General features: G+C 73.1%; 46 protein-coding genes and 2 pseudogenes (1 of these 48 running past the window's edge). 19 read left to right on the top strand and 29 right to left on the bottom strand.

Annotation, left to right across the window (positions count from 1 at the left end; genetic code table 11):
* The 6 genes from ACZ4V6_RS21635 to pssA form a co-directional block, all read left to right on the top strand.
* Nucleotides 1–1,918: the 3' portion of a protein meaA gene (locus ACZ4V6_RS21635; RefSeq protein ID WP_467829765.1), read on the top strand. 110 nt of this gene lie to the left of the window's left edge; the window shows 1,918 of its 2,028 coding nt (coding positions 111–2,028); the start codon falls outside the window, past its left edge; the stop codon is at nt 1,916–1,918.
* On the top strand, nt 1,915–2,877 hold the full coding sequence (locus ACZ4V6_RS21630) for an HpcH/HpaI aldolase/citrate lyase family protein (RefSeq protein WP_467829763.1): 963 nt from the start codon (nt 1,915–1,917) through the stop codon (nt 2,875–2,877). Before ACZ4V6_RS21635 ends, ACZ4V6_RS21630 begins: the two co-directional genes overlap by 4 nt.
* Nucleotides 2,878–2,882: 5 nt before the next feature.
* Complete coding sequence (locus tag ACZ4V6_RS21625) at nt 2,883–3,395, top strand: MaoC family dehydratase (protein ID WP_467829761.1); 513 nt, start codon at nt 2,883–2,885, stop codon at nt 3,393–3,395.
* Nucleotides 3,396–4,601, top strand: a complete 1,206-nt coding sequence (locus ACZ4V6_RS21620) for an acyl-CoA dehydrogenase family protein (protein ID WP_467829759.1) — start codon at nt 3,396–3,398, stop codon at nt 4,599–4,601.
* 170 nt (nt 4,602–4,771) lie between these two features.
* Entirely contained in the window at nt 4,772–5,428 is a 657-nt protein-coding gene (locus ACZ4V6_RS21615) for a phosphatidylserine decarboxylase (RefSeq protein ID WP_467829757.1), read from the top strand.
* 22 nt (nt 5,429–5,450) lie between these two features.
* Nucleotides 5,451–6,269, top strand: coding sequence for a CDP-diacylglycerol--serine O-phosphatidyltransferase (gene pssA / locus ACZ4V6_RS21610; protein WP_189868702.1), 819 nt, complete (start codon nt 5,451–5,453; stop codon nt 6,267–6,269).
* Between the two features lie 245 nt (nt 6,270–6,514).
* Here pssA and ACZ4V6_RS21605 read toward each other — a convergent pair whose 3' ends face one another.
* Complete coding sequence (locus ACZ4V6_RS21605; RefSeq protein WP_467830300.1) at nt 6,515–7,651, bottom strand: glycerate kinase; 1,137 nt, start codon at nt 7,649–7,651, stop codon at nt 6,515–6,517.
* 152 nt (nt 7,652–7,803) lie between these two features.
* Between ACZ4V6_RS21605 and ACZ4V6_RS21600 the strand changes: the two genes are divergently transcribed.
* Entirely contained in the window at nt 7,804–8,307 is a 504-nt protein-coding gene (locus ACZ4V6_RS21600) for an NUDIX domain-containing protein (RefSeq protein WP_467829755.1), read from the top strand.
* Nucleotides 8,308–8,542: 235 nt separating this feature from the next.
* Here ACZ4V6_RS21600 and ACZ4V6_RS21595 read toward each other — a convergent pair whose 3' ends face one another.
* The 3 genes from ACZ4V6_RS21595 to ACZ4V6_RS21585 form a co-directional block, all read right to left on the bottom strand.
* A complete protein-coding gene (locus tag ACZ4V6_RS21595; protein ID WP_467829752.1) occupies nt 8,543–9,034 on the bottom strand; it encodes a methylated-DNA--[protein]-cysteine S-methyltransferase in 492 nt (163 codons plus the stop codon).
* Nucleotides 9,035–9,053: 19 nt separating this feature from the next.
* Nucleotides 9,054–10,529, bottom strand: a complete 1,476-nt coding sequence (locus ACZ4V6_RS21590; RefSeq protein ID WP_467830298.1) for an AlkA N-terminal domain-containing protein — start codon at nt 10,527–10,529, stop codon at nt 9,054–9,056.
* Nucleotides 10,530–10,596: 67 nt separating this feature from the next.
* Nucleotides 10,597–12,510: a heavy metal translocating P-type ATPase gene (locus ACZ4V6_RS21585; protein WP_467829749.1), complete on the bottom strand. Its 1,914-nt coding sequence runs from the start codon at nt 12,508–12,510 to the stop codon at nt 10,597–10,599.
* Between the two features lie 83 nt (nt 12,511–12,593).
* On the opposite strand from ACZ4V6_RS21585, the gene ACZ4V6_RS21580 reads away from it, so the two are divergent.
* A complete protein-coding gene (locus ACZ4V6_RS21580; protein WP_385458730.1) occupies nt 12,594–12,956 on the top strand; it encodes an ArsR/SmtB family transcription factor in 363 nt (120 codons plus the stop codon).
* Here the strand turns inward: ACZ4V6_RS21580 and ACZ4V6_RS21575 are convergent.
* Together ACZ4V6_RS21575 and ACZ4V6_RS21570 are read right to left on the bottom strand one after the other, a co-directional pair.
* Nucleotides 12,937–13,827 carry a DUF72 domain-containing protein gene (locus ACZ4V6_RS21575; RefSeq protein WP_467829747.1) on the bottom strand — a complete coding sequence of 297 codons (891 nt, stop codon included), beginning with the start codon at nt 13,825–13,827 and terminating at the stop codon, nt 12,937–12,939. The genes ACZ4V6_RS21580 and ACZ4V6_RS21575 overlap by 20 nt on opposite strands.
* 39 nt (nt 13,828–13,866) lie before the next feature.
* Nucleotides 13,867–17,781, bottom strand: a complete 3,915-nt coding sequence (locus ACZ4V6_RS21570) for a glycoside hydrolase family 2 TIM barrel-domain containing protein (protein ID WP_467829745.1) — start codon at nt 17,779–17,781, stop codon at nt 13,867–13,869.
* A 282-nt stretch (nt 17,782–18,063) separates the two neighbouring features.
* Between ACZ4V6_RS21570 and ACZ4V6_RS21565 the strand changes: the two are divergent.
* Nucleotides 18,064–18,460, top strand: a pseudogene (locus ACZ4V6_RS21565) (CGNR zinc finger domain-containing protein); the annotation flags it as partial.
* An 80-nt stretch (nt 18,461–18,540) separates the two neighbouring features.
* Here ACZ4V6_RS21565 and ACZ4V6_RS21560 read toward each other — a convergent pair.
* The 11 genes from ACZ4V6_RS21560 to ACZ4V6_RS21510 form a co-directional block, all read right to left on the bottom strand.
* Nucleotides 18,541–19,212, bottom strand: coding sequence for an ABC transporter ATP-binding protein (locus ACZ4V6_RS21560; protein ID WP_467829743.1), 672 nt, complete (start codon nt 19,210–19,212; stop codon nt 18,541–18,543).
* A complete protein-coding gene (locus tag ACZ4V6_RS21555) occupies nt 19,205–20,188 on the bottom strand; it encodes an ABC transporter ATP-binding protein (protein WP_467829741.1) in 984 nt (327 codons plus the stop codon). The genes ACZ4V6_RS21560 and ACZ4V6_RS21555 overlap by 8 nt, the downstream gene beginning before the upstream one ends.
* A complete protein-coding gene (locus ACZ4V6_RS21550) occupies nt 20,185–21,081 on the bottom strand; it encodes an ABC transporter permease (RefSeq protein WP_467829739.1) in 897 nt (298 codons plus the stop codon). Before ACZ4V6_RS21550 ends, ACZ4V6_RS21555 begins: the two co-directional genes overlap by 4 nt.
* Before the next feature lie 5 nt (nt 21,082–21,086).
* Nucleotides 21,087–22,055, bottom strand: a complete 969-nt coding sequence (locus tag ACZ4V6_RS21545) for an ABC transporter permease (protein ID WP_467830296.1) — start codon at nt 22,053–22,055, stop codon at nt 21,087–21,089.
* A 20-nt stretch (nt 22,056–22,075) separates the two neighbouring features.
* A complete protein-coding gene (locus tag ACZ4V6_RS21540) occupies nt 22,076–23,665 on the bottom strand; it encodes an ABC transporter substrate-binding protein (RefSeq protein WP_467829737.1) in 1,590 nt (529 codons plus the stop codon).
* Between the two features lie 111 nt (nt 23,666–23,776).
* Nucleotides 23,777–24,286, bottom strand: a complete 510-nt coding sequence (locus tag ACZ4V6_RS21535) for an O-acetyl-ADP-ribose deacetylase (RefSeq protein WP_467829736.1) — start codon at nt 24,284–24,286, stop codon at nt 23,777–23,779.
* Complete coding sequence (locus ACZ4V6_RS21530) at nt 24,283–25,692, bottom strand: phytoene desaturase family protein (RefSeq protein ID WP_467829734.1); 1,410 nt, start codon at nt 25,690–25,692, stop codon at nt 24,283–24,285. The genes ACZ4V6_RS21535 and ACZ4V6_RS21530 overlap by 4 nt, the downstream gene beginning before the upstream one ends.
* 116 nt (nt 25,693–25,808) lie before the next feature.
* Nucleotides 25,809–26,657 carry an inositol monophosphatase family protein gene (locus tag ACZ4V6_RS21525; protein WP_467829732.1) on the bottom strand — a complete coding sequence of 283 codons (849 nt, stop codon included), beginning with the start codon at nt 26,655–26,657 and terminating at the stop codon, nt 25,809–25,811.
* A gap of 83 nt (nt 26,658–26,740) precedes the next feature.
* Nucleotides 26,741–28,576, bottom strand: a complete 1,836-nt coding sequence (locus tag ACZ4V6_RS21520; protein ID WP_467829729.1) for a gamma-glutamyltransferase family protein — start codon at nt 28,574–28,576, stop codon at nt 26,741–26,743.
* 126 nt (nt 28,577–28,702) lie between these two features.
* Entirely contained in the window at nt 28,703–31,330 is a 2,628-nt protein-coding gene (locus ACZ4V6_RS21515) for a SpoIIE family protein phosphatase (RefSeq protein ID WP_467829726.1), read from the bottom strand.
* A gap of 224 nt (nt 31,331–31,554) precedes the next feature.
* Nucleotides 31,555–31,809 (bottom strand): GTP-binding protein, encoded by a 255-nt coding sequence (locus ACZ4V6_RS21510; RefSeq protein WP_467829725.1) that lies wholly within the window; start codon nt 31,807–31,809, stop codon nt 31,555–31,557.
* A gap of 82 nt (nt 31,810–31,891) precedes the next feature.
* Between ACZ4V6_RS21510 and ACZ4V6_RS21505 the strand changes: the two genes are divergently transcribed.
* On the top strand, nt 31,892–32,956 hold the full coding sequence (locus ACZ4V6_RS21505) for a lipoate--protein ligase family protein (RefSeq protein ID WP_467829722.1): 1,065 nt from the start codon (nt 31,892–31,894) through the stop codon (nt 32,954–32,956).
* Between the two features lie 132 nt (nt 32,957–33,088).
* The gene (locus ACZ4V6_RS21500; protein WP_467829720.1) at nt 33,089–33,754 is read left to right on the top strand and encodes a hypothetical protein; all 666 of its coding nucleotides are present in this window, start codon (nt 33,089–33,091) and stop codon (nt 33,752–33,754) included.
* A gap of 16 nt (nt 33,755–33,770) precedes the next feature.
* On the opposite strand, the gene ACZ4V6_RS21495 is transcribed toward ACZ4V6_RS21500, so the two are convergent.
* Entirely contained in the window at nt 33,771–35,297 is a 1,527-nt protein-coding gene (locus ACZ4V6_RS21495) for an NCS1 family nucleobase:cation symporter-1 (protein ID WP_467829718.1), read from the bottom strand.
* A gap of 447 nt (nt 35,298–35,744) precedes the next feature.
* Between ACZ4V6_RS21495 and ACZ4V6_RS21490 the strand changes: the two genes are divergently transcribed.
* Entirely contained in the window at nt 35,745–36,641 is an 897-nt protein-coding gene (locus ACZ4V6_RS21490) for a CAP domain-containing protein (RefSeq protein ID WP_467829716.1), read from the top strand.
* A 63-nt stretch (nt 36,642–36,704) separates the two neighbouring features.
* On the opposite strand, the gene ACZ4V6_RS21485 is transcribed toward ACZ4V6_RS21490, so the two are convergent.
* The 5 genes from ACZ4V6_RS21485 to ACZ4V6_RS21465 all read right to left on the bottom strand — a co-directional run bounded on the left by ACZ4V6_RS21485 (nt 36,705) and on the right by ACZ4V6_RS21465 (nt 41,803).
* A complete protein-coding gene (locus ACZ4V6_RS21485; RefSeq protein WP_467829714.1) occupies nt 36,705–37,706 on the bottom strand; it encodes a TIGR03842 family LLM class F420-dependent oxidoreductase in 1,002 nt (333 codons plus the stop codon).
* 11 nt (nt 37,707–37,717) lie between these two features.
* Entirely contained in the window at nt 37,718–39,121 is a 1,404-nt protein-coding gene (gene hydA, locus ACZ4V6_RS21480; protein WP_467829712.1) for a dihydropyrimidinase, read from the bottom strand.
* A 129-nt stretch (nt 39,122–39,250) separates the two neighbouring features.
* A complete protein-coding gene (locus ACZ4V6_RS21475) occupies nt 39,251–40,534 on the bottom strand; it encodes an aspartate aminotransferase family protein (protein ID WP_467829709.1) in 1,284 nt (427 codons plus the stop codon).
* Nucleotides 40,531–41,373 (bottom strand): nitrilase-related carbon-nitrogen hydrolase, encoded by an 843-nt coding sequence (locus ACZ4V6_RS21470; RefSeq protein WP_467829706.1) that lies wholly within the window; start codon nt 41,371–41,373, stop codon nt 40,531–40,533. Before ACZ4V6_RS21470 ends, ACZ4V6_RS21475 begins: the two co-directional genes overlap by 4 nt.
* A 178-nt stretch (nt 41,374–41,551) precedes the next feature.
* Nucleotides 41,552–41,803 (bottom strand): helix-turn-helix domain-containing protein, encoded by a 252-nt coding sequence (locus ACZ4V6_RS21465; RefSeq protein WP_467829703.1) that lies wholly within the window; start codon nt 41,801–41,803, stop codon nt 41,552–41,554.
* 63 nt (nt 41,804–41,866) lie between these two features.
* Between ACZ4V6_RS21465 and map the strand changes: the two genes are divergently transcribed.
* Together map and ACZ4V6_RS21455 are read left to right on the top strand one after the other, a co-directional pair.
* Entirely contained in the window at nt 41,867–42,643 is a 777-nt protein-coding gene (gene map / locus ACZ4V6_RS21460) for a type I methionyl aminopeptidase (protein WP_467829700.1), read from the top strand.
* A 223-nt stretch (nt 42,644–42,866) separates the two neighbouring features.
* The gene (locus tag ACZ4V6_RS21455; RefSeq protein ID WP_467829698.1) at nt 42,867–45,395 is read left to right on the top strand and encodes an ATP-dependent Clp protease ATP-binding subunit; all 2,529 of its coding nucleotides are present in this window, start codon (nt 42,867–42,869) and stop codon (nt 45,393–45,395) included.
* Between the two features lie 6 nt (nt 45,396–45,401).
* Here the strand turns inward: ACZ4V6_RS21455 and ggt are convergent, their stop codons facing one another.
* Complete coding sequence (gene ggt / locus ACZ4V6_RS21450; RefSeq protein ID WP_467829696.1) at nt 45,402–47,204, bottom strand: gamma-glutamyltransferase; 1,803 nt, start codon at nt 47,202–47,204, stop codon at nt 45,402–45,404.
* Between the two features lie 106 nt (nt 47,205–47,310).
* Here ggt and ACZ4V6_RS21445 point away from each other — a divergent pair, with 106 nt between their 5' ends.
* The gene (locus tag ACZ4V6_RS21445; protein WP_467829694.1) at nt 47,311–48,069 is read left to right on the top strand and encodes a hypothetical protein; all 759 of its coding nucleotides are present in this window, start codon (nt 47,311–47,313) and stop codon (nt 48,067–48,069) included.
* A gap of 51 nt (nt 48,070–48,120) precedes the next feature.
* Here the strand turns inward: ACZ4V6_RS21445 and ACZ4V6_RS21440 are convergent, their stop codons facing one another.
* The 3 genes from ACZ4V6_RS21440 to ACZ4V6_RS21430 form a co-directional block, all read right to left on the bottom strand.
* Nucleotides 48,121–48,609 (bottom strand): hemerythrin domain-containing protein, encoded by a 489-nt coding sequence (locus ACZ4V6_RS21440; protein WP_467829691.1) that lies wholly within the window; start codon nt 48,607–48,609, stop codon nt 48,121–48,123.
* A gap of 104 nt (nt 48,610–48,713) precedes the next feature.
* On the bottom strand, nt 48,714–49,010 hold the full coding sequence (locus tag ACZ4V6_RS21435) for an STAS domain-containing protein (protein WP_467829689.1): 297 nt from the start codon (nt 49,008–49,010) through the stop codon (nt 48,714–48,716).
* Nucleotides 49,010–53,179, bottom strand: coding sequence for a SpoIIE family protein phosphatase (locus ACZ4V6_RS21430; RefSeq protein ID WP_467829686.1), 4,170 nt, complete (start codon nt 53,177–53,179; stop codon nt 49,010–49,012). Before ACZ4V6_RS21430 ends, ACZ4V6_RS21435 begins: the two co-directional genes overlap by 1 nt.
* Nucleotides 53,180–53,332: 153 nt before the next feature.
* Between ACZ4V6_RS21430 and ACZ4V6_RS21425 the strand changes: the two genes are divergently transcribed.
* From ACZ4V6_RS21425 to ACZ4V6_RS21410, 4 genes are all read left to right on the top strand, one after another.
* Nucleotides 53,333–54,658, top strand: a complete 1,326-nt coding sequence (locus tag ACZ4V6_RS21425) for a PP2C family protein-serine/threonine phosphatase (RefSeq protein WP_467829684.1) — start codon at nt 53,333–53,335, stop codon at nt 54,656–54,658.
* Entirely contained in the window at nt 54,655–55,014 is a 360-nt protein-coding gene (locus ACZ4V6_RS21420; protein ID WP_467829681.1) for an STAS domain-containing protein, read from the top strand. Before ACZ4V6_RS21425 ends, ACZ4V6_RS21420 begins: the two co-directional genes overlap by 4 nt.
* A 199-nt stretch (nt 55,015–55,213) precedes the next feature.
* Entirely contained in the window at nt 55,214–56,068 is an 855-nt protein-coding gene (locus ACZ4V6_RS21415) for an MEDS domain-containing protein (protein ID WP_467829678.1), read from the top strand.
* Complete coding sequence (locus ACZ4V6_RS21410) at nt 56,065–57,036, top strand: anti-sigma factor RsbA family regulatory protein (protein WP_467829676.1); 972 nt, start codon at nt 56,065–56,067, stop codon at nt 57,034–57,036. The genes ACZ4V6_RS21415 and ACZ4V6_RS21410 overlap by 4 nt, the downstream gene beginning before the upstream one ends.
* Here ACZ4V6_RS21410 and ACZ4V6_RS21405 read toward each other — a convergent pair.
* The gene (locus ACZ4V6_RS21405) at nt 57,023–57,430 is read right to left on the bottom strand and encodes an ATP-binding protein (RefSeq protein ID WP_467829674.1); all 408 of its coding nucleotides are present in this window, start codon (nt 57,428–57,430) and stop codon (nt 57,023–57,025) included. The two genes, ACZ4V6_RS21410 and ACZ4V6_RS21405, sit on opposite strands and share 14 nt — an antisense overlap.
* Before the next feature lie 150 nt (nt 57,431–57,580).
* Nucleotides 57,581–57,671: pseudogene (locus ACZ4V6_RS21400) on the bottom strand (RNA polymerase sigma factor SigF); the annotation flags it as partial.

Here is a 57,671-nt window from a genome sequence, read left to right as displayed (position 1 = left end):
GGGTCTGTCGGTCGCCTTCGACCTGCCGACCCAGACCGGCTACGACCCGGACCACGTCCTCGCCCGCGGCGAGGTCGGCCGGGTCGGCGTGCCCGTCGCGCACCTCGGCGACATGCGCCGGCTGTTCCAGGACATCCCCCTGGAGCAGATGAACACCTCGATGACCATCAACGCTACGGCCATGTGGCTGCTGGCGCTCTACCAGGTCGTCGCCGAGGAGCAGGGTGCGGACATCACCAAGCTCCAGGGCACGACCCAGAACGACATCGTCAAGGAGTACCTGTCCCGCGGGACGCACGTCTTCCCGCCGGGGCCGTCCCTCCGCCTGACGACGGACATGATCGCGTACACGGTCTCCCACATGCCGAAGTGGAACCCGATCAACATCTGCAGCTACCACCTGCAGGAGGCGGGCGCCACGCCGGTGCAGGAGATCGCGTACGCGATGTCCACCGCGATGGCCGTGCTCGACGCGGTGCGCGACGGCGGCCAGGTGCCCGAGGAGCGCATGGGCGACGTCGTCGGCCGCATCTCCTTCTTCGTCAACGCGGGCGTCCGCTTCGTCGAGGAGATGTGCAAGATGCGGGCCTTCGGGCGGATCTGGGACCGCGTCACCCGTGAGCGGTACGGCATCGAGAACCCCAAGCACCGCCGCTTCCGCTACGGCGTCCAGGTCAACTCCCTCGGCCTGACGGAGGCCCAGCCGGAGAACAACGTCCAGCGGATCGTCCTGGAGATGCTGGCGGTCACCCTATCCAAGGACGCCCGCGCGCGTGCCGTGCAGCTCCCCGCCTGGAACGAGGCGCTCGGCCTGCCCCGCCCCTGGGACCAGCAGTGGTCGCTGCGCATCCAGCAGGTGCTGGCGTACGAGAGCGACCTGCTGGAGTACGGCGACCTCTTCGAGGGCTCGAAGGTGGTCGAGGCGAAGGTGGACGAGCTGGTCCGGGAGTCGCTCGCCGAGATGGAGCGCATCCAGGAGATGGGCGGCGCGATGGCCGCCGTCGAGTCCGGCTACCTCAAGTCGCAGCTGGTCGCCTCGCACGCCGAGCGCCGGGCCCGGATCGAGTCCGGCGAGGAGAGGATCATCGGGGTCAACGCCTTCGAGGGCACCGAGCCCAACCCGCTCACCGCCGACCTGGACACCGCGATCCAGACGGTCGACCCGGCCGTGGAGGCCCGCGTCGTCGCCTCGCTCCGGAACTGGCGGGACACCCGCTACCAGCCGCCCTTCAACCACCCGCGCCCCTGCAAGGCGCTGGAGAAGCTGAAGGAGGCCGCCAAGGGCACCGACAACCTCATGGAGGCCACCCTGGAGTGCGCCCGCGCCGGCGTCACCACCGGCGAGTGGGCCGGGGCGCTGCGCGAGGTGTTCGGCGAGTTCCGCGCGCCCACGGGCGTGTCGTCGGCGCCGGTCGCGGTCACCGCCGAGGAGGGCTCGGCCCTGTCCGAAGTGCGCCGGAAGGTGGATCTGACGGCCCGCGACCTCGGCGTCGGCAAGCTGCGGTTCCTGGTCGGCAAGCCGGGCCTGGACGGCCACTCCAACGGCGCCGAGCAGATCGCCGTGCGGGCCCGCGACGCCGGGTTCGAGGTGGTCTACCAGGGCATCCGGCTCACCCCCGAGCAGATCGTGGACGCCGCCCTCGCCGAGGACGTGCACGCGGTGGGCCTGTCCATCCTGTCCGGCTCGCACGCCCAGCTCGTCCCCGACGTGCTGGAACGGCTCCGTGTGGCCGGTGCCACAGATATACCGGTGATCGCCGGTGGCATCATCCCGAACGGTGACGCCGAAGAACTGCGGGCCGCGGGAGTGGCCGCGGTCTTCACCCCGAAGGACTTCGACATCACCGGCATCATCGGCCGGATCGTCGACGAGATCCGCAACGCGAACAAGCTCGACCCCCTGGAGGTCCCCGCATGACGACAGTCGACCGCCTTCGCCCCCGCCGCTCCTGCCTGGCGGTCCCGGGAAGCAACCCGCGCTTCCTGGAGAAGGCCCAGGGCCTCCCGGCCGACCAGGTCTTCCTGGACCTGGAGGACGCCTGCGCGCCGCTCGCCAAGCCCGAGGCACGGCACACCATCGTGAAGTTCCTCAACGAGGGCGACTGGACCGGCAAGACCCGCGTCGTGCGCGTCAACGACTGGACCACCGAGTGGACGTACCGCGACGTCGTGACGGTCGTGGAGGGCGCCGGCCCGAACCTGGACTGCATCATGCTGCCGAAGGTCCAGGACGCCCGGCAGGTCGTGGCCCTCGACCTCCTCCTCACCCAGATCGAGAAGACGATGGGCTTCGAGGTCGGCCGCATCGGCATCGAGGCGCAGATCGAGAACGCCCAGGGCCTGAACAACGTCAACGAGATCGCGCAGGCCAGCCCCCGCATCGAGACCATCATCTTCGGCCCGGCCGACTTCATGGCGTCCATCAACATGAAGTCGCTGGTCGTGGGCGAGCAGCCGCCCGGCTACCCGGCGGACGCCTACCACTACATCCTGATGAAGATCCTGATGGCCGCCCGCGCCAACGACCTCCAGGCCATCGACGGCCCCTACCTCCAGATCCGCAACGTCGACGGCTTCCGCGAGGTCGCCGGCCGCGCCGCCGCGCTCGGCTTCGACGGCAAGTGGGTGCTGCACCCCGGCCAGGTCGACGCCGCCAACGAGGTCTTCTCCCCCTCGCAGGAGGACTACGACCACGCCGAGCTGATCCTGGACGCCTACGAGTACTGCACGTCCGAGGCGGGCGGCAAGAAGGGCTCCGCGATGCTCGGCGACGAGATGATCGACGAGGCCAGCCGCAAGATGGCCCTGGTCGTCGCGGGCAAGGGCCGTGCCGCCGGCATGCGGCGCACCAGCAAGTTCGAGATCCCGGAGGGCTGAGGGCGATGCAGTTCGGACGCACCTACGAGGAATTCGAGGTCGGGGCGACGTACAAGCACTGGCCCGGGAAGACGGTCACGGAGTACGACGACCACCTGTTCTGTCTGCTCACCATGAACCACCACCCGCTCCACATGGACACGAACTACGCCGAGAGGACGACGGACTTCGGCAAGAACGTGGTGGTCGGGAACTACGTCTACTCCCTGCTGCTCGGCATGTCGGTCCCGGACGTCTCCGGCAAGGCGATCGCCAACCTGGAGATCGAGTCGCTCAAGCACGTGGCGCCGACCTTCCACGGCGACACGGTCTACGGGCAGACGACCGTGCTCGACAAGTGGCCGTCGAAGTCGAAGGACGACCGCGGCATCGTGCACGTGGAGACCAAGGGCTACAAGCAGGACGGCACCCTGGTCTGCGTCTTCCGCCGCAAGGTGATGGTGCCCACCGAGACGTACATCAAGGAGCGCGGCGGCGAGCAGCCCGGCCGGCCCGAGCTGAAGGAACAGGGGAAGTAGATGAGCCGACTCGCCCAGACCCACGGCCTCACGGACGTCCAGCGGGAGATCCTCTCCACCGTCCGGGACTTCGTGGACAAGGAGATCATCCCGGTCGCGACCGGGCTGGAGCACCGGGACGAGTACCCGCAGGACATCGTGGACGGGCTGAAGGAGCTGGGCCTGTTCGGCCTGATGATCCCGGAGGAGTACGGGGGCCTGGGCGAGTCGCTCCTGACGTACGCCCTGTGCGTGGAGGAGATCGCCCGCGGCTGGATGTCGGTGTCCGGCATCATCAACACGCACTTCATCGTGGCGTACATGCTCAAGCAGCACGGCACGCAGGAGCAGAAGGACCACTTCCTGCCCCGCATGGCCGCCGGTGACATCCGGGGGGCCTTCTCCATGTCGGAGCCGGCGCTCGGCTCCGACGTGTCGGCGATCTCCTCGAAGGCGGTGAAGGACGGCGACGAGTACGTCCTGAACGGCCAGAAGATGTGGCTGACGAACGGCGGCACGTCGTCCCTGGTGGCCGTTCTCGTCAGGAGTGACGAAGGACACCCCGAGGGCACGGCGCCGCACAAGTCGATGACGACCTTCCTGGTGGAGAAGGAGCCCGGCTTCGGCGAGGTCCGTCCCGGCCTCACCGTCCCCGGCAAGATCGACAAGATGGGCTACAAGGGCGTCGACACCACCGAGCTCATCATGGACGACCTGCGCATTCCGGCCGACCGGGTGCTCGGCGGCGTCACCGGCCGAGGTTTTTACCAAATGATGGACGGCGTCGAGGTCGGCCGCGTCAATGTGGCGGCGCGTGGCTGCGGCGTCGCTCAGCGTGCCTTCGAGCTGGGCGTCCGGTACGCCCAGCAGCGTCACACTTTCGGCAAGCAGATCGCCCAGCACCAGGCCATTCAGTTCAAGCTCGCCGAGATGGCTACCAAGGTGGAGGCGGCGCATGCGATGATGGTCAACGCTGCACGCAAAAAGGACTCGGGCGAACGAAACGACCTGGAAGCGGGGATGGCCAAGTACCTCGCCTCCGAGTACTGCAAGGAGGTCGTGGAGGACGCCTTCCGGATCCACGGCGGGTACGGCTTCTCCAAGGAGTACGAGATCGAGCGGCTCTACCGCGAGGCTCCGATGCTGCTGATCGGTGAAGGCACCGCCGAGATCCAGAAAATGATCATCGGCCGCAGGCTGCTCGAAGAGTATCGATTCCAGGGTTAGATGTCCGGATACGGGGTGTTTTCTTGGAGAAGAAGGTCACACCCCGTAGGCACTGTTCGGCCGCCGACTCGGCTTCCTGGCTTACCCAGTTGCGGCTGATAGCCGCTACGATCGCCGAAAAGCCGCCGTCCCCCGTCACAGCGCGGCATCATCCGCTACGAAGGTCATCCATGCCCCACAGCCAAACCTCTGCACCTCGCGACAGCCTCGCCGGCGTACGCCTCGCGCGCGGAGCATCGCCGTGGCTTCTGCCGACCGTCGCCACCGCAGCCGTCAGCCTCCTCCGCGCCCGCCGTTCGGGCGCGGCCAAGGCCGTCGCCGTCCCCGCCACCGCGCTCGCGGCGGGGATGCTGTGGTTCTTCCGCGACCCCGAGCGCGAGATCGCCCAGGGCCGGGTCATCTCGCCCGCCGACGGCGTGGTGCAGAGCATCATGCCGTGGAAGGACGGCCGTACCCGCGTCGCGATCTTCATGAGCCCTCTCAATGTCCACGTCAACCGCGCGCCGCTGGCCGGCACGGTGACGTCGGTCGAGCACATCCCCGGTGGTTTCGTTCCCGCCTTCAACAAGGAGAGCGAGAACAACGAGCGGGTGGTGTGGCACTTCGACACCGAGCTCGGTGACATCGAGATGATCCAGATCGCCGGCGCGGTGGCCCGCCGCATCGTTCCCTACCTGCCTCAGGGCACGAAGGTCGAGCAGGGTGAGCGGATCGGTCTGATCCGCTTCGGCTCGCGCGTCGACCTGTACCTGCCGGAAGGCGTGGAGGTCGCGGTCGAGGTGGGGCAGAAGACGGTGGCTGGGGTGACTCGAATTGACCGTGATTGATCCACAGACCCAGGCCGGGTGGGTGCCCGAGGCCGACGAGGTGGACGACGAGGAGGAGATGCCGCTCTCGCTGCGCCTGTCGATAGCGGACACCCTCACCCTCGGCAACGCCACGTGCGGCTTCATGGCGGTGTACTTCACCACCACCGGCATCCTGATCCCGCACCTGACGGGCAGCGAGGAGTCGGGCATGGCCCGGCACAGCGCGGCCACCGCGGTCATCCTGATGCTGTGCGCGGCGATCTTCGACCTGTTCGACGGGCTCGTGGCGCGCAAGCTGCGCAGCTCGCCGATGGGCGCCGAGCTGGACAACCTGTCCGACCTGATCAGCTTCGGGCTGGCGCCGGCGTACTTCGTCCTGGTCTACGGGATGGTCGCGCACGACGCGTACCAGCGGGTCGCGGCGGTGGGCGCGATCGTGGTGCTGCTGGCGGTGGTGCTGAGACTCGCGAGATTCTCCTGCGTCACCGTGAAGGACGGCACGTTCCAGGGCATGCCCTCGCCGTTCGGTGCGCTGACGGTGGTCTCGATCGTGCTGCTGGAGCTGCCCTTCGTGGCGACGCTCCTCGCCATCATCGGGACGGCGTGGCTGATGGTGAGCCGGGTCGAGTACCCGAAGCCGCGGGGACGCCTCGCGGTGGCGATGCTGTCGTGGATCGTCCTGTCGATGGGCCTGCTGGCCGCGTGGGCGTTCGACGCGCCGAGCGGGCAGCTTCTGCTCCAGACGGGGTGTGCGCTCCAGCTCGTGATGGGCGCGGTGATTCCGCTGTTCGCCACGGCGCGGCGGGTGAACAACTTCCGTGACAACCGGCGGGAGGCGCGGGCGGCGCAGTTGCCGTAGCGGCGCGTTGTGAGGGCCCCGGACCTGGTTGGGTCCGGGGCCCTTTCGTTCGCCCGGTGCCCGGCGTCGGTGCGGGCCTCGCCGGGGCTGCCGCCCCCGGACCCCCGGGCCTACGCCCACCCACCACCCGACTCGGTCGGGATACAGGTGAGACACCCAGCCCGTCCGGCGAGTGAGGACGGGGCCCGTTCAAAGGGCCGAAAGCGGAGGCCCGGGGGCGGCAGCCCCCGGGGGGCGAGACTCGCCTACGCCAGGAAGTCCCGGGCGATGCGCTCCGCGACCCGCTCCAGGATGGGCCCCGCATCGGCGATGCACTTCGCCACGTCCGGCTCCACATCCGTCAGCGGGTACGCCCGCCGGATCCCCGCACGCCCCAGAGCCTCCGCCGGCAGCGCCAGCCGCCCGCACACCGCGACGACCTCCTTGCCCGCGGCCCGCGCCGCCGCCGCGACACCGGCCGGCGCCTTCCCGTGCAGGGTCTGCTCGTCCAGCGAGCCCTCCCCCGTGATCACCAGGCCGGCCCGCTCCAGCGCCGGCGCGAAGCCCAGCACGTCCAGCATCACCTCGATGCCGGCCCGGAACCGCGCCCCGATCAGCAGCGCGCCGTACCCGATGCCGCCCGCGGCACCCGCGCCCGGCGAGGCGGCGTACTCGGCGGCCCGCGCCCCCACCGTCCCCTCCAGGACCTTCGCGAAGTGCGCGAGGGCCGCGTCCAGCGTCTCCACGTCCTCCGGGGAGGCGCCCTTCTGCGGGCCGTAGACGGCCGGGGCGCCCTTCGGCCCCGTCAGCGGATTGTCGACGTCGCTCGCGAGCACCAGCTCGACGTCCGCAAGCCGCGGGTCCAGGCCGGACAGGTCGGCCGAGGCGACGTCGGCGAGGGAGCCGCCGCCCGGCGCCACCGGCTCCCCGTCCTCGCGCAGGAAGCGCGCGCCCAGCGCGGACAGCATCCCCGCGCCGCCGTCCGTGGTCGCGCTGCCGCCGACCCCGAACACGATCGTCCGCGCGCCCGCGTCCAGCGCGGCCCGCAGCAGCTCGCCCGAACCGTACGTGGAGGCGGTCAGCGGGGCCAGGACGCCGGCGGGCAGCCGCTGCAACCCGCTGGCCTCGGCCATCTCCACGACCGCGGTGTCACCGCGCAGCGCGAACGCCGCCGTGACCTCGTCGCCGAGGGGCCCGGCGACCCGCACCTCCCGGCGCTCGAACCCGGCCGCGACCGCCGCGGCCACGGTGCCGTCGCCGCCGTCGGCCACGGGCAGCGCCTCGACGTCGACGTCCGGCACGATGCGGCGCAGCCCGGCCGCGACCCGCTCCGCGACCTCGACGGCCGTCAGCGAACCCTTGAACTTGTCCGCGGCGACGAGCACCCGGCGGGCCCCGTCCACTGCAGCGTCAGCCACCTTGCTCTCCCCTTGCTCTCCGAGCCTTGCGCACGTCAAGGCAGTCGCGCCGCTGCGACCATAACCGGAGCACGCCCCCGCCGTCATGCCCCGACCGCACCGTGGAACGCCCCGCAGGACGGACATACCCTGCCAGGATGACGACGCTCGACTACGCCACGTACATCGCCGGGCTCCCCCGCGTGCTCGCCGGGGCCGCCGTGCTGTTCCGGGACGCCGCGGGCAGCGTGCTGCTCGTGGAGCCGAACTACCGGGAGGGCTGGATCCTGCCGGGCGGCACCATCGAGTCGGACGACGGCGAGACCCCGCGCCAGGGCGCCCGGCGCGAGACCCTCGAGGAGATCGGGCTGGACGTCCCGCCCGGCCGGCTGCTCGCGGTGGACTGGGTGCCGGGCGTCGGCCGGCCGCCGCTGGTGTCGTACGTCTACGACGGCGGCGTCCTCGGCCGGGAGGACCTCGAGGCGGTCCGCCTCCAGGAGGAGGAGCTGTTGTCCTGGCGCCTGGTGCCGCGCGCGGCCCTGGCCGACCACCTGCTCGGTTCCCTGCACGGACGGGTCCTGGCCGCCCTCGACGTGCTCGAGGACGGCTCGGGTACCGCGGAGCTGGAGAACGGTGTCCGGGTCGGAACAGGGCGTCGGTGAGACGGGCGACCTGGCCGGGGTCCGAGGACCAGCGGTGGAGGACGACCTCGTCGGCGCCGACGCCGCCGAAGGCGTCGACGGCCGCGCGGATCTCCCGGGCGGTGGTGAGCAGGCCCGCTCCCGTTCTGCGGCGTCGTTCGAGAGAGCGTGGTCTTCGGAGTGCCGCGGGGCCGGCCCGTCCCGCCGGGCGTCGGCAGCGCCTTTTCGCCCGCGTCCGCACCGGCCCGGTCCGGCCCTAGAACAGCGCCGCCCCCGTCGTTCCCCGTTCGAAGTCCAGCAGCCGCTGCTTGCGCTCCAGGCCGCCGCCGTAGCCGGTGAGGCCGCCGCTCGCGCCGATGACGCGGTGGCAGGGGACGATGATGCCGATCGGGTTGCGGCCGTTGGCGAGGCCGACGGCGCGGGAGGCGGTGGGGTTGCCGAGGGCGGCGGCGAGTTCGCCGTAGGTGCGGGTCTCGCCGTAGGGGATCTTCCGGAGCTGGTCCCAGACCGTGCGCTGGAAGGCGGTGCCGTCCAGGCGCAGGGGGAGGGTGAAGGCCCGCAGGTCGCCGGCGAAGTAGGCCTCGAGCTGTTCCTCGGCCTCGGCGAAGGGCCGTGCGTCATGGGCGCCGAAGGTCTCCTCCGGCGGACGGTGGCGCTGGTCGGTCATGTAGAGACCGCACAGGACGCCGTCCTCGGCGACCAGGGTGAGGGGGCCGTAGGGGCTGTCGATCACGGTGTGCTGTTTCACGTCGGTACCTCGCGCGGGCTCAGGCGGGCAGGAAGTTGATCGGGTGGCTGTCGGTCGCCCACAGGTACTGGACCGCGTACGCCCGCCAGGGCCGCCAGGCCGCCGCGCGGGCGGTGAGCGCCGCCGGGGTGGAGGGCAGGCCCAGTTCGCGTGCGGCGCGGCGGACGCCGAGGTCGGTGGGGAGGAAGGCGTCGGGGTCGCCGAGGGCGCGCATCGCGATGACGTCGGCGGTCCAGGGTCCGAAGCCGGGGAGGGCGAGGAGGCGGGCGCGGGTGTCCGCCCGGTCGGTCTCGACGCCGAGGTTGAGCGAGCCGTCGGCGAGGTGGCGGACGAGGGTGGTGAAGGTGGTGCGGCGGGTGCGGGGCATCGCCAGCGTCTCCGGGTCCACCTCCGCCAGGGCCCGCGCCGACGGGAAGAGGTGGGTGAGGCCGCCCTCGGGGTCGTCCACCGCTTCGCCGTGTGCCGTGACCAGGCGGGCCGCGTGGGTGCGGGCGGCGGCGGTGGAGACCTGCTGGCCCAGGACGGCCCGCACGGCGAACTCCGCCTCGTCGACCGTGCGCGGGACGCGGCGGCCCGGCGCCTTGTCGACGAGCGGTGCGAGCAGCGGATCGGCGCGCAGCTGGTCGTCGACGGCCGTCGGGTCGGCGTCCAGGTCGAGCAGGCGGCGGCAGCGGCTGATGGCGACGGTCAGGTCGCGCAGGTCGGTGAGGGCGAGGCGGCAGCCGATGTGGTCGGGGGCGGGGGTGAGGGCCACGACGCCGTGGCCGTAGGGGAGGCGCAGGGTGCGGCGGTAGGCCCCGTCCCGCCACTCCTCCACGCCGGGTACGGCGGTGGCGGCGAGGTGGCCGAAGAGGTTGTCGGGGTTGAGGGGGGCGCGGAAGGGGAGGCGCAGGGTCAGCGCGCCGCCGGGGGCCCCGGCCGGCCGGTCCTCGGGTGAGCGGCGGGCGCGCAGTTCGCTCGGGGAGAGGGCGAAGACCTCGCGGACCGTGTCGTTGAAGGTGCGCACGGAGGAGAAGCCGGCCGCGAAGGCGATGTCCGCCATCGCCAGCGGGGTCGTCTCGATGAGCAGCCGGGCGGTCTGGGCGCGTTGCGCGCGGGCGAGGGCGAGGGGGCCCGCGCCCACCTCGGCGAGCAGCTGGCGTTCGATCTGCCGGGTGCTGTAGCCGAGGCGGGCGGCGAGGCCGGGGACGCCCTCGCGGTCCACGACGCCGTCGGCGATCAGGCGCATGGCGCGGGCGGTGAGGTCGGCCCGCTGGTTCCACTCGGGGGAGCCGGGGCTGGTGTCCGGGCGGCAGCGCTTGCACGCCCGGAACCCGGCCTGCTGGCAGGCCGCCGCGCTCGGGTAGAAGGTCATGTTCGCCGGTTTGGGCGGCACCACGGGGCAGCTGGGCCGGCAGTAGATGCGGGTGGTCAGGACGGCCGTGAAGAACCAGCCGTCGAAGCGCGCGTCCTTCGACCGGACGGCGCGCACGCAGCCCTCGGTGTCGGTGTGCATTCCCCTCTGCATGCGTCCATGGTGATCCACCGGGCGGGCCCTGGCTGGCGGGTTTCCGACATGAACCTCACGCTTCCTGCGCCTCGCCGGATCGCCATGCGGACTCGCGCAGCAGCCGCAGTCCGTTGAGGCCCACCAGCACGGTCGAGCCCTCGTGCCCGGCGACGCCGAGCGGCAGCGGGAGGTGGCCGATCAGGTCCCACAGGACGAGCACGGTGATGAAGGCGCCCGCGACGACCAGGTTCTGCAGCACCAGCCGACGGGCGCGCCGGGACAGGCGGACGACCGCGGGCACGGCCGTCAGCTCGTCGCGGACCACGACCGCGTCCGCCGTCTCCAGGGCCAGGTCGGAGCCCGCGCGGCCCATGGCGATCCCGGCGTGGGCGGCGGCGAGGGCGGGGGCGTCGTTGACGCCGTCGCCGACGAAGAGCACCTTGCGGCCGGCCCGCTCCCTCTCCCGTACGGCCTCGACCTTGCCGTCGGGCAGCAGGTCCGCGCGGACGTCGGTGATGCCCGTCGCGTCGGCCACGCGGGCGGCGGCGGGCGCGTTGTCGCCGGTGAGCAGGGCGGGGGCGGTGCCGGTGAGGGCGGTGAGCGCGGCGGTGGCCGCGGCGGCGTCGGCGCGCAGGCGGTCGGTGAGGGCGAGGGTGCCGAGCGAGGTGCCGTCGCGGGTGACCTGGACGGTGGTCTCGGCGCCCTGGGGCGCCTCGGCGCGGCCGACGTGCACCTCGCGGCCTTCGACCACGGCCGTCACACCGCGGCCCGGGGCCGCCTCGAAGTCCTCCGCGGGCGCGATGCGCAGCCCCCGCGCGCGGGCGGCGGCGACGATCGCGCGGGCCAGCGGGTGCTCGCTGGGGTGCTCGGCCGCTGCCGCGAGGGCGAGGAGGGCGTCCTCGCCGAGGCCGGAGCCGGGCAGGGGGCGCACGGCGGTCACCTCGGGGGTGCCCTCGGTGAGGGTGCCGGTCTTGTCGAGGGCGGCGGCGTCGATCTCGCCGAGGCGTTCCATCGCGACCGCCGACTTCACGAGGACGCCGTGCCGGCCGGCGTTGGCGATGGCGGACAGCAGGGGCGGCATCGTGGCGAGGACGACCGCGCAGGGCGAGGCGACGATCATGAAGGTCATGGCGCGCAGCAGGGCGTCGGTGAGGCCGGCGCCGAAGGCGAGGGGGACGCCGAAGACCGCGAGGGTGGCGGCCACCACGCCGACCGCGTAGCGCTGCTCGATCTTCTCGATGAACAGCTGCGTGGGCGCCTTGGTGCGGGACGCCTCCTCGACCAGGGTGACGATGCGGGCGATCACCGAGTCGGCGGGGTCGCGGCCGACGCGGACGCGCAGGGCGCCGGTGCCGTTGAGGGTGCCGGCGAAGACGTCGTCGCCGGGGCGCTTGAGGACCGGGAGGGACTCGCCGGTGATGGTGGCCTGGTCGACCTCGCCGGTGCCGTCGGTCACCGTGCCGTCGGCGCCGATCCGCTCCCCGGGCCGGACCAGGAGCAGGTCGCCGACGGCGAGCCCGGCGGTCGGGACGGTCTCCTCGCGGTCCCCGGTGAGCCGGGTGGCGGTGGTGGGCGCGAGGTCGAGCAGGCCGCGCACGGAGTCGGCGGTGCGGGCGGTGGCCAGGGCCTCCAGGGCGCCGGAGGTGGCGAAGATGACGATCAGCAGGGCGCCGTCGAGGACCTGTCCGATGGCCGCCGCGCCGAGCGCCGCGACGATCATCAGCAGGTCGACGTCCAGGGTCTTCCCGCGCAGCGCCCGCAGCCCCTCCAGCGCGGGCTCCCAGCCGCCGGCGGCGTAGGCGACCGCGTACAGCGGACCGTACGTCCAGGCGGGGGCGCCGCCGAGGTCCAGGGTGAGCGCCGCGAGGAAGGCGAGCAGCGACGCGAGGGCCCAGCGCGCCTCGGGCAGGGCGAGGACGCGGGTGCGGCGTGCGGGCGCCGGCCGGGCGGGCGAGGGGAGGGGGGCGGGAGCGAGGGTGGTGGACACGCGGCCACCATACAGGAACACATGAAGACTCGTTCATTCTTTCATCCGTTCATGCGTGCGGGCGGGTGCGTAAGATGACCGGCATGGGTCACGGAGCCGCCACCACCGCGCAGGACGCAGCCGAGCGCGTGCGCCTGGACGCGGACAACGTCGCCAAGGTCGCCACCACGCTCCAGGCCCTGTCCACGCCCTCCCGGCTGCTGATCCTCGCGCGGCTGCGCGAAGGTCCCCTGCCCGCCACCGAGTTGGCGGCGGAGGTCGGCATGGAGCAGTCGGCCTGCTCCCACCAGCTGCGCCTGCTGCGGAACCTGGGGCTCGTCGTCGGCGAACGGCGCGGCCGGTCGGTGGTGTACGCGCTGCACGACCACCATGTCGCCGAGCTGCTCGACCAGGCCGTCTACCACGTGGAGCACCTGCGGCTGGGGATCAGCGACGCGGCGGAGTGAGCAGCTCCCGCATGGTCTCGGCGGCGCGTACGGCGGCGTCCGCGCAGCAGTTGTTGAACAGCACGTGCAGTTCGTCCGTCTGCCGGGCCGCGCGCAGCAACCGGGGCACCCAGGCGGCGAGTTCGGTCACGTCGTAGTCGTGCCGGAAGCGGTCCTCCTTGCTGCCCCTCCCCCAGACCGGGCTGCGGCCGTGGAACCGCACGACGGCGAGCTCGGGGCGGGTGACCGGCACGACGGGCGGCAGGGAGCCCGGCAGGCCCTGGGCCATGTCGACGCCGACGGCGGTGGCGCCGAGGCCGGTGAGCAGCGCGACGGTGGCGTCCGCCTGGTGCGGCGCCCACCAGTCCGGGTGCCGGAACTCCACGGCGAGCGGCCGCCGGCCCGTGCGCCGCGCGCAGTCCCGGAGCGTGTCCTCCGCCTCCGGGCCCGGCGCGAACCAGGGCGGGAACTGGAACAGCAGGGCGCCGAGCCGCCCGGCCGCCCGCAGCGGTTCGACGGCGTCGGTGAAGCGACCCCACACCTCGTCCAGGAGCGCGGAGCCCGCCCGTCCGCGCCGCAGCAGGCCGCGCTCCTCGCCGCCGAGGCCGTCCCGCAGGTCGGCCGGGAGCGCCTCGGCACGGGTGGGGTGCCCGGTCAGCAGCGAGAAGGCCTTCACGTCGAAACGGAAGCCGTCCGGCGTGCGCTCCACCCACAGCTCGCTGTTGCGGCGGCTCGGCAACGCGTAGTACCCGGCGTCCACTTCGACGACGGGCAGCCGTGAGGCGTAGTACCGCAGCCGTCCCTCGGCGTCCCGCCGTCCGCGCGGGTACCAGCCGCTCGAGACGAGTTGCCGGTCCGTCCACGAGCAGGCCCCGACCAGTACGTCACCCATGGGAGCCCGGGTACCCCGGGCTCCCCGTCCGTCCCACCTCTACTCGGTCGCCGTGGGCCGCCGCGAGAGGGCCGTCGCGTCCCGCACGTCGGTGAGCGGGCGCAGCCGGTAGGTGTACGCGTAGTCCCGGTCGGCGAAGAGCTTGAACTCGTCGTGGGTGTGCGCGCCCCAGCTGTTGTCGCCGCCGACGCCCATCTGCCGGTGGTTCAGGCGCAGCACGACCTCGTCGCGCGGAGTGAGCTGGTAGTCGTGGCGCACGCCGGCCGACAGGTCCTCCGGCGTGAAGTGGGAGGCGTTGACCTCCAGCAGGGGTTCGCCGGTGACGAGCAGGCCGGTCCCGCGGGGGTCGGTGAGCGCGACCCAGCGGACGTCGGTCCTGTTGCCGTTCTCCTGCGGGCGGATGTAGGGGGTCCACTGCTCGGCGACGGTCGAGGAGTACAGGCCGACGTCGGAGCCGGTGTTGCGGTCCCAGTAGTTCTCGTCGGGGCCGCGTCCGTAGTAGTGCAGCCGGTCCAGGCGGCCGGGCAGGAACAGCATCGTCCCGACCTCGGGGATGTACGGCAGGTTCGCGGCACCCGGGTGCAGGGTGTTGTCGACCCTGATCTCGCCGTTGCCGAACACCGTGTAGGTGGTGGAGTACGCCGACTCGGTGGTGGTCGGCAGGGTGCCGCTGACCTCGATCTCGACGGCGCGGTCGCCCAGGGCCCGCACCGCGACGCCCGTCACCCTGCGGCGGGCGCCGGCATCGCGCCAGGTCTGGTTGCGGGTGTGCTGGCCGTTGCCCTTGTCGTTGTCGGTGGGCGCCCGCCAGAAATTGGGCACGGGCCCGGAGGTGATCAGGCGGGTGCCGTTCGCCTCGTACGAGGTGATGGTGCCGCTGCGCTTGTCGACGGTGACGGAGAAGCCCTTGCCGCGCACGGTGACGTCCCGGTCGCGGTCCTCGTGGCGCAGGGCGGGGACGCTCTCCAGGCGGGCGGGGGTGACGGCCGGGCCGCCGGCGTCCAGCGGGAGCTGCTGCCGGGCCACCTCGAAGCCCGCCTTCGCCCACGGCGTCGTCTCCTTGGTGGTGAAGGAGAGCCGGAGGAAGTACTCGGTGCCCGGTTCCGGGTCGTCCGGCAGGCGTACGGGGACGGTGATGTCCTTGCCGGACAGGGGCGGGACGTCCGTCTGGTCGCGGGTCAGCCTGCCGTGCCGGACGACCCTGCCGTCGGCGACCAGTTCCCACCGGCCGTCGAACTCGCGGACGTTCGTGAACAGGAACTCGTTGGTGAGGGTGACGGCCCCCGGTGCTCCGCCGGGAGCGGGGGCGGCGTTGATCGCCTGGTAGACGTGCTTGACCTCGGTGGCCTTGCCGGTGTGGCCGCGGTCGGCGGTGACGATGCCGTCGGCGACGAAGGCCCCGTCGTTGGGGTTGTCGCCCCAGTCGCCGCCGTAGGCGAGGAAGGTCTTCTCCTTCGGCCGCTTCGTCTCGGCCCTCACCGTGGCCGCGTCGAACCAGAACCGCACCCCGTCGTCGCCGGGCCCGCGCCCGTCGTCGGCCAGTTCCGCGCCGGCGAGGGCGCGGGCGTAGACGCGGGCACGGCGGACGGTGCCGCTGAACTCACGGGTCTGGTTGTCGGCGTCGGCGGCCAGGGAGAGCGGCGCGGTGTTGCTGCCGGGACGCCGGTCGGTGGTGCGGGTGGCCTTCGCCTCGCCGTCGACGTACAGGGTCAGGGTGCCGGCGTCCGCGTCGAAGACGCCCGCGACGTGGTGCTCGCGGCCGGTCCAGTCGTCCGGCACGGTCCAGCTCGCGGTGATCCACTGGCCGGCCGAGTGGATGAAGAACTCCAGCCTGCGGTCGGTCTGCTTCAGCGCGTACTGGGTGTCGCCCTTGGCCAGGATGGGCTGGTGGTAGCCGGTGACGTGCGGGGTGACCCAGGCCTCCAGGGTCAGGGAGCCGGTGAGGTCGAGGCTGTCGTGGCGTTCGAAGACCGTGATGCCGGACAGGCCCTTGTCCCGGTCGAGGGTGCCGCGGGTGGCGAGGATCTCGCCGCGCAGCCCGGCCGGGCCCGACTCGGTCAGCAGGGTGCGGGCCGGGACGGGCGTGTACAGGGACTGGTCGACGAAGTCCCAGATCCAGCCGCCCTGGAGGACGTCGTACCGGCGGACGAGGTCCCAGTACTTCTTGAGGTTGCCGGTCGAGTTCCCCATCGAGTGGGCGTACTCGATCATGACGTAGGGCCGGGTGTCGGAGGTGTCCTTCGCGCGCTGCTCGACGCGCTGCGGGCTGTCGTACATCTCCGAGCGGATGTCGCTGACGCCGGGGCGGTCGTCGCCCTCGTACTGGATGACGCGGGTGTCGTCGTAGGAGCGGATCCAGTCGTGCATGGCGGTGAAGGTGCTGCCGCCGCCGGCCTCGTTGCCGAGGGACCAGATGACGACCGAGGCGTGGTTCTTGTCGCGGTGGACCATGTTCTGGGCGCGGGCCACGCAGGCCGCGGTCCAGTCGGGGTGGCCGCCCGGGTACTCGCCGCGGATGCCGTGGGTCTCCAGGTTGGTCTCGTCGACGAGGTAGAGGCCGTACTCGTCGGCCAGTTCCAGCCAGTACGGGTTGTTCGGGTAGTGCGAGGTGCGGACGCTGTTGATGTTCATCCGCTTGATGATCGTGATGTCCTCGACCATGTCCTCGCGGGTCAGCGCCGTGCCGCGGGCCGGGTGCATCTCGTGCCGGTTGGTGCCGCGGAGGGAGACGGGCCTGCCGTTGATCCGCATCAGCCCGTCCTTGAGGGCGAACTCGCGGAAGCCCACCCGGTGGGAGAGGGTCTCCACGGCCTTGCCGGACGGGTCGCGCAGGCGCAGGACGGCGGTGTAGAGGTCCGGGTGCTCGGCCGACCACAGCTTCGGCGCCGGTACGGCCTTCGCCGCGCTCACGGTGACGTCCTCGCCGGTCCGGACCGTGCCGAGGTCGGCGGCCTGCACCAGCGGCCGGGACCAGACGGCGTGGCCGCGGGCGTCGTACAGCTGGGTCTCCACCGTGTACCGCCCGGCGTCACCGCCGCCGTACGCGCGCACGTGCGCGGTGACCTTGAGCTCGGCGTCCGTGTAGGTGTCGTTCAGCGGGGTGTCCAGCTTGAAGTCGCGCAGGTGCACGGCCGGGGTGGAGTAGAGGTAGACCGAGCGGAAGATGCCGCTCAGCCGGATCATGTCCTGGTCCTCCATCCAGTCGCCGTCGGAGTAGCGGTACACCTCCACGGCGATCTGGTTGGTGCCCGGCTTCAGGTGGTCGGTGATGTCGTACTCGGACGGGGTGTAGGAGTCCTCGTCGTAGCCGGCCAGTTCGCCGTTGATCCACACGTAGTGCGCGGACTTGACGCCCTCGAAGTGGAGGAAGGTGCGGCGGCCCTTCCAGTCGCGGGGCACGGTGAAGGTGCGCCGGTACTGGCCGACCGGGTTGTAGCGGGTCGGCGCGGCGGGCGGCTGCGGGTCCTCGCCGAGGCCGTTGGGTCCCCAGTACGGGTAGGTGATGTTCAGGTAGATCGGGAAGTCGTGGCCGTGCAGCTGCCAGACGGACGGGACCGGGATGGTGCCCCAGTCGCCGTCGTCGGTGTCGGTGCGGTGGAAGTCGGCGTCCCGGTCGTCGGGGCGGTCGGCGTAGGCGAACTTCCAGGTGCCGTCGAGGCTGAGGCGGTAGGGCGAGCGGGTGCGGTCGCCGGCCAGGGCCTGCCCCACGTCCGCGTACGGCATGAGCGTGGTGTGCGGCGGCTCGGTGCCGAGCCGGAAGACGCCGAAGTCGTTCCACTCGGGGGGTTCGCCGGCCGCGGCGCGCCGTCCGGCCGCGAGCGCGGTGCCGGGCGGCGCGGACAGGGCGAGCGCCCCGAGGACGGCGGCGCCGCCCTCCAGGAGACGTCGGCGGCTGACGACCGGGCGGGGGCGGGGGGCCGGGATACCGGCGGGTGTCACGGGCGAGTGCGGCATGACCGTGGCCTTCCGTGTGGCTTCGGGGGCGGCTCAACGCACGGTGCTGCACCGGTTGTCGACGGTGGTGCGAACGTCAACTGCCGGTGATGGAGCGGCTACCGGATCAGGATCACCCTAGGACTCGCACACAACCGAAGCAATTACCCCGTCGGACTTTGTTGGTTCCTGATGAACGGCCACCGGTCCCGCCCGGCGCGCGGCCGAGGTCAGGGCACGACGGGGTAGTGGGTGGTCAGGCGCCGGTCGTCGCCCAGGACGTGGAAGGCGGGGCCGGGCGGCCGGCAGGCCGGTCCGGAGCCCCCGAGTCCGGCGGACGCCGGACGCCTGATGCCGGCCGGCCGGGCGGTGGCCCGCATCAACGCCGTCGCCGCCCGTGAACCGGTCGTTCCGCGGCTGGACCGGTCCCCGGAGGGGCCTCTCCGCCCGTCCGCGGCCGGTGGAGGACGACCCGGGGACCCGGCTGACGGCGGCCCCGGCCCGCGCCGCCGTCGGCTTCCTGAGCGGCCCGCAGCGCGAACGGCTGCGGGCCTGCACCGCTCCCCGCTGCGTGCGCTGCTCCGTCAAGTCCCGCGGGCGGCAGGAGTGGTGCGAGCCGTCCTGCGGCAACCGCGCCCAGGCGGCCCGCCACTGCCGTCGCCGGCGCCCGGGTCCCGACGACGGCGGCACCGCCTCGTGAGGGCGCTCGGGCGGCCTGGGTCCCGGCGGCGCCCGCGAGTCCGGGGTGTCCCCTCTCCCCGAGGGGGCCGCCCTCGGCCGTCACCCGCCGGGCGGGGCCGGTCGCAGGGCGGACCAGTGGACCGTCCGGTCGCACCAGCGGTCGAGGAGGGTGCGGTCGTGCCCGACGGCCAGCAGCCCGGCGCCGGTGGCGGCGCGGTACTCCTCGACGACGGCGACGAGGGCGGCGGCGGTGGACGCGTCGAGCATCGCGGTCATCTCGTCGCAGACCAGCCAGCGCGGCCGCAGGACGAGGGCGCGGGCGAGGCAGGCACGCTGCAGCTGGCCGTCGCTGACCTCGTGGGGGCGCCGGCCCAGCAGGTCCCCGGTCAGCCCGACGGTGGCGGCCAGTTCGGCGACCCGTCCGGCGAGGCCCTCGCGCCGACCGGTGGCGCGCAGCGGCTCGGCGATCAGGTCGGTCAGCGGCAGCCGGGGGTCCGCGGAGAGGCGTGCCTGCTGGAAGACGACGCCGAAGGCGGTGCGCTGCGCGCGGGGTGCCCGGTGGCGCCAGTGGCGCACGGGTTCGCCGTCGAGCAGCAGGGTGCCGGAGTCGGGGCGGTGCAGCAGGGCCGCGACGCGGGCGAGGGTGGACTTGCCGCAGCCGCTGGGGCCGAGCAGCCCGACGGACTCCCCCGGCCGGATCGTCAGGGAGACGTCGCGCAGGACCGGGGCGTTCCTGACGTGTCCGGCGGTGATGTCGCGCAGTTCAAGCACGGTCGGCCGCCTGGCCGAACGCGGCGTGCGGATGGTGGCAGGCGACCGTGCCGGTCAGCCGCGGAAGGCTCGCGCAGGCGTCGGTCGCGCGGTCGCAGCGGGCGGCGAAGGCGCAGCCGCCGGGAAGGTCGCCGAGTTCGGGCGGCAGGCCGGGGACGGGGGTGAAGGACCGGTCGGGCAGGGCTTCGAGCAGGCCGCGACTGTAGGGGTGGCGGGGCCCCGGCGTGCCGAAGAAGGCGTCGGCGTCGGCCAGTTCGACGATGCGTCCGGCGTACATCACGGCGATCCGGTCGGCGATGCGTTCGGCCGCGGTCAGGTCGTGGGTGATCATCAGCAGGGCCCGATGCCCCTCCCCGCCCTGGTCGACGTGCCGGCGCAGTTCGTCGACGGTGCGCTCCACCAGGTCGCGGTCGAGACCGGTGGTCGGCTCGTCGGCGAGCAGCAGCGGGGCGTCGCCGACGAGGGCGAGGGCGGTGGCGGCGCGCTGGGCGAGGCCCCCGGAGAGTTCGTGCGGGTGGTGGTCGAGGTGGCCGGTGGGGAAGGCGGCGCGTTCGGCGGCCTTCTCCGCGGCGGCGCGCAGTGCCGCGCGGCCCCGCACGCCGGTGAGTTCGGCGACCGTCTCCTCCAGCTGGCTGCGGATGGTGCGCACGGGCGTGAGGTGGGCCGCCGGGCTCTGCGGGACCAGGCCGACGCGGCGGCCCCGTACGGCCCGGGAGAAGGTCCGTTCGTCGGTGGCGAGCAGGTCGAGGTCGCCGAGCAGTGCGCTGCCGGCGGTCTGCGCGTTGCCGGGGAGCAGTCCGAGGAGCGCGGAGACCAGGACGGACTTGCCGCAGCCGCTCTCGCCGATCAGGGCGAGGCACTCGCCGGCCGCGACGTCGAAGTGGGCGTCCGTGACGGCTGCGACGCGCCGCCCGCCCGGCATGAGGAAGCGCACCGACAGCCCGCGCACCGACAGTACGGGGGTTCGCCCGGTCACAGCATCAGCTCCGATCGACGGCGGGGGTTGATCCGCTCCCGCCAGGCCCCGGCGAGGCCGGCGACGGCGAGGGTGGGGACGATGAGGAACAGCCCCGGGAAGAGCGTCGGCCACCACTGCCCGGCGAGCAGGGAGCCCCGCGCGCCCTGGATGAGGTTGCCGAGGCTCGCGGTGTGGGCGGGCAGCCCGAGCCCGAGGAAGGACAGTGCCGACTCGTGCCACATGGCGTGCGGCACCATCAGTACGGCGGCCAGCGCGGCCTGCGGCAGCACGCCGGGCAGCAGGTGGCGTACGGTCACCCGCCACCGGGAGGCGCCGCCGGCGACCGCCGCGTCGATGTAGGGGCGCGAGCGCAGGGACAGCACTTCGGCGCGGACGATGCGGGCGGTCGACAGCCAGTGGGTGAGCGCGACCGAGACGACCACCGGCCACATGCCCGGCCGGAACATGGCGACGACGAAGACGCCGAGCAGCAGGTGCGGCACGGAGGAGAACGCGTCGACCACGCGCATGACGGCCCGGTCGGCCCAGCCGCCCAGCGCCCCGGCCACCGCTCCCACGGCGGTGCCGACCACGGTGGCCGTCAGCGCCGCGGCCACTCCGACGAGGAGGGAGACGCGCAGTCCGTACACGCAGCGCAGCAGCAGGTCGCGGCCCACGTCGTCGGTGCCGAAGGGGTGCTCCCGGCTCGGCGGTCGCAGCTTGGCGGCCAGGTCGACGGCCTGCTGGTCAAGCTGGACCAGCGGCGGTACGAGCAGCACGGCGAGGACGGTCACGGCCAGCACCGCGGCCGAGGTGCGCAGGCGCAGGGCGCGGGTGGAGCGGCGCGTCGCGCCGTACGACCGCCAGGCGGTGCCGGTCCGCGCGGCCTTCCCGGCCGTGGGGTCAGCCATGGGGATCACATGTCACTGAGCTTCACCCTCGGGTCGAACAGTCCGTAGAGCAGGTCCGCGAGCAGGTTTCCGGCGAGGACGGCGGCGGTGGCGAGGGTGGTCAGGGCGGCCAGCAGCGGGAAGTCGACGGCGGTGGCCGCCTCGACGGTGGCCGCCGCGATGCCCGGCCAGCTGAAGACGCTCTCCACCAGCAGGGCGCCGGTGATGAGTTCGGGCACGCGGGACCCGATCAGGGTGAGCACCGGCAGCAGTCCGGAGCGCAGGGCGTGGCCGAGCAGGACGGTCCGCTCACCGATGCCGCGGGCGCGGGCGCCGCGCACCGGGTCCTCGGCCAGGGCGTCGCCGACGCCCTGGCGCACGTACAGCGTGAACCAGGGCAGCTGGGAGAGGGCGAGCACACCGGCGGGCAGGACGAGGTGGCTCGCGACCTGCCCCGGGGTGACCTGTTCGCTGGCGGTGTCGGTCAGGCCGCCCGCCGGGAGGACGCCCCACCGGAGGGCGAACAGCCAGACCGCGAGCAGTGCGATCCAGAAGACCGGCGCCGCCTCCAGGCAGTAGGCGAGCGAGGTGACGGCGCGGTCGGTCGTCGAGCCGGGGCGGCGGGCGGCCAGCACGCCGAGCACCGTGCCGGCCAGCACGGCCGCGGCGAAGGCGACGGCGCACAGCAGGGCCGACCACACGAGGCGTTCGCCGATGACCTGCGTCACCGGCTGCCGCATCACCGCGGAGTGACCGAGGTCGCCGGTGAGCGCGGAGGTCAGCCAGTGCCACCAGCGTGCGGCGAAGGGCCGGTCGACGCCGAGGTTGTCCCGCAGCCGGTCCAGGGTCTCCTGGTCGGCGCCGAGGGCGGCGGTGCCGGCGTACGCCTTGACGGGGTCGAAGGGGGAGGCGGCGGCGACCGCGAAGACGCCGAAGGTGACGACGAGGACGACGGGGAGGGCGAACAGGGCCCGCCGTCCCGCCAGGCGCGCCATGCCTCCCCAGGGGAGGGGGCTCATGTCCTGGGCCGCCAGTCCTCGATGTTCCACCAGGGGCCGCTGGCGAACCCGTGCTCGTGCGGCTCGAGTTGGGTGGTCGGTCCGTCCCAGCGGTCCGCGAGCACGTAGAGGTGGTCGATGTGGGTGAGGAAGGTGTACCCGGGGTCCGCGACGAGCGCCTTCTGCACGTCGGCGTAGGCGGCGGAGCGCGTCTTCGGGTCCTGGGTGCGGCGGCCGGCGTCGAGGGCCTCGTCCACCGCCGGGTTGTCGTACCCGGCCATGTTGTTGAAGCCGTCGTTGGCGAGCGAGGAGTGCAGCAGGGTGTAGAGGCCGAAGTCGGGGTCGCCGACGCTGCCGAGGCCGGCCAGCACCGCGTCGGTCTTCATGCGGGGTTCGATGACCTCCCAGGTGGCGCTCTCCACCTTCACCTCGATGCCGGCCTTCTTGGCGTCGGAGGCGTAGGCGAGCGCGTGGTCCTGGCGGACCTTGTCGCCGGAGGGGTAGTACAGGGTGAACGCGGCGCGCTGTCCGTCCCTGGCGCGGACGCCGTCGGAACGGGGCTTCCAGCCGGCCTCGTCCAGGATGCGCCGGGCCCCGGCGAGGTCGTGGGGACGCTCGATGCCCCGCGTGTACCAGGGGTCGTCCATGGGCAGCGGCCCGTACGCGGGCGTGCCGGCCCCGTCGAGGATCCTGTCGACCATGGCCCGGCGGTCCACGGCGGCGTCGAGGGCCCGCCGGATCGCGCGGTCGCCGGTGACCTCGTGGGCGGTGGGCAGGGTGACGGCGCGGAAGTCGTAGGACTTCGCCTCGTAGGTGCGCCTGCCGTCGTCGTTCCTGAAGGTGGCGGCGAGGTCGGGCGGCAGGACGGCGCCGTCGAGGTCGCCGGAGCGCAGCCGGGTGGCGCGTACGTCGTCGTCGGCGACGATCGCCATGGTGAAGGACTTCACCGCGGGCTCGCCGCCCCAGTGGTGGGGGTTGGCCTTGAAGGTGAGCTTCTCGCCCTTGCTCCAGTTCGCGAGGACGTACGGGCCGGTGCCGACGGGCTCGGTGTTGAAGTCGCCGGTGTTGGGGTCCTGTCCGCCCGCGACGTGCTCGGGGACGATGGGCAGCACCGTGCGCGCGGCGAAGGGCGCGTACGGGTACTTGAGGGTGAAGACGACGGTGTCGTCGCCGCTCGCGCGGACGTCCTCGACGGCGTCCAGTTCGCTGCGGGCGGTGTTGTTGGTCCTCGGGTCGAGGACGGTGCGGTACGTGTAGACCACGTCGGCGGCCGTGAGCGGTTCGCCGTCGCTGAACTTCACGCCGTCGCGCAGGGTGTAGGTGTACGTCCGGCCGCCGTCGGTGACCTCGGGGAGCGCGGCGGCCAGGGCGGGCTTCAGCCTCAGGTCGGCGTCGCGGGCGAGCAGCCCGTCGAAGATCTTGGAGTTTCCGTCCTTGCCGTAGCCGAGCAGGGGGCTGAGGGTGTCCGGTTCGGAGGCCACCCCGATCACGACGGACTCCGTCCCGCCGGCCTCACCGCCTGTTCCGCCCCCCGGCGCGGAACAGGCGGTGAGGCCGGCGGCGAACGCCGCCGCGGCGGCGGCACTTCGTGTCCGACGGGTCGCCATCTCTCCCCCACGCTTGTTGTCGATGCGCCGCTATTGCACATCAGTCGCAACAGTGGCGTCAAGCCAGGTGGGGAGGTGTCTCGGAAGGTGGGGCGAGGGGGCTCGGGCCCGTCAGCCGGCCTGCGCGGCGAACGCCTCGTACGTCCGGTCGTCGAACAGGACGAACCGGACCTCCGTCACCGACGTCGCGGTGCCGCGCACCGTCTCGACGGCGATGCGGGCCGCGTCGTCCACGGGCCAGCGGTAGACGCCGGTGGAGATCGCCGGGAAGGCGACCGTGCGGGCGCCCAGTTCGTCGGCGGTCCGGAGGGACTCGCGGTAGCAGGAGGCGAGGAGGCCGGAGCGGTCCTCGGTGGCCGACCAGACCGGACCGACCGTGTGGATCACCCAGCGGGCGTCCAGGTCGCCCGCGGTGGTGGCGACCGCCCGGCCGGTGGGCAGGCCCCCGCCCAGGTGACCGGCGCGGAGCTTGCGGCACTCCGCGAGGATCCCGGGGCCGCCGCGCCGGTGGATGGCGCCGTCGACGCCGCCTCCGCCGAGCAGGGAGGAGTTGGCCGCGTTGACGATCGCGTCGGCGCTCTGGCGGGTGATGTCGCCCCGGACCAGCGTGATGGCGGTCATGCCTGCCTCAGTCTTCGCCAGACGGCCTTCGCCGCGTTGTGTCCGGACATGCCGTGCACCCCGGGGCCCGGCGGGGTGGCCGACGAGCAGATGAAGACGGCCGGGTGCGGGGTGGCGTACGGGAACAGGGAGAGTTTGGGGCGCAGCAGGAGCTGGAGTCCGGAGACCGCGCCGGAGGCGATGTCCCCGCCGACGTAGTTGGCGTTGCGGGCGGCGATCTCGGGCGGGCCGGCGGTGGCGCGGGCGAGGACGCGGTCGCGGAACCCGGGGGCGAAGCGCTCCAGTTGGCGTTCGACGGCGTCGGTGAGGTCTCCGGTCCAGCCGTGGGGGACGTGCCCGTACGCCCAGAAGACCTGCTTGCCGGCCGGGGCCCGGGTGGGGTCGACGACGCCGGGCTGCACGGTGATGAGGAACGGCCGGTCGGGCGCGCGGTCCGTGCGCGAGGCGGCGTGCAGGGCGGCCCCGATCTCCGCGCTGTCGGCGCCGATCTGCACGGTGCCGGCGGTGCGGGGCTCCTCGGCCGTCCACGGGACCGGGCCGTCCAGCGCATAGTCGATCTTGAAGACGCCGGGCCCGTACCGGTAGTGCTCGTAGTAGTTGCCCAGGCCGGCGATGCGGGCCAGCGCCGTGGGCGAGGTGTCGAAGACGTACGCGCGCGCCGGCGGCAGGTCGTCGAGGCGCTTGACCTCGTAGTCGGTGTGGACCGTGCCGCCGAGGTCGGTGAGGTACGCGGCGAGCGCGTCGGAGAGGGCCTGGGAGCCGCCGCGGGCCACGGGCCAGCCGCGGGCGTGGGCGGCGAGGGCGAAGACCAGGCCGATGGCGCCGGTGGCGAAGCCGCCGAGCGGGGCCATGACGTGCGCGACGAGACCGGCGAAGAGGGTCCTCGCCCTCTCGTCGCGGAAGCGGCGCATCAGCCACGTCGACGGCGGCAGTCCGACCAGGCCGAAGCGGGCGAGGGTGACCGGGTCGCGGGGCAGCGCGGTGAGCGGCAGGGACATGAAGTCGCGGGCCAGGGTGTCCCACCGTGGCAGGAAGCGCTCGACCAGCCTGCGGTACGTGCCCGCGTCACGCGGGCCGAAGGAGGCGGCGGTCTCGCCCACCGACCGGGACAGCACGGCGGCCGAGCCGTCGGGGAACGGGTGCGCCATGGGCAGCTCGGGGTGCAGCCACTCGAGGCCGTACCGCTCCAGCGGCAGGGCGCGGAACGCGGGTGAGTTGACGCCGAGCGGGTGCGCGGCCGAGCACGGGTCGTGGCGGAAGCCGGGGAGGGTCAGCTCCTCGGTGCGAGCGCCGCCGCCCACGGTGTCCCGCGCCTCGAAGACGGCGACGGAGAAGCCTCGGCGGGCCAGCTCCACGGCAGCCGTCAGTCCGTTCGGTCCCGCACCCACCACGACCGCATCGAGCATCGACGGCACCTTCGGACTCCTTCGTCAGCCGAGGCCACTCGGGTCAGGATATGCCGGGCCGCCGGCGGCCCCCGCCCGCGGGTGACGGCCGGCGGCGGACGGCCGCGGGCACGGGATCAGGCGGTCTCCCCCGCGAGCAGCGCCACCACCCGCCGGGCCGTGGCCGCGTCGCGGGCCGCGGTGAACGGAAGGTCGTTGTCACCGGTGATGCGGAAGGGTTCGCCCGTGCGGGTCAGGTGGGTGCCGCCCGCCTCCTCGACCAGGAGGAGCCCCGCCGCGTGGTCCCAGGCCGCCTCCCAGGAGAACGCCGTGGCGTCCGACTCGCCGCGCGCGACGGCCAGGTACTCGAGGCCCGCCGAGCCGCAGGCGCGGGGTGCCACGCCCGGGGTGCGCAGGCCGAGCAGGGCGCGCTTCTGCTCGTCCGTGGTGTAGTCCGGGTGGGAGGTGGCGACCCGCAGGTCGTGCCCGGGCTCCGGCGGCCCGGCGTACAGCCGCTCGCCGTCCAGGAAGGCGCCCCGGCCCCGTACGGCCGTGGCGAGCTGGTCGCGGGCGGGCGCGTAGGTCCAGGAGGCGTGCACCACGCCGTGCCGGGCCAGGGCGACCAGCGTGCAGAATCCCTCGTCGCCGTGCACGAACTGCCGCGTCCCGTCGACGGGATCGATGATCCACACCGGCGCCTCGCCCCGGATCGCCCCGTACGAGCCGGGGTTGGCGTGCACCGCCTCCTCACCGACCACGACCGAGCCGGGCAGCAGGGCGGCCAGCGCCTCGGTCAGATACCGCTCGGCCTCGCGGTCGGCGTCCGTCACCAGGTCGTGCGGGCCGGACTTCTGGTCGACCTCGTGGGCCGCGAGCCGGCGCCAGCGCGGCATGATCTCCTGGGCGGCCGCCTTGCGGACGGCCTCCTCCACGTCGTCGGCGTGCCGGGCGAGAAACTCGTCGATGGTTTCGTTGTCCTCGATCATGACTCCATGAGAGCACGCGCCACTGACGGCCCCCACCCGGGTGGTGTACTCCGGGTGGAACCGGCGTGAACACGTGGCCGGCCTCAGCGGCCCACCGCGTACCCCTGCGCGCCGCGCGGGTTCGCCGCCGCCGACAGCACGCCCGTCTCCGGATCCCTCGCGACGGCGCACAGCCGCCCCTCCGACCACGCCCCGCCGACGGTGACGTCGTGTCCGCGGCGGCGCAGCTCCTCGACGACCTCCCCGGGCGTCCGGGACTCCACGGTGACGCTTCCCGCCCGCATGCCGCGGGGGAAGAAGGAGCCGGGGAAGCTGTCGTTGTGCCAGTTCGGGGCGTCGATGGCGCCCTGGAGGTCGAGACCGCCGCGCACGCGGGCGCGCAGGGCCACCGCCAGGAAGAAGTGCAGCTGCCACTGGTCCTGCTGGTCCCCGCCGGGGGTGCCGAACGCCATGACGGGCACGCCGTCGCGCAGGGCGATGGACGGGGTGAGGGTGGTGCGCGGCCGGCGGCCCGGGGTGAGCGAGTTCGGCAGGCCCTCCTCCAGCCAGGTCATCTGCAGCCGGGTGCCGAGCGGGAAGCCGAGTTCGGGCACGACCGGGTTGGACTGGAGCCAGCCGCCGCTGGGCGTGGCCGAGACCATGTTGCCCCAGCGGTCGACGACGTCGAGGTGACAGGTGTCCCCACGGGTGCCGCCGTCGGGGCCGACGGCCGGCTCGCCGGGCACCGGGGAGGCCGGGCCCTTGGCGACGGTCGGCTCGCCGACTCCCAGGGCGTCGAACCCCTCCGCCTCGACGGCCGCCACGCGCGCGCGGGCACTGAGCCGCGGGGTGCGGCCGCCCGGGCGGCCGGGCCGCAGGTCGAAGGAGGCCTTGTCCCCCACGAGCTCGCGCCGGGCCGCGTTGTACGCCGGCGACAGCAGGTCGGCGAGCGGCACCGCGGCCGCGCCGTCGGCGTCCCCGTACCAGGCCTCCCGGTCGGCCATGGCGAGCTTGCAGCCCTCGATCAGCAGGTGGACGTAGTCGGCGGAGCCGTACCGGGGCAGCTCGGGCGGCAGCAGCGCCAGCTGCTGGAGCAGGACCGGGCCCTGGCTCCAGGGACCGGCCTTGCACACGGTCCAGCCGTTCCAGTCGTAGGTCGCCGGCGTCTCGTAGGAAGCCGACCAGCCGGCGAGGTCGGCGGCGGTCAGGGTGCCGGTGTGGCGCCGGCCGCTGGTGTCCGTGGTGGGCCGGGCGGCCTGCCGTACGAACGCCTCGGCGACGAACCCGGTGCGCCAGACCTCGCGGGCCGCCTCGATCTCCGCCTCCCGGCTCCCCGCCCCGGTGACCTCGGCGAGCAGCCGCTTCCAGGTGGCGGCGAGGGCGGGATTGCGGAACGGCTCGCCCGGGCGGGGCGGCCGGCCGCCGGGCAGGTAGACCTCCGCCGAGGACGTCCACTCCGTCTCGAACAGTTCGCGGACGGTCTCGACGGTCTCCGTGAAGCGCTCCACGGGCGGGTGCCCGTCCTCGGCGTAGCCGATGGCGTACTTCAGCACGTCGGCGAGGTGCCTGGTGCCGTGGTCGCGCAGCAGGAGCATCCACGCGTCGAAGGCGCCGGGCACGGCGGCGGCGAGCGGGCCGGTGCCGGGCACGAGGTCCAGACCGAGCCCTTCGTAGTGGGCGACCGTGGCACCGGCCGGGGCGACGCCCTGCCCGCACAGCACCCGCACCTCGCCGCCCGCCGGCGCGAGGAGGACCGGCACCTCTCCGGCGGGCCCGTTGAGGTGGGGTTCGACGACGTGCAGCACGAACGCGCCGGCCACGGCGGCGTCGTAGGCGTTGCCGCCGTCCTCCAGCACCGCCATCGCCGACTGCGACGCCAGCCAGTGGGTGGACGCCACCATGCCGAAGGTTCCCTGGAGGGTGGGACGGGTGGTGAACATCGGGCCTCTCACCTCGCGCTCGGGCGGCATCGGGCCAGCAGGCTACCGACCGTCACGCGTCCCCGTCCTCCCCGCCCCTCGGCCTTCCCCGCCCCTCGGCGTGACGCTCCGCCCCTGTCCCGCGGCTCACGGTCCCGGGTACGACGAAGGCGTCTGCTCCGACCAGATGACCTTTCCGGTCTCGGTGTAGCGGGTCCCCCAGCGGTCGGCGAGCTGAGCCACCAGGAACAGGCCGCGGCCGCCCTCGTCGGTGGTGGCCGCGTAGCGCAGGTGCGGTGCGGTGCTGCTGCCGTCGGAGACCTCGCAGATCAGGGTGCGGTCGAACAGCAGCCGCACCCGGACGGGGTCGGTGCCGTAGCGGACCGCGTTGGTGAGCAGTTCGCTGAGGATCAGTTCCGTGACGAAGGCTTCCTCGTCCAGGTTCCACTCGGAGAGCCGGTCGGTGACCTCGCGGCGGACGCGGGAGACGACGGCCGGATCCCGGTCCACGTCCCAGACGGCCACCCTGGCCGGGTCGAGAAGGCGGGTGCCGGCCACGAGGAGCGCCACGTCGTCCTCCGGCGGGCGGGCCGGCACGTCCGCCAGGACCCGGGCGCAGGTCTCCTCGGGCGTGCGCCCGGCCCGGGCGAGGCTCCGCCGCAGCAGTTCCACGCCCTCGTCGATGTCCCGGCCGCGGGCTGCCACCAGGCCGTCGGTGTAGAGCACGAGCCGGCTGCCCTCGGGCACGTCGATCCCGACCGCCTCGAACGGCAGGCCGCTGCCGACGCCGAGCGGCAGTCCCGCGGGACTGTCCGGGAAGCTCACGCTCCCGTCGGGCAGCACCAGCGCGGGGCCGGGATGTCCCGCCCGGCTCAGGGAGAGCCGGCCCGCCACCGGATCGTAGATCGCGTACAGACAGGTGGCCCCGGCGATCTCGGACCTGTCCGGGGCACCCTCCTGGTCGAGCCGGGAGACCAGTTCGTCGAGGCGCGCGAGGAGTTCGTCGGCCGGCAGGTCGAGGGCGGCGAAGTTGTGGACGGCGGTGCGCAGCCGTCCCATGGTGGCGGAGGCGTGCAGCCCGTGCCCCACCACGTCGCCGACCACCAGGGCGACACGGGCCCCCGGCAACGGGATGACGTCGAACCAGTCCCCGCCCACCCCGGCCTCCGCCGCCAGGTACCGGTAGGCGACGTCGAGGGCGTTCTGCCGGGGGACTCCTCTCGGCAGGAGACTGCGCTGCAGGGCCACGGCCGTCTCGTGCTCCCGGGTGTAGCGGCGGGCGTTGTCGATGCACACCGCCGCCCTGGCCGCCAGTTCCCGGGCGAACTCCTCGTCGTCCGCGTCGAACGGGGCCGGGTTCCGCGAGCGCCAGAAGTTGACCGTGCCGAGCACCACGCCCCGTGCGTGCAGGGGGATGCCGAGGACGCTGTGGAAGCCGTGGTCGAGGAGGCGCCGGGCGTGCTCGGGGTCCCTTTCGTACCGGGCGAGTGCGGTCTCCGCGTTCGCCTCGGGAAGGGAGTGGCGCTCGCTGCCGCTGAGGGAAGCGGTGCTGGTGGGAACGACGCCGGTCGCCCGGCCCAGTGGGTGCAGGGGGTGGTCGTCGTACAGGCCGGTGACCGCGGCCCGCCGCATCCGCGCGAGCGTGCCGTCGGACTCGCCCGGTTCGTCCCCGCGGAACACCGCCTCGGCCAGGTCCACCGTGGCGAAGTCCGAGAACCGCGGGATGACCACCCGGGTCAGTTCCCGCGCGGTCGTGGTCACGTCGAGGGTGCTGCCGATCCGTGCGCCCGCCTCGTACAGGAGCAGGAGGCGCTCCCGCACGGCCTCGGCCCGCCCGATCACCGCACGCAGTTCGGTGGTGTCGCGGACGGTGGCGACGACCCCCGGCGGGCCGCCGTGGTCGCCGGTGGTCCGCAGGTTGACCACGAGCAGCCGGTCCTCCACCGGCACCACCTCGTCGGTGACGGGACCGCCGGCCTCCAGGAGCTCGGCGATCCGCGGGTGGAGCGCGGCCTCGGCGACCGGCCGCCCCTCCGCCTCGGGCTCCAGGCCGAGCAGTCTGCGCGCCTCGTCGTTGGCCAGCGACAGCCGCCCGTCGCCGTCGGCGATCAGCACGCCCTCCCGCACGGAGTGCAGCACCGCGTCGTGGTGCTCGTACATGCGCGTCATCTCGGCGGGGCCGAGGCCGCGGGTCTGCCGGGACAGTCGCCGGTTGACCAACGCCGAGCCGCCGAGCGCGAGGCACAGCGCGCCGGCGGCGCTGCCGAGGATGACGGGCATCTGGCGGTCGGTGGACTGGTGGACGTCGCTGAGCGTGATCTCCACGGCGACGATCCCGGCGACCGAACCGTCGTCGCGCAGGACGGGCACGGTCGAGTCGACGGCCGGTCCGACGCTGGCGCTGAGCTCCGTCGTCGTGGGGATGCCCTGCAACGCCTTGTCGATGGAGCCGAGGACGTGCTTCCCGATGAGGTCCGGGTCGGGGTGCGTGTAGCGGATCCCCCGTGTGTTCGAGACGACGACGAACGCCACGTCCGCCTTCTTGCGGACGGCCTCGGCCCGGGGCTGGAGCACAGCCGTCGGATCGGGGCCGTCCAGCGCCTGGGCGGTCCCGGGCGCGTTGGCGAAGGTCTGCGCGACCGACAGGGTCCGCTCCCGGGCCGCCTGGGTGCTGTCCCGCCGGGCCTGGAGCACCAGAGCCACCACCGCGGCGACCGCGAGCAGCACGACGAGGGCCACTTGCAGCAGGAACACCTGGCCGGCGACGGTCCGCACCGCCGGCCCGCGTCCGGGGCGACTTGGCCGCGTCTTCGGCGCGTGGAACCCCCGAAGGAGCCCGGAGGCCCACTCCCGCATGACGCGAATCCCGGACATAAAACCCATTATGGTCGCGGCCCGGCAGAGGTCGTCCCGCGACACCGGTTCGGGGACCGCCGTCGTGGGACGCGCCGGGACGGAAGATCCGCGGCGAGGCGCGGGCGCCGCCGCCGGGTGGTCCCTCAGCCGCGCCCGCCCGGTCGGGCCGATGCGGCCGGCACGGCCTGACGACAGGAGGGGAGGCCCGCGGTGAGCTCGTCGCGGCCGAGGCCGCGGCCGATGAGGACGACCTTGCCGGTGCGCGCGTCCCTGCCCCAGGACGAGGCGGGCCGCAGGTCGAACATCCGGTGGACGCCCTGCAGGACGAAACGGCGGGGACGGCCGTCGAGCGCCACGATGCCCTTGAGGCGGTACAGGCCACCGCCCCGCCGCTCCACCGGCCACTTCTCCGACGCCGACCGGGGAACACCGCCGGCGTTCCCGCTGTTGCCTCCCGTGTGCGGAAACGGAGGCGGAACGGTGCACGGTGAGTACAAGGTCCCCGGCGGCAAGCTGGTCGTCGTGGACGTGGAGGCCGAGGACGGGGTGCTGCGGCACGTGCGCGTGGCGGGCGACTTCTTCCTCGAGCCGGACGAGGCGCTCGACGCCGTGAACCGTGCGCTGGAGGGCGCCCCGGCCGACACCGACGCCGCGGGGCTGGCCGCGCGGATCGACGCGGCCCTGCCCGAGGGCACCGTGATGTACGGGCTGACGTCGGAGGGCGTCGGCATCGCCGTGCGCCGGGCCCTGGCGCACGCCACGGACTGGACGGACTACGACTGGCAGCTGATCCACGAGGCTCCGCAGTCCCCCGCCCTGCACATGGCCCTGGACGAGGTGCTGACCGCCGAGGTCGCGGCGGGCCGGCGTCCGCCGACGCTGCGGGTGTGGGAGTGGGGCTCCCCGGCGGTGATCATCGGCAGCTTCCAGTCGCTGCGCAACGAGGTCGACGCCGAGGCCGCCGAGCGCCACGGCGTCGAGGTGGTGCGCCGGATCTCCGGCGGCGGCGCCATGTTCGTGGAGCCCGGCAACACGATCACCTACTCGCTGTCCGTGCCGGAGGCGCTGGTGCAGGGCCTGTCCTTCCAGGACAGCTACGCCTACCTCGACGACTGGGTGCTCGGCGCCCTCGGCGACATGGGCATCCGCGCCTGGTACCAGCCGCTGAACGACATCGCCACCGACCAGGGCAAGATCGCGGGCGCCGCGCAGAAGCGGATCGTGGGACACGGCGGCGGCCCCGGCGCGGTGCTGCACCACGTGACCATGTCGTACGACATCGACGCCGACAAGATGCTCGAGGTGCTGCGCATCGGGCGGGAGAAGCTCAGCGACAAGGGCATCAAGAGCGCCGGGAAGCGGGTGGATCCGCTGCGCCGGCAGACCGGCCTGCCGCGCGAGGCCGTGATCGAGCGGATGATCGCCTCCTTCGGCGCCCGGTACGGACTCACCCAGGGCAAGGTGACCGACGAGGAACTGGCGCGGGCGCGGGAGCTGGCGAGCACCAAGTTCTCCGTGCCCGAGTGGACGGCCCGCGTGCCCTGACGGGTCCGGCTCCGTCACCGGACGGGCACGCAGCGAGTTCGCCCTTCCGCCCCACAGGTACTCGTGTGACACTGGCGTCCCCGTCCGCAGTGCGGGCCCCTTCCGCACCCCGTCCCCCACGAGAAGTGCGCCGTGCGTTCCCTTCCCCTGCCGCTCGCCCTGACCGCGCGCCTGGCCCCGGTCGCCGTGCTCGCCACGGCGGGCTGGGTGATGTCGTCCGGGCCGGACACGACACCGGCCGCCGAGGACAGCACGCCGCCCGACGGCGGGCGTCCGTCCGCCTCCGCCCCGGCGACGCAGGCGGCGACGAGGACGTACGCCTCCGCCCCCGCGCCCTGCGGGAGCCTGGCCGAGAAGACGATCACGTCGCTGGTGCCGGGTGCGAAAGCGGGGGGCAAGGAGATCCCGTCGACGGACACGAAGGTGCGCCGCACCTGCTCGTGGAACGCGCTCAAGGGGTACGACTACCGCTGGCTGGACGTCTCCTACGAGGTGATGTCCTCGGACGAGACCGCGCAGAAGTCGTACAAGGAGCGGGTCGCCGACCGCGGCGGCGGCGGTGACGTCCCGGGGCTCGGCGACGAGGCGTACTCGGTCGTGAACCTCACGACGGAGGACGGGCAGCAGACCCGGGAGGGCACCGTGGTGGTCCGGGCGGCCAACGCCCTGGTGACGATCACGTACAACGGCAGTGACTTCGAGACCGGGAAGGCCCCCGGCACGGACGAGATCAACAAGGGGGCCATCAAGGCGGCCAAGGAGGCGGTGGCCGCCCTGCGGGGCGGCCGGGCCGGCTGACCGCCCCGACGGCGTCTCAGCGGGCGGCCCGGTCGCGAGCGCCGGGCAGCATCAGCAGCAGGTAGAGCAGCATCGAGGTGCCGAGGCCCACCGCCCAGCCGTAGTCGGCCAGCGGTTCGAGGAACGGCACGGGCCGGCCGTCGACCAGGGGGTGGAGGTCGGCGCCGCCGACGGCCAGGACACCGCCGGTGACGAAGGCGGCGACCGCCCGCCGGTTCCAGCCGCCGGTGTACCAGTAGCGTCCGCCCGGGCGGTACAGGTCGACGAGGTCGAGGCGGGCGCGGCGCAGGATCCAGTAGTCGGCGATGAGGATGCCGGCGACCGTGCCGAGCAGTCCGCCGACCAGGCCGAGCCAGGTGAAGATGTAGCCCTGCGGGTCGGAGTACAGCTTCCACGGGAAGATCAGCACGGCGAGGACGCAGGTGATGAGGGCGCCGGCCCGGAAGCTCACCTTGCGGGGCGCGACGTTGGAGAAGTCGAAGGCCGGTGAGACCAGGTTGGCCGCGATGTTCACGGACAGGGTCGCCACCAGCACGGTGACGAGGGCGAAGAGCAGGCCCACCGCGTTGTCCGTCCTGGCGGCGAGCCGCACCGGGTCCCAGACCGGTTCCCCGTAGACCGCCTGCGAGCCGGAGGTCACCATGACGGACAGGAAGGCGAACAGGGTCATGGTGGTCGGCAGGCCGAGGGCCTGGCCGCGGGTCTGGGCCTTCTGGCTCTTGCCGTAGCGGGTGAAGTCGGGGATGTTCAGGGACAGCGTGGACCAGAAGCCGATCATGCCCATGAGGGAGGGCCAGAACAGCTTCCAGAAGTCGCCGTCCCAGCCCAGCTTCGAGGGCTGGTCGAAGAGCGGGCCGAAGCCGCCGGCCTTGCCGGTCATCCACCACAGCATCACGAGGGCGCCGACGAGGACGAAGGGCGCCGCCCAGTTCTCGAAGCGGCGGACGGTCTCCATGCCCCGGTGGATGACGGCGACCTGGATCGCCCAGAAGACCGCGAACGACAGCCACATGGTCCAGGCGTGACCGCCGAACGCGCCGGCGTCCGTCCAGCCGTCGCCGATCAGCTTGCCGGCCAGGAAGTAGATCGCCTCGCCGCCGATCCAGGTCTGGATGCCGAACCAGCCGCACGCCACCAGCGCCCGGACGACGGCGGGCAGGTTGGCACCGCGGATGCCGAAGGAGGCGCGGGCGAAGACGGGGAAGGGGATGCCGTACTTGGGTCCCGCGTGCCCGGTGAGCAGCATCGGGACGAGCACGATCAGGTTGGCCAGGGCGATGGTGAACACCGCCTGCTTCCAGTCCATGCCGACGGCGATCAGACCGGAGGCCAGGGTCCAGGAGGCCGTGTTGTGGGCCATCCCGACCCACAGCGCGGAGAAGTTGTAGGTGGTCCAGGTGCGTCCCTCGACGGGGACCGGCAGCAGGTCCTCGTTGGCGTAGGGGCCGCTCGGCGGCGGGGAGCCCGGGGCGAGCTCCACACGCCCGTCGGGAAGGGTGACCTGGGTGGACGGCGACGGGGCCGTGGGCGCGGTGTCGGTCATGGGCAGGCCAATCGTGCGAGGGGTCGGGAGAGGCCGTGCGGGCGGTGCCGAGGGGGCGCGGGGGATCGGGTCCTCGACCCCCCACGCCGAAACGGAATGCATGGTTCCGTGACATCCGTCACGCCGCATCCCGATCTACGCGGGTCCCTTAGTAGAACCCGCTCCGACGACATATGGGATTTGTCCGTCTTGCCGTGAAAGCGGGGCGGGCCGCGGCGGGTGGTGGTCCGGCCGGGCGGCGAGAGCCACGGCTCTTCCGCCGCACGACGGGTTCTGACGAGGCGGCAGGCGTCCCGAGAGGCCCGTCGCGGGCAGGCTGGCACGCCCTCCCGCCCGCCGCAAGACCCCTGCGGTCCTACGAAGCGCAGTAGTACGACAGCCCTTTGCGTCCGGCGTCCGGCCGTCCCGAGAATGACCAGCCTCCGGACATCAGGGGTGAGGTCACGCATGGGAAAGCACCGCCACCAGCACACGTACCGTCGGACGGTCATCGCGGCAGTCGCCGTGGGCGTCATAGGCATACCCACCGCCGCCATGGCCTGTGTCGACTGGCCCGGCGACGGGCAGCGGCAGGACCAGGAGACCGCCACCTCGGTCGCGGCCGGGAGCAAGTGGGACGGTCCCGACTGGTACCACCGGTGGAACGGCCGGCAGCACGGCGGGCACACGGCGGCACCGTCGGCCACGCCGACCGTCACCACGAGCGCTCCGGAGGCCGACGCGTCGCAGCACGGCGCCGCCGGGCAGCCGCACAAGCCGAAGAGGACGGCCCCCGGGACGGCCGCCTCCAAGCCCGTCACCGCGGCCCCGAAGCCCACCGCGGTCACCTCCAAGCCCACCACGGCCGCCTCCAAGCCCGCCACCGCGGCCCCGAAGCCCACCACGGCCGCCCCGAAGCCCACCACCGTGGCCCCGAAGCCCGCCGCGAGCACCCCGGCCCCCGCCGCGACGGGCGGCACCGAGGCCTCCGGCGCCGTCGCCGAGGTCGTGGAACTCGTCAACGCCGAGCGGAGCAAGGCCGGTTGCTCCCCGGTGAAGGTGAACGCCACCCTGACCGGGGCCGCGCAGAAGCACAGCGAGGACATGGCGGCGAGCGGCACCATGTCGCACACCGGCTCGGACGGCTCCTCGCCCGCCGACCGCATCACGGGCGCCGGCTACGACTGGAGCGGTTACGGCGAGAACGTCGCCTACGGCTACTCCACCCCCGAGCAGGTGATGCAGGGCTGGATGAACAGCCCCGGCCACAGGGAGAACATCCTCAACTGCGCGTTCGAGGAGATCGGCGTCGGCCTCGCGCAGCCCGGCTCCTACTGGACCCAGGACTTCGGCACGTCCCGCTAGGCGGGCGGGGCGGCCCCGGCCGGGGGCGTTCCCTCCGGCAGGGGTACCGGCCATGAGGTGCCGTCAGCGGTCGAGCGCCGGGATGATCTCCGCGCCGTACGCGTCGATCGTCGCCTCCTGCGCGTCGTGCATGTCGTAGACGGCGAACTGGTCGACGCCCAGCTCGCGCAGCGTCCGCAGCTTCTCGATGTGCGCCTCGGCCGGCCCCAGCAGGCAGAACCGGTCGACGATCTCGTCGGGGACGAAGTCCGTGGACGGGTTGCCGGCCCGCCCGTGGTGGCTGTAGTCGTAGCCGTGCCGCTCCTTGATGTACGACGTCAGCGCCTCGGGGACCAGGTCCGAGTGCTCGCCGTAGCGGGCGACCAGGTCGGCGACGTGGTTGCCGACCATGCCGCCGAACCAGCGGCACTGCTCGCGGGCGTGGGCCAGGTCGTCGCCGACGTACGCCGGGGCGGCGACGCAGACGGTGACGGAGGCGGGGTCGCGCCCCGCCTCCGCGGCCGCGGTGCGTACGGCCTTCACCATCCACTCGGTCAGGTACGGGTCCGCGAGCTGGAGGATGAAGCCGTCGGCCTTCCGGCCGGCCAGGGCGAGTGCCTTCGGCCCGTACGCCGCCATCCAGACGGGCAGCTTCCCCTCCCTCACCCACGGGATCCGCAGCGGCTGTCCGTCGACCTCGGCCTCGCGTCCCTCGGCGAGGTCACGGATCACGTCGATCGCCTCGCCCAGCCGGGCCAGGGTGCCGGGCCTGCGTCCGGCCACCCGCATCGCGGAGTCGCCGCGGCCGATGCCGCAGACGGTGCGGTTGCCGTACATGTCGTTGAGGGTGGCGAAGGTGGAGGCGGTCACCTCCCAGGTGCGGGTTCCCGGGTTGGTGACCATCGTGCCGATCCTCAGCCGTGTGGTGCGGGCCAGGATCTGGCTGTAGATCACGAACGGCTCCTGCCACAGCACGGCGGAGTCGAAGGTCCAGCCGTGCGTGAACCCGTTGCGTTCGGCGCGTTGCATCAGGTCGACGACGCGGGAGGCCGGCGGGTCGGTCTGCAGGACGAGTCCGAAGTCCATGGGCACCGCTCCTAGTTCAGGTACTGGCAGGTGGAGCGCGGGGTGTAGACGCCGTGGCCCTTGCGCCCGGTGTACTCCCGCTCGGTGACGACCGGTTCGCCGCGCGAGAGGACGGTCTCGACGCGGCCGGTGATGCGCTTGCCCTCGTAGGCCGAGTAGTCGACGTTCATGTGGTGGGTCCCGGCGGAGATCACCTGTTCGGCGTGCGGGTCGTAGACGACGACGTCGGCGTCCGCGCCGGGCGCGATGGTGCCCTTCTTCGGGTACAGGCCGAACATGCGGGCCGGGGCGGCGCAGGCGATCTCGATCCAGCGGCGCCGGCTGATGTGCCCGTCGACGACGGCCTGGTGGAGCAGGTCCATGCGGTTCTCGACGCCCGGCATGCCGTTGGGGATCTTGGAGAAGTCGCCGCGTCCCAGTTCCTTCTGGCCGGTGAAGCAGAAGGGGCAGTGGTCGGTGGAGACCACCTGGAGGTCGTTGGTCCGCAGGCCCCTCCACAGGGCCGCCTGGTGCTCGCGCGGGCGCAACGGCGTGCTGCACACGTACTTGGCGCCCTCGAAGCCCGGTTCGGCGAGGTTGTCGGTGGACAGGAACAGGTACTGCGGGCAGGTCTCGCCGAAGACGTCCAGGCCGTCGTCGCGGGCCCGGGTCAGCTCGGCGACCGCTTCCCGGGCCGACACGTGCACGACGTACAGCGGCGCTCCGGCGACCTGGGCGAGCCGGATGGCTCGGTGGGTCGCCTCGGCCTCCAGCAGGGCCTTGCGGACCTCGCCGTGGTGGCGGGGACCGGTCTCGCCGCGGGCGAGGGCCTGCTCGACCAGGACGTCGATGGCGATGCCGTTCTCGGCGTGCATCATGATCAGCCCGCCGTTGCCGGCGGCGCGCTGCATGGCCCGCAGGATCTGGCCGTCGTCGGAGTAGAAGACGCCGGGGTAGGCCATGAACTGCTTGAAGGAGGTGACCCCCTCCTCCACCAGCAGGTCCATCTCCTTGAGCGTGTCGTCGTTCACGTCGGAGACGATCATGTGGAAGCCGTAGTCGACGGCGCAGTTGCCCTCGGCCTTGGCGTGCCAGGCGTCGAGGCCCTCGCGCAGGGAGCGGCCGGTGCTCTGGATCGCGAAGTCGACGATCGTGGTGGTACCGCCCCAGGCGGCGGCCCGGGTGCCGGTCTCGAAGGTGTCCGCGGCGTAGGTGCCGCCGAAGGGCATCTCCATGTGGGTGTGGCCGTCGACGCCGCCCGGGATCACGTACTTGCCGCTCGCGTCGATCACCCTCTCGGCGGTGAAGGCCTCGGCGGCCGGGGTGCCGGTCGCGGCGAGAGCGGCGACGCGTCCGTCCTCGATCAGGACGTCGGCGTGCGTCTCGTCGGAGGCGGTGACGACGAGGCCACCGCGGATGACGGTACGGGTGCTCATGCTGGTCCCTCCTGTCAGGAGCGGTCGATCACGGCACGGCCGGCGGGGGCGGGCGCCCGGCGCCCGGTCGCGGGAGGACCGCCGGCGGTCGCAGACCTCACGCGGCCCGCCCGGTCCGGCACACGGCCGTCACAGGCTCCGCAGGGCGCGCTCGAGGATCGCGGCGCCCTCCTCGGCCTCCGCGACGGTGAGGGACATCGGCGGGGCGATGCGCAGGGCGCTGGTGTCGTGGCCGCCGCCCTTGCCGATGAGCAGCCCGCCCGCGCGGGCCTCCTCCAGGACGGCGGACACCGCCTCGGGGGCGGCCTCGTCGGTGCCGGGCCGGGCCAGCTCGACGCCGATCATCAGCCCGCGCCCGCGCACCTCCCGCACGTGCGGCACCCGGGCGGCGACGGCCCGCAGCCGTTCGATGAGCATGCCGCCGACGCGCCGGGCGTTGCCCTGGAGGTCGTGCTCCAGCAGGTAGGTGAGGTTGGCGAGGCCGGCCGCCATGGTGACCTGGGTCCCGCCGAAGGTGGAGATGCTGTTGGCGTCCAGGCAGTTCATGATCTCGGCGCGGGCGATGACGCCGCCGATCGACATGCCGTTGCCGATGCCCTTGGCGAAGGTCACGATGTCGGGCGGGCCGCTGCGTCCGTGGGCCTGCCAGCCCCAGAAGTGCTCGCCGGTGCGGCCCCATCCGGTCTGCACCTCGTCGGCGATCCACAGGATGCCCCGCTCGTGCAGCACCTCGCGGAAGGCCGCGTACAGGCCGTCGGGCGGGGAGGTGAAGCCGCCGACGCCCTGGACGGGTTCGGCGATCAGCGCGGCGGGCGGACGGGTGTGGCCGAGGAGGTCCTTCAGGTCGGCGACGCAGGCGTCGACGAAGTCGCGGTCGTCCAGGTGGGCGTAGGGGCCGCGGGTGCGCACGCCGCCGTGCACGTACAGCGTCTGGAGCGGGGACAGCGAGGTCGGGGACCAGCCGCGGTTGCCGGTGACGCCGACGGCGCTGAAGGAGCGGCCGTGGTAGCTGTTGCGCATCGCCAGGATCGTGTTGCTGCGCCGGTGGGCGGTGGCGAGGAGCAGGGCGGTGTCGTTGGCCTCGGTGCCGGAGGTGGTGAAGAAGACGCGCGCGTCGGGGATGCCGGACACCTGGGCGACGCGCTCGGCGAGTTCGACCATGGGCCGGTTGAGGTAGAGCGTGGACGAGTGGATGATCCGCCCGGCCTGCTCGCTCACCGCCTTGGTCACCTCGGGCAGGGCGTGCGCGGTCATCGTGGTGAGGATGCCGCCGAAGAAGTCGAGGTACTTGTTGCCGGCGGAGTCCCAGACGTGCCGGCCCTCGCCGTGGGTGATCTCCAGCGGGTCCTCGTAGTAGAGGGCGAGCCAGTCGGGCAGGACGGCGCGGTGGCGGGCGAAGAGGTCCTCGGTCACGGCCGCACCAGCCCTTCGTAGGCGTCGGGACGGCGGTCGCGGTAGAAGGCCCACTGCTGCCGCACCTGCTCGATGAGGTCGAAGTCCAGGTCGCGGACGACGAGTTCCTCCTTGGTGTCGCTGGCCACGTCGCCGACGAACCGGCCGCGCGGGTCGACGAAGTACGACGTCCCGTAGAAGTCGTTGTCGCCGTACTCCTCCTGCCCGACCCGATTGATCGCGGCGACGAAGTACTCGTTGGCGACGGCCGCCGCGGGCTGTTCGAGCTGCCACAGGTGGGCGGAGAGGCCGCGGTGGGTGGCGGAGGGGTTGTAGACCAGCTGGGCGCCGCCGAGGCCGAGTTGGCGCCAGCCCTCCGGGAAGTGCCGGTCGTAGCAGATGTAGACGCCGATCTTGCCGACGGCCGTGTCGAAGACGGGCCAGCCGAGGTTGCCGGGGCGGAAGTAGAACTTCTCCCAGAAGCCCTCGACCTGCGGGATGTGGTGCTTGCGGTAGGTGCCGAGGACGGTGCCGTCGGCGTCGATCACGGCCGCGGTGTTGTAGTAGAAGCCGGACTGCTCGACCTCGAAGACGGGGACGACGATCACCATGCCGGTCTCGCGGGCGAGGGCCTGCATGCGGCGGGTGGTGGGCCCGTCGGGCACGGGCTCGGCCCAGCGGTAGTGCTCGGGGTCCTGGACCTGGCAGAAGTAGGGGGCGTTGAAGACTTCCTGGAAACCGATGACCTGGGCGCCCTGCCGGGCGGCCTCGCGGGCGTGCTCCTCGTGCTTCGCCACCATGGACTCGGTGTCGCCGGTCCAGGTGGCCTGGACCAGAGCGGCACGTACGACGTGGGCCATGAGCTGCTCCTTCGACGCGACGTCAGAGCCTCTACACCCGTAGAGCAGGACGTAGAGGGACGAAGGTATGCCCGGCCGGAGGGGCTTGCCAAGAGCATCGTCGCCACGACGCGGTGTCGACGGCCATTCGCACTCCGCTGGGTGAGCGGTGGGGCTCACGGGACGGCTGGTGCGCTCCTCAGACAGCGATCAGCGCGCACCGTCCCGCCAGCTCGTCCATGGACAGTCCCAGCGCGCGGGCCAGCGCGGCCACCGTGAAGAACGCCGGTGTCGGCGCGCGGCCGGTCTCGATCTTGCGCAGGGTCTCGGCGGAGACGCCGGCCTCGGCCGCGACCTCGGCCATGCTCCGCTCACCGCGCGCGGCGCGCAGCAGCCGCCCGAGCTGCTCGCCGCGCTCGCGCTCTTCGGGGGTCAGGGGTGTGCGCACCATGGCGTCATTCTAATACCGGTCCCCCGCATCGGTCCCAATTCAAATACCGGTATAGTAATTGCCATGGTGGAACTGAAGACGGACACATCGATCGACGCCATGCACGAGGCCGGCCGGGTCGTCGCACGCGCCCTGACCGCCGTACGGCAGGCCGCCGGCGTGGGCGTGTCCCTGCTGGAGCTGGACGCGGTGGCGCGCGAGGTGCTGCGGGACGCCGGGGCGGGCTCGCCGTTCCTCGGCTACCGGCCCTCCTTCGCGCCGACGCCCTTCCCGGGGGTGATCTGCGCGTCGGTGAACGACGCGATCGTGCACGGCATCCCCGACGGCTACCGGCTGCGCGACGGCGACCTCGTCTCCGTCGACTGCGGCGCGACGCTGGACGGCTGGGCCGGCGACTCGGCGATCAGCTTCGTCGTGGGCACCCCGCGGGCGGCGGACGTCGCGCTCGTCGAGACCGCCGAACGGGCCCTCTCGGCGGGCATCGCGGCGGCCGTCGTCGGCAACCGCATCGGCGACATCGCGCACGCCATCGGCACGGTGTGCCGGGCCGCCGGCTACGGGATCATGGAGGACTTCGGCGGCCACGGCATCGGCCGGCACATGCACGAGGACCCGGGGGTGCCCAACGAGGGCCGGCCGGGGCGCGGACTCCCCCTGCGGCACGGCATGGTCCTCGCCATCGAACCCATGCTGATCGGCAGCGGCCGGGACGACTACCACCCCGCCCCGGACGGCTGGACCCTGCGCACGAACGACGGCTCGCGGGCCGCCCACGTGGAACACACGGTGGCGATCACCGAGGCGGGGCCGCGCGTCCTGACGTCGCGGGAGGGCCTGTGACGCCGGGGGCGTGACGCGAGGCGGGCGGCCCGGAGCCACACCGGGGAGACGGCCCCGCCGCGACGCGCCCGCACGCCCCGGGACAGCCCCCGGGGCCGTCCGCCCGCCCGGGGTCCGGACGTGCCCGGCGGAACAGAACGTGTCATGTTGGGCATGACCGCGCCCCGACCGGGTTACCCGGCCCCGGCACGTCGATCAGCGATGCAGCGGAGGTCCGTACACGATGAGCAGCGGCTTCATGGGCCCGGAGGGCGACCCGTTCGCGGAATTCCTGGCGCGCTTCTTCGGCGGGCCCAGGCCGAGGCAGATCGACATCGGTCGGCTGCTCAGCCAGCCCGCCCGGGAGCTGGTGCGCGGCGCCGCCCAGTACGCCGCCGAGCACGGCAGCCGGGACCTGGACACCGAGCACCTGCTGCGGGCCGCGCTCGCCACCGAGCCGACCCGCGGCCTGCTCAGCCGGGCCGGCGCCGACCCCGACGCGCTGGCGTCGCAGATCGACGAGCGGACCGGCCCGGTGCAGCACCCGCCGGGCGAGGTCCCGCCACCCACCTCGCTCTCCCTGACCCCGGCCGTCAAGCGCGCCCTGCTGGACGCGCACGAGCTGGCCCGGTCGACCGGCACCGGCTACATCGGCCCCGAACACGTGCTCAGCGCCCTGGCCGCCAACCCGGACTCGGCGGCGGGGCACATCCTGAACGCGGCCCGGTTCGCTCCCTCGGGCCTGCCGGCGGAGACGCCGGAGGCCGCCAAGAGCCGCGCGGAGAGCCCCCGGTCCACCAACACGCCGACGCTGGACAAGTACGGCCGCGACCTCACCGACCTGGCCCAGCAGGGCCGGATCGACCCGGTGATCGGGCGCGAGGAGGAGATCGAGCAGACCGTCGAGGTGCTCTCCCGGCGCGGCAAGAACAACCCGGTGCTCATCGGTGACGCGGGCGTCGGCAAGACCGCCGTCGTGGAGGGGCTGGCCCAGCGCATCGCCGACGGTGACGTGCCCGACGTGCTGGCCGGGCGCCGGGTGGTCGCCCTGGACCTGACCGGTGTGGTCGCGGGCACGCGTTACCGGGGCGACTTCGAGGAACGGATGAACAACATCGTGGGCGAGATCCGCGCCCACTCCGACCAGTTGATCGTCTTCATCGACGAGCTGCACACGGTCGTCGGCGCGGGCGGTGGCGGCGAGAGCGGGTCGATGGACGCCGGGAACATCCTCAAGCCCGCCCTGGCCCGCGGCGAGCTGCACGTCGTGGGCGCCACCACGCTGGAGGAGTACCGCCGGATCGAGAAGGACGCGGCACTCGCCCGCCGGTTCCAGCCGATCCTGGTGCCCGAGCCCACCACGGCGGACGCCATCGAGATCCTGCGCGGTCTGCGCGACCGCTACGAGGCGCACCACCAGGTCCGCTACACCGACGAGGCGCTGGTGGCGGCCGTGGAGATGTCCGACCGCTACCTCACCGACCGTCGGCTGCCGGACAAGGCGATCGACCTGATCGACCAGGCCGGCGCCCGCGTGCGGTTGCAGGCGCGCACCAAGGGCACGGACGTACGGGCCATGGAGCGCGAGGTCGACCAGCTGATCCGGGACAAGGACCAGGCCGTCGCGGACGAGAGTTACGAGCAGGCCATGCAGCTGCGCGACCGGATCACCGAGCTGAAGCAGCGGATCTCCGAGGCGGACGGCGGCGGTGAGGCCGACGAGGGCCTGAACCTGGTGGTCGACACCGAGTCCGTCGCCGAGGTGGTGTCCCGGCAGACCGGCATCCCGGTCAGCAGCCTCACCCAGGAGGAGAAGGACCGTCTGCTGGGCCTGGAGTCCCACCTGCACGAGCGGGTGGTCGGCCAGGACGAGGCCGTGCGGGTGGTGGCCGACGCCGTGCTGCGCTCCCGCGCCGGGCTCGCCAGCCCCGACCGGCCCATCGGCTCCTTCCTCTTCCTCGGCCCGACGGGCGTCGGCAAGACCGAGCTGGCCCGGGCCCTGGCGGAGGCCCTGTTCGGCAGCGAGGACCGCATGGTGCGCCTCGACATGAGCGAGTACCAGGAACGGCACACCGTCAGCCGCCTGGTCGGCGCCCCGCCCGGGTACGTCGGGCACGAGGAGGCCGGGCAGCTCACCGAGGTGGTGCGCCGGCACCCGTACTCGCTGCTGCTCCTGGACGAGGTGGAAAAGGCGCACCCGGACGTCTTCAACATCCTGCTCCAGGTCCTGGACGACGGCCGCCTGACCGACTCGCAGGGCCGCACGGTGGACTTCACCAACACGGTCGTCGTGATGACCAGCAACCTGGGCTCCGACGTGATCACCCGGCGCGGCGCCACGCTGGGCTTCGGCCCGGGCGGCACGGAGGCGGACGAGGAGGCCCGGCGCGAGCAGGTGCTGCGTCCGCTGCGCGAGCACTTCCGGCCGGAGTTCCTCAACCGCATCGACGAGATCGTCGTCTTCCGCCAGCTCAGCGGCGAGCAGCTGCGGCAGATCACCAGCCTGCTGCTGGAGCAGACCCGGCGCATGGTGCGGGCGCAGGACATCACCGTCGACTTCACCGACGCGGCCGTGGACTGGATCGCCGAGCGCGGCTACCAGCCCGAGTACGGCGCCCGGCCGTTGCGCCGCACCATCCAGCGCGAGGTGGACAACCAGCTCTCCCGGCTGCTGCTCGACGGCCGCGTCCGGGAGGGCGGCCGGGTCACGGTCGACGTCGAGGACGGGCGGCTGGCGTTCCGGACGCCGCAGCGGCCCGTCCCCGAACGGTGACGCGCGCTACCGCGCGGGCCTGACCACCATGGCCGAGCCGCCGCCGCGCCGTGTCCTCTCGGCGGCGGCCAGCCACCTGCCGTCCGGCAGCCGCTGCACACCGGTCGCCGCGCCGATCTCCGGGTTGCGCTTGAACGAGTGCCCGAGGGCTTCCAGCTCCGCCCGCAACCCGCTGTCGTAGAGGCCGGGTTCGAGCTCGGTCTGCGCGGCGTTGCGCTGGCTGGCGCGCGGCGCGGCGATCGCGTCGACCAGCGGGAGGCCGCGGTCGAGGAAGCCGGTCAGGGTCTGGAGCACGGTGGTGATGATGGTCGCGCCGCCGGGCGAACCGACCGCCACGACCGGCCGGTGGTGCCGGTCCAGCACGATCGTCGGCGCGATCGACGAGCGCGGCCGCTTGCCCGGGCCGGGCAGGTTCGGGTCGTGGACCGCCGGATCGGCGGGGGCGAAGGAGAAGTCGGTCAGCTCGTTGTTGAGCAGGAAGCCCCGGCCGGGCACGGTGATGCCGCTGCCGCCGGTCTGCTCGATGGTGAGCGTGTAGGCGACGACGTTGCCCCACTTGTCGGCGACCGTCAGGTGTGTGGTGTTCTCGCCCTCGTACGTCGTCGGCGCCGCCGTGCCGCCGCTCGCGCAGCGGGCCGGGTGCCTCGGGTCGCCGGGCGCGAGGGGGCTGGTGAGCACCGCGTCGTCCCGGATCAGGCACGCGCGCGAGTCGGCGTACCGCTGCGACAGCAACTCCCTCACCGGTACGTCCTCGAAGGCGGGATCGCCCACCCAGCGCCCCCGGTCGGCGAAGGCGATGCGGCTCGCCTCGATGAAGCGGTGCAGGTACTGCGCCTCGCTCGCCTTCGACAGGTCGGTGCGCTCGAGGATGTTGAGGGCCTCGCCGACCGTGGTGCCCCCGGAGGAGGAGGGGGCGATCGAGTAGACGTCCAGGCCGCGGTACGTGGTCCTCGTGGGCGCCCGGAACTCGGCCTCGTAGGCCGCGAGGTCCTTGGCGGACAGGTCGCCGGGGCGGGCGTTCCAGCCGGAGTCCGGGTCGACGGGCGGCTTGTCGACGGTGGCGACGACGTCCTCGCCCAACTCGCCGTGGTAGAACGCGCCGACGCCCTTGCGGCCCAGCTCCTCGTAGGTGCGGGCCAGGTCGGGGTTCTTGAAGGTGGAGCCGACGACCGGGAGTTCGCCGCCCGGCAGGAACAGCTCGGCGGTGTCCGGGAAGTAGCGGAAGCGCTGCTCGTTGGCGGCGGTCTGGGAGCGGAAGGTGTCGTCGACGGTGAAGCCGTCGCGTGCCAGGCGTTCGGCGGGTTCGAGCACGGAGGCGAGCTTCCTGCTGCCCCACCGGTCGAGGGCCGTCTGCCAGGTCGCGGGCGTGCCGGGGGTGCCGACGGCGAGGCCGCTGGTGACGGCGTCGGCGAAGGCGAGCGGCCGGCCGTTCTCGGTGAACAGGGTCTCGTCGGCGGTCAGGGGCGCGGTCTCGCGGCCGTCGATGGTGCGCACCGTACGGGTCCTGGCGTCGTAGTAGACGAAGTAGCCGCCCCCGCCGATGCCGGCGGAGTAGGGCTCGGTGACGCCGAGCGCGGCGGCGGTGGCGACGGCCGCGTCGACGGCGTTGCCGCCCTTGCGCAGCACCTCGATGCCGGCGGCGGAGGCGTCCCGGTCGACGCTGGCGACGGCACCGCCGTGACCGACGGCGACCGGGGTCTTCGGGGCGGCGGGTCTGTGCTGCGGGGCGGGCGGCGCCGCCGCCCCCACCGACACCACGGCGGCCGAGACCGCCAGGACCGTCAGATTCCGTGCGACAGGGCGACGCATCCGCACCTCCAGTGAAAGGCCGTTCGGGCAGCTTAAGTCATCGTCATGACCGCGTCAGGAGCCCGGCGGACACCGGTACCCCCGGCGACCGCTAGCATGCGCGCCCATGACCGACGACGTACGCAACATCGTGCTGGGTGTGGTGGCGACGGGCATCAGCGCCGCGCTGGGCTGGCTCGCCCGTACGTATCTCTGGAAGCGCAGGCTCCGCCGCAAGCAGGCGTTCTTCGGACTGCCGGAGAACGCCGAGTCGCTGCTCGTCGTCAACCGTGACCCGGCCGCCTCCGAACCGGCGGTCCACCGCTTCGACGTGTTCGCCCTGCTGGAACTGTCCGCGCTGATCAAGGACTGCGGGGCGCACGTCCAGGTGGTCACGCAGGACACGGTCCACCAGGGCTTCGGCGAACGCACCGAGTTCTGCGTGGGCGGGCCCGGGTCGAACCGGCGGATGGCGGCCCACATGGCGGCCATGCTGCCCGGGGTGCGGATCGACGTGGACCCGGAGCCCGGCCCGGACCGGGCCGCCTTCCGGATCGGCGCCGAGCTCCACCGCATGGACCCGGGCGTCACGGAGTACGTCCTGCTGGCCCGCCTCACCGCCGGCGACCGGCGCGAGGCCCGCCCGGTGTTCCTGTTCTGCGGCCAGCGCGCGATCACCAACCAGGCCGCCACCCGCTACCTCGCCCGGCACCACGAGCGGCTGGCGCGCAGGCACGGCGGCGACTCCTTCGTGCTGCTGCTGAAGGTGGTCAACTCGCAGGCGTACGGCCCGGACATGGTCGAACTCGTCGGGGACGTGACCCGGGCGGCGACGAGTCCGCCGCCCGTCCCGGCGCCGACGTCCCGCGACTCGCACCGGGCCTGAGCCGCGGCACGCCCGGCGACCGCGCCGAGGGGCCGCGAGGGGGGCCGGCCGCTAACCCGCCACCAGCTTGCGCACGTTCTCCACGCTGCCGCAGCCGGAGTCCAGGTACTTCGCGCGGGCTTCGCGGAACGCCCGCCCCAGCTCGGCCCGGCGCTCGTCGGCGACGTTCTCGCGGGCGTCGTTGAGCAGGGTCCGCTCCTCCTCGTCCGCGTGGTGGTTGACCGCCGTGACCAGCTCCTCGAGCTTGTCCTCCCACTCCTGCGAAGCGGTGTCCTCCACCTCCAGCAGCGCGAGCAGCGCCTCGTTGCCCTCCTGGTGCTCGTGCACGCTGTGGTCGACGTCGTCGTCGTCGACGTTCTTGTAGCGCCGCAGGGCCGGGTAGACCTCGTCCTCCTCGGCCGAGGCGTGTGCGATCAGCAGGTTCGCGAACTCCGCGAGAGCGGCGGCACGGTCGGCTTGTGCGTTGCGCATGGTGCGGAAGAGGTCTTCCATGCGGCGGTGGTCGCGAAGGATGAGCTCGACGACGTCGTGGGACGACACGGTGACTCCTCGTCTGTGGGCGGTGGGCGTTCAGGTCTCGCGATTACCCCCGTTCTCGCAGGTGAGACCTTGCCGATCGCACCTCGCCCGGCGCCGCCCCGCGCTCAGGGCATGTCGAGGCCGTGCACGGTGGTCAGGTCGGCGAGCCCCGAGATGTTCAGGACCGGGGCCAGCAGCGGTGTGGCGATGAGTTCGATGCGGTCGGTGTGCGTGAACAGCACGCTCAGACCGGCGCTGTCGAGGTACTCGACGGCCGTGAGGTCGATGACGAGGGGGCCGTCGGTCGTCTCGATGGCCTCGGCCAGGGCGTCGGTGTTGCTCATGTCGATCTCGCCGACGACCGTCAGCAGCGTCGCGCCGTCGGGACGCCGGCCGGGGGTGAGGGTGAGCGGGGTGGTCATCAGGCGATCCTCGTATGCATGTCGACGGTGGTCCCGGCCGCGCCGGAGGTGATGGTGACCTGTTGCATCAGCGCGCGCATCAGGGCCACGCCTCGCCCACGGTGGGTGTTGAGGTCAGGCTGGGGCGTCTTCCACCGGCCGGTGTCGGCGACGGTCAGGCGAAGATCGTCGACGAGGGCTTCGGCCCGCAGCCGGACCGTGTCCCCGGGAGCGTCGCGGTGCCCGTGCTCGATGGCGTTGGCACAGGCCTCCCCCGCGGCCACCAGGACGTTCTGGACGGTGTGGGGCGGCAGCTCGCACTGGTCGAGCCAGCTGCGCAGGGCCTTGCGGACCGGTGCGAGCTGGGACGACTCCGCCGGGAAGGCCACGTCCAGCGGCGCCGGGTGCCGGTACAGCAGGAGGGCCACGTCGTCGTCGTAGCCGTTGGTGGGCGCGAGGCGTGTCATGACCTGGGTGGCGAGGTCGTCGACGGCGGCGTTGCGGCCGGCCTGGACGGCCTCGCTGGCCTGGTCGATGCCGACGGTCAGCGGGCGGCGCCGGCGTTCCACGAGACCGTCGGTGTACAGCAGGAGCGTGGCGCGCGCGGGCACGGTGCAGGAGCCTTCGGGGCGGTGCCTGCCCGGACGGACGGCCAGGGGGACGGAGCGTGCCTCGTCGAGGAGCAGGGTGGTGCCGTCGGGATGGGTGAGGATGCCGGGCGGGTGTCCGGCGCTGGAGTAGGTGAGGTGGCCGGTGTCGGGGTCGAGGACCCCGCAGAAGACGGTGGTGCACAACGCGCCGGGGATGCCGGCGGCGAAGCGGTCGAGCGCCATCAGGGTCTGCGCGGGGCTCGCGTCCTGGAGGAGCAGGGCGCGGCAGGCGCTGCGCAGTTGGCCCATGACGGTGGCGGCCTCGAGACCGCGGCCCACGCAGTCGCCGACGACGATGCCTATGCGCCCGTCCTGGAGCCGGACCGTGTCGTACCAGTCGCCGCCGACCTCCAGGGGCTGGGTGGCGGGCTCGTAGCGGACGGCGAAGCCGTCGGGCAGGTTGGCCGGGCCGAGGATGGACCGCTGGAGGGCGATGGCCGTCTCGCGCTGCTGGTCGATCTGGTGGGCGCGGGCCAGCCCCTGGGCGAGCTGGCCGGCCAGCAGGGACAGCAGCAGCTGGTCCTCGCCGTTGAAGGCCCGATGGCCCCCGAGGTCGATCCACAGCACCATCGTCCCCCCGGGGTGGTTGACGGTGATGCCCGCACCCGTGTCGTCGTCGACCGGGGTGAGCAGGGGCTGCTCGAGCCAGGCGGTGAGCTTGTCCCGGCGCTCGGCGGTCAGGTCCTCCCAGCGCAGATGCGCGTCGGTCGCGGTCACCGACGGTTCCTGGCCGGGTGCGACGACGGCCGCCAGGACGCACTCGGCACGCCACAGGTGCTTCAGTTCGTCCAGCACCCCCGCCAGCGCCTCCGGCAGGCTGGTCGCCTGGGTGAGCCGCATGCTCAGGGCGGCCTGGGCGCTCTTGCGCTGGATCGCGTAGTGCTCGGCGGTGACGTCGCGGAAGGTGCCGACGGTGACCTGGCGTCCGGTGTCGGGGTCCTGGGCCTGGTTGAAGGTGGCCGTCACCCACAGCCGGTGCCCGTCGCGATGGCTGACGGGGATGGTGTAGGAGCCCTTGGGGTTGCCCAGCAGTTGCGCGAAGGCGTCGTGGACCTGCTGGTGCGCCTCGGGGTCGGTGTCGGCGTCCGGCCACCAGGGGTGGACCGGCCGGTAGGGCAGCCCCTCGGGCTCGTAACCGAGGATGCCGGTGAAGGCCGTGTTGATCTCGATCACGGCGCCGTCCTCGTCACAGACGAAGAAGGCCTCCTGGAGGGAGTCGATCAGGGCGCTGCGCCAGCGGGCCTGGTGGTTGCGCAGCCGTGCCAGCTCGATGTTGGCCCGCACCCGGGCGAGGAGCTCGGCCGCGGCGAACGGCTTGACGAGGTAGTCGTCGGCGCCCGCCCGGAGCCCCTCGATGGACGCCTCCTGCCCGGCCCTGGCCGACAGCAGCAGCACCGGCACGGAGGCGGTCCGGGGGTCGGTGCGCAGCGCCGACACCAGGGCGAGGCCGTCGAGGCCCGGCATCATGACGTCGCTGATCACCAGGTCCGGGGCGTCCGCGCGGACGGCCTGGAGGGCCGCCAGGCCGTCGTCGACGGTGTCGACCCGGTATCCGACGCCGTGCAGGAGGCGGGTGAGGTACCCGCGCATGTCGGCGTTGTCGTCGGCGATCAGGATCCGCGCCTGGACGGCCGGAGCGGACGCCTGGGCCGGCGATCCGGCGCCGGCCACCGCCGCGGCCGCGTGCTCCTCGGCGTCGGCCGCCCCGTCCGGCAGCCAGCGCAGGGCCTCCACGAGGTAGGGGTCGGCGGCGGTCCCCACGCGGCTGTCGTCGGCCGGCACGAGGGCCTGGGACGGAAGGTGGGCCGCGCCGAACGGCACGCGGATGGTGAAGCGGGTGCCCTCGCCCTCGGTGCTGTCGGCGCTGATCGTGCCCCCGTGCAGGGCGACCAGCTCCTTGACCAGGGCCAGCCCGATGCCGCTGCCCTCGGTGGAGCGGGAGCGGGCGGTCTCGATCCGGTGGAACCGCTCGAACAGCCGGGGCATCTCGGCCGCGGGCACGCCGATGCCCGTGTCGGCGACCTCCACGACGGCGTGGGTTCCCTCGCCGCGGACCGTGACGCGGATCGAGCCGTCGAAGGTGAACTTCAGCGCGTTGCTCAGCAGGTTCAGGATCACCTTCTCCCACATGCCGCGGTCGATGTACACCTCGTCCGCCAGCGGCGGACACGCGATGTCGAAGTCCAGGCCGGCCTTGTCGACGGCGGACCGGAACACGCTGGCCAGTTCCGCCGTGACCGCGGCCAGGTCGACCGGTTCGTAGCGTGCCTGCATCCGGCCGGCCTCGATGCGGGAGAAGTCCAGCAGCGAGTTGACGAGCTTGCCCAGCCGCAGTCCGTTGCGGTGGATGGCGTCCAGTTCCTCGCGCACCGGCGCCTCGGCGCCCGCCAGACGGACGCGCAGCTCCTCCAGCGGCCCCATGATCAGGGTGAGCGGGGTGCGGAACTCGTGGCTGATGTTGGAGAAGAAGGTGGTCTTGGCCCGGTCCAGCTCGGCCAGTTCCTCCGCCCGCCGTTGCTGCTCCTGATAGCTGCGGGCACTGGCGATCCCGGACGAGAGGTGGCCCGCGACCAGCTCGACGAACCCGCGGTACCCCTCGTCCAGCGCCCGGTACCGGTTCAGACCGGCCACCAGGAATCCGTACGGCGCGCTGCCCGACTGCAGCAACGGCACCGTCAGCGCCTGTACGGGCGGCTCCGGCCAGCCTCCGGCCGGCAGGCCGGCGAACCGGGCGTCGTCGAGGGGCACCAGCACGGACTCGCCACGAGCCGGCTCCTCCAGCGGCCAGACGCCGTCGGAGGCGGACGCGGACAGGGTGCCGGGGGCGGCCGGGTGGCCGGCGGGGAGCCCCGTCGTGCCCGCGAGCACCGCGGAGCCGTCGGGCTGGAACAGGTACGTCAGCGTGAACGGCAGGTCGTGCGTGTTGCGGCCCAGCTGCTGACCCACGAAGGCCAGCATCTCCTGCTCGGTGCGGACCACGCTGAGATCCGACCCCAGGTCGCGCAGGGTCGCCATCCGCCGCTCGCCGAGGACGCGCTCGGTCTCCTCGCTGACCACGCACAGCATGCCGACCACGGCGCCGTCGTCGTCGCGCAGGGGGCTGTACGAGAAGGTGTGGTAGCTCTCCTCGGTGTAGCCGGACCGCTCCAGGAACAGCAGCAGGCCCTGGTCCCAGGTCGCCCGTCCCGTGGTCATCACGGTGTCGATCCGGGGGCCGATGTCGTTCCAGATCTCCGCCCAGACCTCGCTCGCCGGCCGGCCCAGCGCCCAGGGGTACTTGCGGCCCAGCGTGTCCCGCCGGTAGGCCGCGTTGCAGAAGAACGTCAGCTCCGGGCCCCAGGCCATCCACATGGAGAACCGCGACGACAGCAGGATGCTGACCGCCGTCTGCAGGCTCTGCGGCCACTGTTCCGGGGGACCCAGCGGGGTCGAGGCCCAGTCCACCCGGGCCAGGTCCCGGCCGACCTCCGCCTCGGCGGCGAACACGTCCGCACCGGCCGTCCTCGCCGGCCGGTGCTCACCGTCTTGCGCATGCGTCACTGGACGCCTCCCACTCTTCCCCTGCCCACTGCCGCACCGTTCACCGAGGTCGCCTGCCCAGGAAGGCCGACGGCTTCGTAGGATATGCCAGGCCGCCCGGATGCCTCACCGGCAGGCGGTGTCATGACGGACGCACTGCAGGGAGCTGTAGGGATGACGACGAGTCCGCTGCAGGTACCCCTGCCACGGGCGTCGGACGAGAGAAAGCGCCTCGACGCGGTCCGGCGCTACCGGATCCTCGACACGCCGCCGGACGGCGCCTTCGACAGGATCGCGGGCCTGGCCGCCCGGATCTTCGACGCTCCCATGGCCACGGTGGCGATCGTGGACACCGACCGGGTGTGGCTCAAGGCCGCCCACGGGCTGACCGGCGTCACCGAGATGCGCCGCGACCCCGGCCTGTGCTCCTCCGCCATCCTGCACGGCGAGCCCTATGTGGTCACCGACGCCGCGACGGACGTCCGCACGCACACCAACCCCCTCGTCCAGGGTGACATCGGCGTCCGTTTCTACGCCGCCGCGCCGATCACCACCGCCGACGGGCAGCGCCTGGGCACGGTCGACGTCTTCGACACCCGACCGCGCACGCCGACCGACGCCCAGCTCGACGCCTTGCAGGACCTGGCCGAGCTGGTGATGGACGAGCTGGAACTGCGCCTCTCGGCCATCCGCACGGTCGCCGCCGAACGCGAGCGGCGCACCGAGGCCGAACGCCTCGCCCGGACCCTGCAGCGCACCCTCCTGCCCCCGGCCCTGCCGACGGTCCCCGGTCTCGAGGCGGCGGCCGCCTACCACACGGCCTCCTCGCACGAGGTCGGCGGCGACTTCTACGATCTCTTCCCGCTCGACGACGGCCGCTGGGCGTTCTTCCTCGGGGACGTGTGCGGCAAGGGTGCCGAGGCGGCCGCGCTGACCTCGCTGACCCGCTACACCCTGCGCGCCGCCGCCATCTACGACCCGGACCCGTGCGCCGCGCTGTCCAACCTCGACAGCGTCCTCAAGGGCGAGTACCAGGGCAGCGACCCCCGCTACTGCACGGCGGTCTTCGGCGTGCTCCAGCCCCTGGCCGACGGCTCGTTCTCCGTCGCCCTCGCGGGCGGCGGGCACCCCTCGGCCCTCGCGGTGCGCGCCGACGGGACGGTGGAGCCGATCTCCACCGCCGGCGGCCAGCTCGTCGGCATGCTGCCCGACCCCCAGTTCGTCCAGACCACCACGCGGTTGTCACCGGGCGAGAGCCTGCTGCTCTACACGGACGGCCTCACCGAGGCGCGCACCGAGGACGGCAGCATGCTCGACGAGAGCGGCCTCACCCGGTACCTGCTCTCCACGTACGCCCGTGCCGAGGACCGCTCCGCCGACGGCTTACTGGGATCCGTCGAAGCACTCCTGCGCCGCCTGGGCGACGGCGTCAGCGACGACACCGCACTGCTCGCCCTGTCCGTTCCCGCACAGCCCGCCCCCACCCAGGAGAAACGGTGACCGAGCCCGACCGCCTGCTGACCGTCACCCCCGAATCCACCCCGGCCGGTCCCTACGTCCTCCGGGTGGCCGGGGAGCTGGACCACCACAGCTCCCCCATCCTGACGCAGGCCGTCAAGGAGGCCCCCTTCGACGACGCGGGGGTGATCATCGACCTGACCGGACTGACGTACTGCGACTCCACCGGGATCACGGTGCTCATCACCGCCTACCAGCGGTCGCAGGCGACCGGCTCACCGCTGAGCCTCGTGGGCGTCAGGCCGGACCAGATGCGCGTGTTCCAGGTGGTGGGGCTCGACCAGGTCTTCACCTTCCACGCCACCGCCCAGGAGGCCGTCTCCGCCCTGCGTCGGTGATCATGGCCGGGAACACGCCCGGTTCCCGTCCGGCCACCGACCGCCGTGTCGCTCCGCCCCGTCAACGGATACAGTGTCCGCTACACGGTTGTCCGGCCGGGCGGGGGCACGCGGTCCGGGCGGCGCGGGCCGCTTCGACAGGGGAGGGTTGGGGGCCGGGGTGATCACGTACGAGCGTGCCGACCGACAGGTCCAGGACATGGACCACGGTGATCACTTGTGTCTGGCGTTCGCCGACGACGCCGAGCAACGCCGCGTGGTGACGGCCTATCTGACGGCCGGTCTGGACCGCGGCGAACGGGTCATGTACTTCGCCGACCAGTGCGCTCCCCGGGAGGTCCTCGCCTGGCTGACCGCGTCGGGCACGGACCCCCGCCCGGCCGTGGAGAAGGGCCAGCTCGTGGTGACGACGGCGGAGGACAGCTACCTGGCGGCGGGGTCGTTCGACCCCGACGACATGGTCGCCGCCTTGCACCGGGAGGTCGGCGACTCCCTGGCGGCCGGCTACACCGGGTTCCGCGTCAGCGGCGAGATGGGCTGGGCCCTGCGTCCGGTGCCCGGGGCCGAGCGGCTCGCCGACTACGAGACCCGGGTGAACCAGGTGTTCGCCGGCCGTCCGGCCTCGGCCGTCTGCCAGTACGACGCCCGCCGTTTCACGCCCGAGCAGCTGGACCACCTGCACGCCTGCCATCCGGGAGAGGTCGAGGCCGAGCCGCTCCACCACGACGGCACGCTGCGGCTCGTGCCCTCCTTCCGGCACGGACGCCGCGGCCTGCGCGTGGTGGGCAGTGTGGACCACCGCACCACGCGGGCCCTCGCGGACGCCCTGGAGACGGCCGCGTCCTGGCCGGGCGACATCCGGGTGGACATGCGGGAGCTGGAGTTCATCGACCTGAGCGGCGTGCGGGCGCTGGCCCACGCCGCGGCCCGGCTGGAGGACGGCCGGCGGCTGCACGTGGTGGAACTCGCGCCCCTGCTCTGCCAGGTGATCGGCATGGTGGGCTTCGACGAGACCCCCGCGCTGGTCGTCACCGCCCAGGAGACCCTCGCGTGACCGACGGCCTCTGCGCACCACCGGCCGGACCGCACGGAGGCGGCGGCCTGACGCACCAGGGACTGCTGTACGGCAGCAGCCAGGAGTTCCTGGCCACGACGGTGCCCTTCTGTCTCGAGGGCCTCGAACGGCAGGACGCCGTGCTGGCGGTGACCGGTCCCGCCAACATCGGCCTGCTGCGCCGGGCACTTGGGAAGGCCTCCGGTCGGGTCGAGTTCATCGACGCCGGCGAGTGGTACCGGACACCGGGGCGCACCCTCGCCGCCTACCACCGGTACGTCGACCGGTGCACCCGCACGGGGCGTCACCGGCGGGTCCGGGTCATCGGCGAGCCGGTCTGGCACGGCAGGGACACGCTGGAGACGGCCGAGTGGGGTCGCTACGAGGCCGCGGTCAACGTCGCCTTCGCCCACTGCCCGGCCCTGATCATCTGCCCGTACGACACCCGGGTCCTGCCGGAGAGCATCGTGGCCGGCGCCCGGCGCACCCACCCGTACCTGGCCGTGGCGGCGTCCTGCCGTCCCAGCGACCGCTACGCGGACCCCACCGACCAGGGCTGGCACCGGCCGCCGGCGCCCGTGTCCGGGGAAGGAGAGGAAGTCGTCATGCGCTTCGGAGCCGACCTTTCAGCGGTGCGTTCCACGGTCGCCGAGGCCGCGGCCGGGATGGGCCTGTCCGCCGACGGCACCCGGCGTCTGGTGTTCGCGGTCAACGAGGTCGCCACCAACGCCGTCCAGCACGGCGGGGGCGCGGGGCACATAGCGGTCCGTCGTGCGGGCCGGCGCGTCGTGTGCGACGTCACCAGTACCGGGCCCAACAAGGCGGACTGGTACCTGGGGTGTCTCCCGCCCGACCCGCAGCAGCGACGCGGCCACGGCATGTGGGTGGTACGTCAGCTGTGCGACCTGCTCGAGGTCCACACCGACCAGGACAGCACGACGGTGCGCCTCCACGTCAGCCTCGCCTGAACGGCGGACCCTGACGCTCGTCCAGCGCGATGCGCGCGGTCACGCGCTTGCCGCTCTCCTCCTGATGCACCTCGACGTCCTGGCTCAACGCCGCGACGATCTCCAAACCGTGCTGGCCGACGCGTCGCGGGTCGGCGGGCCGGGGCCTCGGCAGCGTCGTCTCACCGTCCCGGACGGTGACGGACAACGTGTCCTCGGCCAGGACCAGCGACAGCCCTATGGGCCCGGTGCCGTACTTGACCGCGTTGGTGACCAGCTCGCTCACCACCAGCTGCGCCGCCTCCACCACGCGTGCTGACGGCGTCGGTTCGCCGGTGGTCCGCGCCTCGCCAAGGAATCGGAGCGTGAAGTCCCGTGCGTCGGCGACGCGAAAGGCGTGCCGCTCGAAGGTCACGGAGGACATCCGCGAACCGTTGCCGGCAGGTGTCTGCCGGAACCGTGAACCGTTCAGCTCGAACTCACCATCCCGTACAACCGTCGCGTGACTCCCCCGTGGAGCACGGAACGCCGACCCATCCCCGTGACGCGGAACCGGCAGGACCGTTCACTGGGTGGTGAGCATGCCTTCGCGCAGGCGGGCCAGCAGGCGGGAGATCAGCCGGGAGACGTGCATCTGGGAGACGCCGAGGCGTTCG

The sequence above is a fragment of the Streptomyces sp. NPDC029152 genome, from assembly GCF_055564355.1.
The sequence above is the reverse complement of the archived record's forward strand: the minus strand, read 5'-3'. Positions and strand labels throughout refer to the sequence as shown.

Coding starts and splice junctions, on each gene's coding strand:
- ACZ4V6_RS21630 (WP_467829763.1), top strand. CDS start 1,915: ATGACGACAGTCGACCGCCTTCGCCCCCGCCGCTCCTGCCTGGCGGTC.
- ACZ4V6_RS21625 (WP_467829761.1), top strand. CDS start 2,883: ATGCAGTTCGGACGCACCTACGAGGAATTCGAGGTCGGGGCGACGTAC.
- ACZ4V6_RS21620 (WP_467829759.1), top strand. CDS start 3,396: ATGAGCCGACTCGCCCAGACCCACGGCCTCACGGACGTCCAGCGGGAG.
- ACZ4V6_RS21615 (WP_467829757.1), top strand. CDS start 4,772: ATGCCCCACAGCCAAACCTCTGCACCTCGCGACAGCCTCGCCGGCGTA.
- ACZ4V6_RS21600 (WP_467829755.1), top strand. CDS start 7,804: ATGACGACGCTCGACTACGCCACGTACATCGCCGGGCTCCCCCGCGTG.
- ACZ4V6_RS21590 (WP_467830298.1), bottom strand. CDS start 10,529: ATGCACACCGACACCGAGGGCTGCGTGCGCGCCGTCCGGTCGAAGGAC.
- ACZ4V6_RS21580 (WP_385458730.1), top strand. CDS start 12,594: ATGGGTCACGGAGCCGCCACCACCGCGCAGGACGCAGCCGAGCGCGTG.
- ACZ4V6_RS21575 (WP_467829747.1), bottom strand. CDS start 13,827: ATGGGTGACGTACTGGTCGGGGCCTGCTCGTGGACGGACCGGCAACTC.
- ACZ4V6_RS21570 (WP_467829745.1), bottom strand. CDS start 17,781: ATGCCGCACTCGCCCGTGACACCCGCCGGTATCCCGGCCCCCCGCCCC.
- ACZ4V6_RS21550 (WP_467829739.1), bottom strand. CDS start 21,081: ATGGCTGACCCCACGGCCGGGAAGGCCGCGCGGACCGGCACCGCCTGG.
- ACZ4V6_RS21545 (WP_467830296.1), bottom strand. CDS start 22,055: ATGGCGCGCCTGGCGGGACGGCGGGCCCTGTTCGCCCTCCCCGTCGTC.
- ACZ4V6_RS21540 (WP_467829737.1), bottom strand. CDS start 23,665: ATGGCGACCCGTCGGACACGAAGTGCCGCCGCCGCGGCGGCGTTCGCC.
- ACZ4V6_RS21535 (WP_467829736.1), bottom strand. CDS start 24,286: ATGACCGCCATCACGCTGGTCCGGGGCGACATCACCCGCCAGAGCGCC.
- ACZ4V6_RS21530 (WP_467829734.1), bottom strand. CDS start 25,692: ATGCTCGATGCGGTCGTGGTGGGTGCGGGACCGAACGGACTGACGGCT.
- ACZ4V6_RS21525 (WP_467829732.1), bottom strand. CDS start 26,657: ATGATCGAGGACAACGAAACCATCGACGAGTTTCTCGCCCGGCACGCC.
- ACZ4V6_RS21520 (WP_467829729.1), bottom strand. CDS start 28,576: ATGTTCACCACCCGTCCCACCCTCCAGGGAACCTTCGGCATGGTGGCG.
- ACZ4V6_RS21495 (WP_467829718.1), bottom strand. CDS start 35,297: ATGACCGACACCGCGCCCACGGCCCCGTCGCCGTCCACCCAGGTCACC.
- ACZ4V6_RS21490 (WP_467829716.1), top strand. CDS start 35,745: ATGGGAAAGCACCGCCACCAGCACACGTACCGTCGGACGGTCATCGCG.
- ACZ4V6_RS21485 (WP_467829714.1), bottom strand. CDS start 37,706: ATGGACTTCGGACTCGTCCTGCAGACCGACCCGCCGGCCTCCCGCGTC.
- hydA (WP_467829712.1), bottom strand. CDS start 39,121: ATGAGCACCCGTACCGTCATCCGCGGTGGCCTCGTCGTCACCGCCTCC.
- ACZ4V6_RS21470 (WP_467829706.1), bottom strand. CDS start 41,373: ATGGCCCACGTCGTACGTGCCGCTCTGGTCCAGGCCACCTGGACCGGC.
- ACZ4V6_RS21465 (WP_467829703.1), bottom strand. CDS start 41,803: ATGGTGCGCACACCCCTGACCCCCGAAGAGCGCGAGCGCGGCGAGCAG.
- map (WP_467829700.1), top strand. CDS start 41,867: ATGGTGGAACTGAAGACGGACACATCGATCGACGCCATGCACGAGGCC.
- ACZ4V6_RS21455 (WP_467829698.1), top strand. CDS start 42,867: ATGAGCAGCGGCTTCATGGGCCCGGAGGGCGACCCGTTCGCGGAATTC.
- ggt (WP_467829696.1), bottom strand. CDS start 47,204: ATGCGTCGCCCTGTCGCACGGAATCTGACGGTCCTGGCGGTCTCGGCC.
- ACZ4V6_RS21445 (WP_467829694.1), top strand. CDS start 47,311: ATGACCGACGACGTACGCAACATCGTGCTGGGTGTGGTGGCGACGGGC.
- ACZ4V6_RS21435 (WP_467829689.1), bottom strand. CDS start 49,010: ATGACCACCCCGCTCACCCTCACCCCCGGCCGGCGTCCCGACGGCGCG.
- ACZ4V6_RS21425 (WP_467829684.1), top strand. CDS start 53,333: ATGACGACGAGTCCGCTGCAGGTACCCCTGCCACGGGCGTCGGACGAG.
- ACZ4V6_RS21415 (WP_467829678.1), top strand. CDS start 55,214: ATGGACCACGGTGATCACTTGTGTCTGGCGTTCGCCGACGACGCCGAG.